Source organism: Candidatus Binataceae bacterium, assembly GCA_036495685.1.
GTDB lineage: Bacteria > Desulfobacterota > Binatia > Binatales > Binataceae > JAFAHS01.
Window position 1 is genome coordinate 56,342 of the sequence record DASXMJ010000023.1, and the last position, 56,606, is coordinate 112,947.

General features: G+C 60.9%; 57 protein-coding genes (2 of these 57 running past the window's edge). 21 read left to right on the forward strand and 36 right to left on the reverse strand.

Features of this window, described 5'->3' with window-relative positions:
• The 4 genes from VGI36_02500 to VGI36_02515 all read right to left on the reverse strand — a co-directional run.
• A protein-coding gene (locus VGI36_02500; GenBank protein ID HEY2483985.1) for an acyl-CoA dehydrogenase family protein crosses the window boundary here: on the reverse strand, positions 1-1,075 show its 5' portion. The gene continues 155 nt to the left of window position 1, outside the view; only the first 1,075 of its 1,230 coding nucleotides appear in the window; it begins with the start codon at positions 1,073-1,075; its stop codon lies off the left edge, out of view.
• Between the two features lie 276 nt (positions 1,076-1,351).
• On the reverse strand, positions 1,352-2,911 hold the full coding sequence (locus tag VGI36_02505) for an amidohydrolase family protein (protein HEY2483986.1): 1,560 nt from the start codon (positions 2,909-2,911) through the stop codon (positions 1,352-1,354).
• A 56-nt stretch (positions 2,912-2,967) separates the two neighbouring features.
• Positions 2,968-3,111: a hypothetical protein gene (locus VGI36_02510; protein HEY2483987.1), complete on the reverse strand. Its 144-nt coding sequence runs from the start codon at positions 3,109-3,111 to the stop codon at positions 2,968-2,970.
• 47 nt (positions 3,112-3,158) lie between these two features.
• A complete protein-coding gene (locus tag VGI36_02515) occupies positions 3,159-4,208 on the reverse strand; it encodes a glycine cleavage T C-terminal barrel domain-containing protein (GenBank protein HEY2483988.1) in 1,050 nt (349 codons plus the stop codon).
• Between the two features lie 137 nt (positions 4,209-4,345).
• Between VGI36_02515 and VGI36_02520 the strand changes: the two genes are divergently transcribed.
• The 4 genes from VGI36_02520 (at position 4,346) to VGI36_02535 (ending at position 7,199) form a co-directional block, all read left to right on the forward strand.
• Positions 4,346-4,483: a hypothetical protein gene (locus VGI36_02520; GenBank protein ID HEY2483989.1), complete on the forward strand. Its 138-nt coding sequence runs from the start codon at positions 4,346-4,348 to the stop codon at positions 4,481-4,483.
• Positions 4,484-4,493: 10 nt separating this feature from the next.
• On the forward strand, positions 4,494-5,372 hold the full coding sequence (locus tag VGI36_02525) for a hypothetical protein (GenBank protein ID HEY2483990.1): 879 nt from the start codon (positions 4,494-4,496) through the stop codon (positions 5,370-5,372).
• A 74-nt stretch (positions 5,373-5,446) separates the two neighbouring features.
• Positions 5,447-6,010, forward strand: a complete 564-nt coding sequence (gene efp, locus VGI36_02530; protein ID HEY2483991.1) for an elongation factor P — start codon at positions 5,447-5,449, stop codon at positions 6,008-6,010.
• 46 nt (positions 6,011-6,056) lie between these two features.
• Entirely contained in the window at positions 6,057-7,199 is a 1,143-nt protein-coding gene (locus VGI36_02535) for a THUMP domain-containing protein (GenBank protein ID HEY2483992.1), read from the forward strand.
• A 10-nt stretch (positions 7,200-7,209) separates the two neighbouring features.
• Here VGI36_02535 and VGI36_02540 read toward each other — a convergent pair whose 3' ends face one another.
• Positions 7,210-8,058 (reverse strand): radical SAM protein, encoded by an 849-nt coding sequence (locus VGI36_02540; GenBank protein HEY2483993.1) that lies wholly within the window; start codon positions 8,056-8,058, stop codon positions 7,210-7,212.
• Positions 8,059-9,363, reverse strand: coding sequence for a hypothetical protein (locus VGI36_02545; GenBank protein HEY2483994.1), 1,305 nt, complete (start codon positions 9,361-9,363; stop codon positions 8,059-8,061). It abuts the gene before it with no gap.
• A 147-nt stretch (positions 9,364-9,510) separates the two neighbouring features.
• Between VGI36_02545 and VGI36_02550 the strand changes: the two genes are divergently transcribed.
• Together VGI36_02550 and VGI36_02555 are read left to right on the forward strand one after the other, a co-directional pair.
• Positions 9,511-9,930, forward strand: a complete 420-nt coding sequence (locus VGI36_02550) for a hypothetical protein (GenBank protein ID HEY2483995.1) — start codon at positions 9,511-9,513, stop codon at positions 9,928-9,930.
• A 146-nt stretch (positions 9,931-10,076) separates the two neighbouring features.
• A complete protein-coding gene (locus tag VGI36_02555; protein HEY2483996.1) occupies positions 10,077-10,685 on the forward strand; it encodes a ubiquinol-cytochrome c reductase iron-sulfur subunit in 609 nt (202 codons plus the stop codon).
• Positions 10,686-11,011: 326 nt separating this feature from the next.
• Here VGI36_02555 and VGI36_02560 read toward each other — a convergent pair whose 3' ends face one another.
• On the reverse strand, positions 11,012-12,091 hold the full coding sequence (locus tag VGI36_02560; protein ID HEY2483997.1) for a GNAT family N-acetyltransferase: 1,080 nt from the start codon (positions 12,089-12,091) through the stop codon (positions 11,012-11,014).
• A gap of 144 nt (positions 12,092-12,235) precedes the next feature.
• On the opposite strand from VGI36_02560, the gene VGI36_02565 reads away from it, so the two are divergent.
• From VGI36_02565 to VGI36_02575, 3 genes are all read left to right on the forward strand, one after another.
• The gene (locus VGI36_02565; protein HEY2483998.1) at positions 12,236-12,448 is read left to right on the forward strand and encodes a dodecin family protein; all 213 of its coding nucleotides are present in this window, start codon (positions 12,236-12,238) and stop codon (positions 12,446-12,448) included.
• A 123-nt stretch (positions 12,449-12,571) separates the two neighbouring features.
• Positions 12,572-13,570: an MBL fold metallo-hydrolase gene (locus tag VGI36_02570; protein ID HEY2483999.1), complete on the forward strand. Its 999-nt coding sequence runs from the start codon at positions 12,572-12,574 to the stop codon at positions 13,568-13,570.
• Between the two features lie 125 nt (positions 13,571-13,695).
• Complete coding sequence (locus VGI36_02575; GenBank protein HEY2484000.1) at positions 13,696-14,085, forward strand: hypothetical protein; 390 nt, start codon at positions 13,696-13,698, stop codon at positions 14,083-14,085.
• Between the two features lie 146 nt (positions 14,086-14,231).
• On the opposite strand, the gene VGI36_02580 is transcribed toward VGI36_02575, so the two are convergent.
• A complete protein-coding gene (locus VGI36_02580) occupies positions 14,232-14,546 on the reverse strand; it encodes a hypothetical protein (GenBank protein HEY2484001.1) in 315 nt (104 codons plus the stop codon).
• A gap of 445 nt (positions 14,547-14,991) precedes the next feature.
• Positions 14,992-15,663, reverse strand: coding sequence for an LON peptidase substrate-binding domain-containing protein (locus tag VGI36_02585; protein ID HEY2484002.1), 672 nt, complete (start codon positions 15,661-15,663; stop codon positions 14,992-14,994).
• A gap of 155 nt (positions 15,664-15,818) precedes the next feature.
• Between VGI36_02585 and VGI36_02590 the strand changes: the two genes are divergently transcribed.
• The 3 genes from VGI36_02590 to VGI36_02600 all read left to right on the forward strand — a co-directional run bounded on the left by VGI36_02590 (position 15,819) and on the right by VGI36_02600 (position 19,415).
• Positions 15,819-17,174 carry a 4-hydroxyphenylacetate 3-hydroxylase N-terminal domain-containing protein gene (locus tag VGI36_02590; protein HEY2484003.1) on the forward strand — a complete coding sequence of 452 codons (1,356 nt, stop codon included), beginning with the start codon at positions 15,819-15,821 and terminating at the stop codon, positions 17,172-17,174.
• A 113-nt stretch (positions 17,175-17,287) separates the two neighbouring features.
• A complete protein-coding gene (locus VGI36_02595) occupies positions 17,288-17,932 on the forward strand; it encodes a hypothetical protein (protein ID HEY2484004.1) in 645 nt (214 codons plus the stop codon).
• Between the two features lie 130 nt (positions 17,933-18,062).
• Positions 18,063-19,415: an outer membrane protein assembly factor BamD gene (locus tag VGI36_02600; protein HEY2484005.1), complete on the forward strand. Its 1,353-nt coding sequence runs from the start codon at positions 18,063-18,065 to the stop codon at positions 19,413-19,415.
• A gap of 137 nt (positions 19,416-19,552) precedes the next feature.
• On the opposite strand, the gene VGI36_02605 is transcribed toward VGI36_02600, so the two are convergent.
• Positions 19,553-20,833 (reverse strand): M20/M25/M40 family metallo-hydrolase, encoded by a 1,281-nt coding sequence (locus tag VGI36_02605; protein HEY2484006.1) that lies wholly within the window; start codon positions 20,831-20,833, stop codon positions 19,553-19,555.
• Between the two features lie 136 nt (positions 20,834-20,969).
• Between VGI36_02605 and VGI36_02610 the strand changes: the two genes are divergently transcribed.
• Positions 20,970-21,746 carry a hypothetical protein gene (locus VGI36_02610; protein HEY2484007.1) on the forward strand — a complete coding sequence of 259 codons (777 nt, stop codon included), beginning with the start codon at positions 20,970-20,972 and terminating at the stop codon, positions 21,744-21,746.
• Positions 21,747-21,877: 131 nt separating this feature from the next.
• Here VGI36_02610 and VGI36_02615 read toward each other — a convergent pair whose 3' ends face one another.
• The 3 genes from VGI36_02615 to VGI36_02625 form a co-directional block, all read right to left on the reverse strand.
• Positions 21,878-22,669 carry an enoyl-CoA hydratase-related protein gene (locus VGI36_02615; protein HEY2484008.1) on the reverse strand — a complete coding sequence of 264 codons (792 nt, stop codon included), beginning with the start codon at positions 22,667-22,669 and terminating at the stop codon, positions 21,878-21,880.
• Positions 22,670-22,904: 235 nt separating this feature from the next.
• The gene (locus VGI36_02620) at positions 22,905-25,169 is read right to left on the reverse strand and encodes a protein kinase (GenBank protein ID HEY2484009.1); all 2,265 of its coding nucleotides are present in this window, start codon (positions 25,167-25,169) and stop codon (positions 22,905-22,907) included.
• Positions 25,170-25,455: 286 nt separating this feature from the next.
• Positions 25,456-26,367 (reverse strand): glutathione S-transferase family protein, encoded by a 912-nt coding sequence (locus tag VGI36_02625; protein HEY2484010.1) that lies wholly within the window; start codon positions 26,365-26,367, stop codon positions 25,456-25,458.
• Between the two features lie 114 nt (positions 26,368-26,481).
• Here VGI36_02625 and VGI36_02630 point away from each other — a divergent pair, with 114 nt between their 5' ends.
• Entirely contained in the window at positions 26,482-27,174 is a 693-nt protein-coding gene (locus VGI36_02630; GenBank protein ID HEY2484011.1) for a nitroreductase family protein, read from the forward strand.
• 37 nt (positions 27,175-27,211) lie between these two features.
• Here VGI36_02630 and VGI36_02635 read toward each other — a convergent pair whose 3' ends face one another.
• A complete protein-coding gene (locus tag VGI36_02635) occupies positions 27,212-27,424 on the reverse strand; it encodes an acetyl-CoA carboxylase biotin carboxyl carrier protein subunit (GenBank protein HEY2484012.1) in 213 nt (70 codons plus the stop codon).
• A gap of 148 nt (positions 27,425-27,572) precedes the next feature.
• On the opposite strand from VGI36_02635, the gene VGI36_02640 reads away from it, so the two are divergent.
• Entirely contained in the window at positions 27,573-28,967 is a 1,395-nt protein-coding gene (locus tag VGI36_02640) for an MFS transporter (GenBank protein HEY2484013.1), read from the forward strand.
• A gap of 106 nt (positions 28,968-29,073) precedes the next feature.
• Here VGI36_02640 and VGI36_02645 read toward each other — a convergent pair whose 3' ends face one another.
• Positions 29,074-30,630, reverse strand: a complete 1,557-nt coding sequence (locus VGI36_02645) for a carboxyl transferase domain-containing protein (protein ID HEY2484014.1) — start codon at positions 30,628-30,630, stop codon at positions 29,074-29,076.
• A gap of 181 nt (positions 30,631-30,811) precedes the next feature.
• Between VGI36_02645 and VGI36_02650 the strand changes: the two genes are divergently transcribed.
• The 3 genes from VGI36_02650 to VGI36_02660 all read left to right on the forward strand — a co-directional run bounded on the left by VGI36_02650 (position 30,812) and on the right by VGI36_02660 (position 34,732).
• Positions 30,812-32,167 (forward strand): FAD-binding oxidoreductase, encoded by a 1,356-nt coding sequence (locus VGI36_02650; protein HEY2484015.1) that lies wholly within the window; start codon positions 30,812-30,814, stop codon positions 32,165-32,167.
• Between the two features lie 399 nt (positions 32,168-32,566).
• On the forward strand, positions 32,567-33,301 hold the full coding sequence (locus VGI36_02655; GenBank protein ID HEY2484016.1) for an SDR family oxidoreductase: 735 nt from the start codon (positions 32,567-32,569) through the stop codon (positions 33,299-33,301).
• A gap of 252 nt (positions 33,302-33,553) precedes the next feature.
• Positions 33,554-34,732 (forward strand): amidohydrolase family protein, encoded by a 1,179-nt coding sequence (locus VGI36_02660; GenBank protein ID HEY2484017.1) that lies wholly within the window; start codon positions 33,554-33,556, stop codon positions 34,730-34,732.
• A 109-nt stretch (positions 34,733-34,841) separates the two neighbouring features.
• On the opposite strand, the gene VGI36_02665 is transcribed toward VGI36_02660, so the two are convergent.
• From VGI36_02665 to VGI36_02700, 8 genes are all read right to left on the reverse strand, one after another.
• Positions 34,842-35,843 (reverse strand): 2-oxoacid:ferredoxin oxidoreductase subunit beta, encoded by a 1,002-nt coding sequence (locus VGI36_02665; GenBank protein ID HEY2484018.1) that lies wholly within the window; start codon positions 35,841-35,843, stop codon positions 34,842-34,844.
• A gap of 6 nt (positions 35,844-35,849) precedes the next feature.
• The gene (locus tag VGI36_02670) at positions 35,850-37,751 is read right to left on the reverse strand and encodes a 2-oxoacid:acceptor oxidoreductase subunit alpha (GenBank protein HEY2484019.1); all 1,902 of its coding nucleotides are present in this window, start codon (positions 37,749-37,751) and stop codon (positions 35,850-35,852) included.
• Positions 37,752-37,875: 124 nt separating this feature from the next.
• Complete coding sequence (locus tag VGI36_02675; GenBank protein ID HEY2484020.1) at positions 37,876-38,157, reverse strand: acylphosphatase; 282 nt, start codon at positions 38,155-38,157, stop codon at positions 37,876-37,878.
• 3 nt (positions 38,158-38,160) lie between these two features.
• Positions 38,161-40,182, reverse strand: coding sequence for an NAD-dependent DNA ligase LigA (gene ligA / locus VGI36_02680; GenBank protein HEY2484021.1), 2,022 nt, complete (start codon positions 40,180-40,182; stop codon positions 38,161-38,163).
• Between the two features lie 198 nt (positions 40,183-40,380).
• Complete coding sequence (locus tag VGI36_02685) at positions 40,381-40,812, reverse strand: GNAT family acetyltransferase (GenBank protein HEY2484022.1); 432 nt, start codon at positions 40,810-40,812, stop codon at positions 40,381-40,383.
• 6 nt (positions 40,813-40,818) lie between these two features.
• Positions 40,819-41,514: an MBL fold metallo-hydrolase gene (locus VGI36_02690; protein HEY2484023.1), complete on the reverse strand. Its 696-nt coding sequence runs from the start codon at positions 41,512-41,514 to the stop codon at positions 40,819-40,821.
• 18 nt (positions 41,515-41,532) lie between these two features.
• A complete protein-coding gene (locus tag VGI36_02695; protein ID HEY2484024.1) occupies positions 41,533-42,204 on the reverse strand; it encodes a cob(I)yrinic acid a,c-diamide adenosyltransferase in 672 nt (223 codons plus the stop codon).
• Positions 42,204-42,644: a rhodanese-like domain-containing protein gene (locus tag VGI36_02700; GenBank protein ID HEY2484025.1), complete on the reverse strand. Its 441-nt coding sequence runs from the start codon at positions 42,642-42,644 to the stop codon at positions 42,204-42,206. The genes VGI36_02695 and VGI36_02700 overlap by 1 nt, the downstream gene beginning before the upstream one ends.
• 128 nt (positions 42,645-42,772) lie before the next feature.
• Here VGI36_02700 and VGI36_02705 point away from each other — a divergent pair, with 128 nt between their 5' ends.
• Positions 42,773-43,837 carry an IS110 family transposase gene (locus VGI36_02705; protein ID HEY2484026.1) on the forward strand — a complete coding sequence of 355 codons (1,065 nt, stop codon included), beginning with the start codon at positions 42,773-42,775 and terminating at the stop codon, positions 43,835-43,837.
• Between the two features lie 335 nt (positions 43,838-44,172).
• On the opposite strand, the gene VGI36_02710 is transcribed toward VGI36_02705, so the two are convergent.
• The 8 genes from VGI36_02710 to VGI36_02745 form a co-directional block, all read right to left on the reverse strand.
• Entirely contained in the window at positions 44,173-44,685 is a 513-nt protein-coding gene (locus VGI36_02710; GenBank protein ID HEY2484027.1) for a nitroreductase family protein, read from the reverse strand.
• 90 nt (positions 44,686-44,775) lie between these two features.
• Positions 44,776-45,057 (reverse strand): hypothetical protein, encoded by a 282-nt coding sequence (locus VGI36_02715; GenBank protein HEY2484028.1) that lies wholly within the window; start codon positions 45,055-45,057, stop codon positions 44,776-44,778.
• Positions 45,058-45,087: 30 nt separating this feature from the next.
• Positions 45,088-45,972, reverse strand: a complete 885-nt coding sequence (locus tag VGI36_02720) for a YiiX/YebB-like N1pC/P60 family cysteine hydrolase (protein ID HEY2484029.1) — start codon at positions 45,970-45,972, stop codon at positions 45,088-45,090.
• Positions 45,973-46,205: 233 nt separating this feature from the next.
• Positions 46,206-47,234: a DUF1573 domain-containing protein gene (locus VGI36_02725; GenBank protein ID HEY2484030.1), complete on the reverse strand. Its 1,029-nt coding sequence runs from the start codon at positions 47,232-47,234 to the stop codon at positions 46,206-46,208.
• A gap of 71 nt (positions 47,235-47,305) precedes the next feature.
• On the reverse strand, positions 47,306-48,688 hold the full coding sequence (accC, locus tag VGI36_02730; protein HEY2484031.1) for an acetyl-CoA carboxylase biotin carboxylase subunit: 1,383 nt from the start codon (positions 48,686-48,688) through the stop codon (positions 47,306-47,308).
• 29 nt (positions 48,689-48,717) lie between these two features.
• The gene (accB, locus tag VGI36_02735) at positions 48,718-49,194 is read right to left on the reverse strand and encodes an acetyl-CoA carboxylase biotin carboxyl carrier protein (GenBank protein HEY2484032.1); all 477 of its coding nucleotides are present in this window, start codon (positions 49,192-49,194) and stop codon (positions 48,718-48,720) included.
• A 49-nt stretch (positions 49,195-49,243) separates the two neighbouring features.
• Positions 49,244-49,759 carry a type II 3-dehydroquinate dehydratase gene (aroQ, locus tag VGI36_02740; protein HEY2484033.1) on the reverse strand — a complete coding sequence of 172 codons (516 nt, stop codon included), beginning with the start codon at positions 49,757-49,759 and terminating at the stop codon, positions 49,244-49,246.
• Positions 49,760-49,944: 185 nt separating this feature from the next.
• Positions 49,945-50,328 (reverse strand): VOC family protein, encoded by a 384-nt coding sequence (locus VGI36_02745; protein HEY2484034.1) that lies wholly within the window; start codon positions 50,326-50,328, stop codon positions 49,945-49,947.
• A gap of 115 nt (positions 50,329-50,443) precedes the next feature.
• Here VGI36_02745 and VGI36_02750 point away from each other — a divergent pair, with 115 nt between their 5' ends.
• Entirely contained in the window at positions 50,444-51,220 is a 777-nt protein-coding gene (locus VGI36_02750) for a helix-turn-helix transcriptional regulator (GenBank protein ID HEY2484035.1), read from the forward strand.
• Between the two features lie 318 nt (positions 51,221-51,538).
• Here VGI36_02750 and VGI36_02755 read toward each other — a convergent pair whose 3' ends face one another.
• A complete protein-coding gene (locus VGI36_02755) occupies positions 51,539-51,985 on the reverse strand; it encodes a cupin domain-containing protein (protein ID HEY2484036.1) in 447 nt (148 codons plus the stop codon).
• Between the two features lie 165 nt (positions 51,986-52,150).
• Complete coding sequence (gene rsmI / locus VGI36_02760; GenBank protein HEY2484037.1) at positions 52,151-53,002, reverse strand: 16S rRNA (cytidine(1402)-2'-O)-methyltransferase; 852 nt, start codon at positions 53,000-53,002, stop codon at positions 52,151-52,153.
• Between the two features lie 84 nt (positions 53,003-53,086).
• On the opposite strand from rsmI, the gene purU reads away from it, so the two are divergent.
• On the forward strand, positions 53,087-53,953 hold the full coding sequence (gene purU / locus VGI36_02765) for a formyltetrahydrofolate deformylase (protein HEY2484038.1): 867 nt from the start codon (positions 53,087-53,089) through the stop codon (positions 53,951-53,953).
• Between the two features lie 123 nt (positions 53,954-54,076).
• Here the strand turns inward: purU and VGI36_02770 are convergent, their stop codons facing one another.
• The 3 genes from VGI36_02770 to VGI36_02780 all read right to left on the reverse strand — a co-directional run.
• The gene (locus VGI36_02770; protein HEY2484039.1) at positions 54,077-54,739 is read right to left on the reverse strand and encodes a PspA/IM30 family protein; all 663 of its coding nucleotides are present in this window, start codon (positions 54,737-54,739) and stop codon (positions 54,077-54,079) included.
• An 80-nt stretch (positions 54,740-54,819) separates the two neighbouring features.
• Entirely contained in the window at positions 54,820-56,262 is a 1,443-nt protein-coding gene (locus tag VGI36_02775; protein ID HEY2484040.1) for an SPFH domain-containing protein, read from the reverse strand.
• Between the two features lie 40 nt (positions 56,263-56,302).
• Positions 56,303-56,606 carry the 3' end of a hypothetical protein gene (locus VGI36_02780; protein ID HEY2484041.1) on the reverse strand. 320 nt of this gene lie beyond the right edge of the window, so 304 of the gene's 624 nt are visible here — the last part of the coding sequence; the start codon falls outside the window, past its right edge — the gene reads right to left on this strand; its stop codon occupies positions 56,303-56,305.

Consider the following 56,606-nt stretch of genomic DNA (forward strand, 5'->3'; position numbering starts at 1 on the left):
TCAGCGAGTTACGCCCTTCGCGCGCGCGCGAGGTGGGCCGGCGCCGTTTATAGCCGGGCTCGTATATCAGCGAGTCGGCTCCCATCACGTCCATCGCGCATTCCCAGATGCGCTTGTTGAGCTCAGCCTGGGCAAGTTTGACGACCGAGCCCTCCGGCCCTGGGTTGCCCGCTTTGCGCGCGGCCTTCCCGCGCTGGGTGGTCATCCGTAACAGTTCGGCTTCGATGTACAGCTTGGTAATTCGATCGCGCAGTAAAATTTCCGCGTCCGGCGAGAACTGTCCCTGTTCGCGTGACTTCCACAAATTTATCAATACGCCGATCGAGCCGGCGCCGCGGCGGGTCGGGCCGCCGCCGCCAATCGCGGTTCGTTCGTTCATCAGGGTGGTGATAGCTACCTTCCATCCTTCGCCTTCACGGCCCATCAGCCGATCCGCCGGAATCTTCACGTCGGTGAGAAACACTTCGTTGAACTCGGCTTCTCCGGTTATTTGATGGAGCGGCCGCACCTCGACGCCGGGACTTTGCATATCGAGCAGGAAGTACGACATCCCCGCGTGCTTGGGAGCATCGGGATTGGTGCGCGCCAGCAACATGCCCCATTTCGAGACGTGGGCGAGGCTGGTCCAAACCTTCTGGCCATTCACCGTCCAGTAGTCACCCTCGCGGGTCGCGCGAGTCGCCAGCCCCGCGACGTCGGAACCCGAGCCGGGCTCGCTGAAAAGCTGGCACCAGATGTCTTCGCCGGTGAAGATGCGGCGCAGGAGTGTTTTCCTCATCCAATCGGTACCGTGGGTGAGCACAGTCGGCGCGCCCATCCCAATGCCGATCGCGTTGATCATCATGTCATCGTAGTGGGTCTTGGCGTGCTTGCTGAGCTCGTCAGCAATGACGGCCTGCATGCCCGGGCTGACTCCCAAACCTCCGAATCCCTCGGGAAAATGGACCCACGCCAGACCGTAATCGTACAGCTTGCCGCGGAAGGTAAATTGGTCGACCTTGTCGGGATGCGCCTCTTCCAGAAGCGCGCGTACCCGCTTGCGCAAATCCTCTTCGCTGATCTCACGCTGGGCCATCGATGTCCCACTCCTTACGAGCAGATCCCATTTTCATATCACAGTTGCACCCTGGCAGTAGACACTCGGAAGACCCGGGCACCCCTTTCCGCAGCAGCCGTATTGGTCGTGGCGCGAGCATCAAAGGCTGCTTTGAGTGGCGCAGTCGCGCGCGGTTTTTACTGGTTCCAGACCGCCGTGGTCCAGTGAACCTCAAGCGTGCTGCTTGCGATCTCAGGCCTCCGAGAGCCGCACTGGGAGTGCAAGGACGATGGAATAAGGAACGCGGCGAACTTCTCAAACTGAATGCAGCTCGGCACTGTCGCTGTAAGCAACTGCCGGCCGGCCGCGCTCGTACACCACGCGCCCGCCGATCAACGTCATATCCACCGGCAGGCTGAGGAGTTCGTCGGGGTTCAGGGTCGCGGGGCTTCGCGGCAGTACGATGAGGTCGGCCAGCTTGTCCGATGCGATTTCGCCGGCATCGATACGCGCAAGGCGCGCCGCATCGCGTGTGAACATCGCAAAGGCTTCACTCGATTCCAGACATTCCTCGGGTGCGAGTACCTGCCCGTCTACCGTCGACCGCGAAATGGCCGCCGCGATTGCCGCCAGCGGTCGCGCGGGTGTTACCGGTGCATCGGTTGCCCCGACCAGCTCAATTCCGGCCGCCAGCAGGCTGCGCGCCCGATAGAGATGCGGAACTAGACCGGGCTCTTCGAGGTACTTGGGCCCGCGAAAATGCAGAAACCCCGGGTTGCTGACTACCCAGGCACCGCTAGCCGCGATTCTCGCGATCAGGTCCGGCGAGATCGTGCCGCCGTGTTCGATGCGGCAGAGGGGAAGCGGCTTGTCGCTCGCAAACTGCCGACGGGCGACTTCGATCGCATCGAGCGCCTGCTCGAGTTCCTCTATTTCGGTGGTGTGATAGGCGCAATCTAGGCCGTTTCCTAGTCCAATCCGGGTGCACCGCGCCATCCCACCCTCGTTGCCGCCGCGGGCGGGCATGAACTTGAGTGCAGCAATCCGAATGCGTCCCGCCCGGGCGCGTTCCAGGGCCTGGGGCAATGCATCGAGGTACGGTGCTCCGAGCATCACGCCCACCCGCTGGCTTATCGCTCCGCAACTGGTCAGTTTGGCGAACAGCGCGATCTCCGCTGGTCCATTGCGAACGGTTGCATCGGTGAATGCAGTCACTCCGGCAGCCGCCAGTTCACGGCTCATCACCCCGGCGCGAGATTCAATTTCCGCGGGGGTGACGCGCGGCATTTGCGCGCCGAGCCATTCCTCCATCCCAACGAAGAGGCCAGTTAGGCGTCCGGTCGCATCGCGATGCATTTGCGCGCCGTCCGGCGGCCGAAACTTGGGGTTTTCCAGGCCGAGCTGATTGATCGCACGCGTGTTCAGCCACGAACCATGAAGCGTCTGATGACGCAGCCGCAACGGATTTTTGGGTACCGATTGGTCAAGCTCGTCTCGGGTGGGACCACGCTTTTCGGCGAGCATCGTCTCATCGCAGCCAAAGGCCCTTAGCCAATTACCCGGGGGTGTCTTACCCGCGGCGGCGCGCAAATCAGCGAGCAAATCACCGAGGGTGCGGCAGCGCCAGACCGAGATGCCCGTTTTCACCGCGGCGGCCTCGAGAAAATGTATGTGCGAATCAATAAACCCGGGGGCAACCGTTCGCCCCGCAAGCTTCACCAGGTGGGTTCGCGGACCAACGCACGCTTTGAGGCGGGCAAAGGGTCCATAGTCGACGATCCGTCCGGCAGCAATCGCGACCGAATCACTGCCGGGCCGGCCAACGACCTCCCCCTCGTGAAGAACCAAATCGGCTTTGACCGCTTGATTGACCAACGTTGATTCGCCCGCCCGAAGCGGCGGCAAAATCTCGCCCCGCGCGGGGCTCGTCATCAGTCCGAGGAAGGCAGCGGCTTTGCTTCCTTGATCTTCATATCGCCTTCACAACACTCCAGTGCACCGGGACCCGCCTTGTTGCAGAGCACCTCGGTGCCGCAGTTTTCGCACAGGTAACGTTTGCCAAGCATGTTTGCCATTTCTCGTATCTCTCCTTAGCGCTGCAGTCCGTAACAACTCGACTGCTTTACTTTAAACCTTGCGGAAATGGAATGTCGGAGACCTCGGCTTCGAGCTCTCCTGCGATATCGGCGATCGTGAGTCGGGTCCCTGGCTTCCAGACGCTGTGATTCAGAATCGCAAGACCTATGACGCCCAGTCGCGGAGAAACCTCGACACTGCTCAGCCGGCCCACTTCCTTGCCCTCGAACCGCGCCGATACATTCAGCGCCGGCACGCGTTCGCCCTCGATGACGAGGCCATAGAGCTTTTTTTTGATACCGCCTCGTGCGGTCGCACGCTCGATAGTTTCCTGGCCGACGTAACATCCCTTGTCGACTGAGATGGCGCGGTTGAGCCGCGCCTCCAAAGCGATGGTCTTGTCTGTGGAGTCAACTCCAACCCTCACGATACCGTTTTCGACCCGCACGATCTCAATGGCATCGGTCCTGATCCGCCGGAAATCCGCTCCCAGAGACTCGATCGACGAGAGGACATCCGCAACCCTTTGGCGCGGCGCCAGTATCGTCCCGGCGGAGGCCCCGAATCGTGGCAGGTTGCCAATCGATATCTCACCCGTGCGTGTCCATCTCCATTTTTCCGGCACAACCACATCCTTGGTAGTAGCCCGGATGGCCTCGGCAGCCCGCGGCCCCTCTACATCGACAACCACCAAATCGGGGCAGTCCTCGAATTCCACATCATCGGCCACCAGCAGCTTCTCCAGATGCTCGCGGGTCTGGCTCCAAGCCGCTTGGTCGATTTCAATCAGAATGGACGCGTCGTCGATCCACGCGAAAAACTCTGCGATCAGGTGCGCATGTTCGGTGAGGAACAGCGCCGGAACGATGGCGCCAGAGCGAGCATTTTTGATGTCGTTGCTGCACATCCCGTGAAGGAACGACACCCGATCATCACCAAACACGCGAATGAGCTTGCGCTCGAAGAGCGCACATACCCCTGCACCGCGCTGAAGTACGTCGTAGTCAGCGAGTACCTGCGCACGGTTCGCAGAAGCTGGGGCTAAGGTTCTGGTCGTTTCCTGGGTGTTTTGCACGGTTCCAGAGTGCTGCGCCAATGGTACATTTTACTAGCCGGAAGGGATGCTCGCCACCCTGCGACCGGCGAGCTCGGATTGCAGCCGGTTCATGGTTGGCAGCGCTCCGCTGATGGCGGTCAATGGGATATGATTTAGATGGAGGGAGCCAAACATCCATGGGCCCGTTCTTGTTGGGATTGATAATCGGATTTGGCGGCGCGCTTGCACTGTTCATTTACAACGAAGGCGACTTGTTCCTGAAGCTTTCGCAACAGATTAAGCAAGCCGCTCAGCGCTTCAAGCAGTCGTCGTGAGGCAAACAAGGTGCGTGGACTGTCTCTGGTCCGCTGCGCCTGCCTGGGCGCCGCGATCGCCGGCTGCCTGACGGTCATCCGATCGGCGCACGCGGCGGATGCGCCCAAAGTCGTCATCACCGCGTTTACCCCTGAGGGGGGGACCTTCCACGTAATCGGATTTCTGGAAGGCAACGATCTCGCATCGGCGGGTATTTTCGATCGGGGTGAGAAGCTCAAAGACATCGCCGTCGCAGGCACACCCGGATCCCAGCGCGTGAACTTTGATTTTGCGATTGAAGCTCCGTCGCCCACCATGATGATCGAAGTTACCGACGGCGTCGGCCGAACCGCCTCCGCGCCAATCCTGCCGGCAAACGCGGCCTCACCCGAGGGAGCAGCCGCAAACCCCGCGCCCGCATCCACTGCCGCCGGTGAGGACACGGCCTCGGTTCCCTCTTCGCCGCCCGAAGGATCCGGCAATGCCATAGAGATCCCGCGTTACGGCGGCAGCGCGGCGCTTTCCCGCCAGCCTAATCCACGCTTCCCGGGAGGGGTCGGCAACCCGATGACCAATGTCGAGATCGGCGTCATGAGCGTGCTTCCGGTTCTCTCGAAACCGGGTAGCTACGAAGTGACCGGGCAGATCGTGGGCGCGGGGATTCGCCGCGCCGGCATCTTTGTCAGTGGCCGCCCGGTTAGGCCGATTCCGGTGGCGGCCGGGACCTTCACGCCATTTGACGTGGTCTTTCCGCTCACCGGGGGACGCAACGTGACCATCCGCGCATACGGGGCGGGCAATCAGTACATCGAACTGCCGATAAACCTGGACAGCCCGGCAGCGATGTACAGCAATCCTTACACACCGCCGCGCGGTCCGCTGATGAATCGGTATGGTCCTCCGCCCTAGGAGGCCAACTTGCCCGCTAGCGGCGCCTTGGATAAATTTCTTTTTCTTAACTTCCCATCGAGAGTGCATAGACAATGCTGATTCAAGCGACGCAACTCCGCGCCGGAATGGTGTTGGAATACAACAAAGACCTTTGGCGGGTGATGACGGTAACCCACATCACGCCAGGCAACTGGCGCGGGATGGTCCAAACCAAGCTGCGCAATATCAAGAGCGGCTCGCAGACCGAAAATCGGTTTCGTTCCGAAGATCGCGTCGAGCGAATCATCCTGAGCCAGCACACGATGCAATTTCTTTATCAGGATGGCGATGATTTTCATTTCATGAACACGGAAACCTTCGAACAGATCACCATTCCAAAAGAACTGATCGAGGACGTCGCCGGTTTTCTCACGCCGAATCTGGAAGTCGAAGTCGAGTTCTACGAGACGACTCCCCTCAACGTGACCCTGCCCAAGACCGTCAGCCTCAAGGTCATGCAGACCGATCCCGGCATGAGAAACGCAGCGGTGACCAATACCTTGAAACCGGCAACGGTGGAGACCGGGATGGTGATTCAGGTCCCGCACTTCGTCGCCGAGGGCGACACGATTACGATCAACACCGAAACCAGAGAGTACCTGTCGCGCTCCAAGTGAGCGCCCACCGCCCGGCACGTCGCCAAATGCCGCGCGGGATCGAGTGATGAACCGCGCAGCGCGTCAACCCCTCGAACGCAGGCCGCCGGCGTCGCGGCCGCTGCGCTTTGGACCACAGCTGTTCATCGCGCAGACTCAACCTGGATTCGAGTCGATCGTGTGGAGCGAGATCGAAGCTCGGGTACCCTCCGCTCGCGAACAGGCGCGCCGGCAGGTTGGGGATCGCGCGGGACTGTCGATATTTACCACCTCCACTCCTCACAAGCTGCGCTCGCTTCGCTGTGCAGAAGATGTCCTTCTCCTGGCCGGCTATCGCTACGGCCTAAGCAGCGAATCCGCTGGGCTCGATCAGATTCGTTTTGCCTCTCGCGAGGCGCCCTTTGTAGAAGAAGCACTCAATGCCCGCGTGGTCTTCCAGCCTGCGGCGCGCGCCGGACGTCGACTGCGCTTCCGGGTCGTCGCCCGACAGGTGGGCGACCACGAGTTTCGTCGCGTCGACCTCCAACGCGTTGTCGGCCTCGGCATCGCGGAACGCCGCGACCATACCTGGCGTCTCGATGAGGACGCGGCGGACGTTGAATTCTGGGCAACCCAGATCGGCAGCGAACTGCTGCTCGGGATCCGCCTCAGTGATGAGCGCATGCGCCACCGCGATTACAAGATCGCACATCGCCCTGGTTCGCTACGCCCGGCCGTGGCCGCCGCGATGGCCTGGCTTTCCGACCCGCGCGATGACGATATCCTCCTCGACCCATTCTGTGGCGTCGGCACGGTGCTCATCGAACGCGCCCACCTGGGACGCTATCGAAACCTCATCGGGAGTGATCGCGACCCGAGCGCGATTCGTGCCGCGCGGGAAAACATCGGACCGCGCTTCAAGCCGCTCGAACTCCATGACGACTGGGACGCCGGCGCGCTACCGCTGGCGGATGCGAGCGTGACAAAAATCGCAACCAACCTGCCCTGGGGGATAAAGCACGGCTCGCATGCCGTGAATCGTCGCCGCTATGGCGATTGGCTCGCGGAAATGAATCGCGTGCTGGCGCCGGAGGGAAAAATGGTCCTACTTACGGCGGAGTGGCGACTGATGCGCGATCTGATCGAGCGCGGCGCACTGGCAGTCGAGAACCGGTTGCGGGTGACGGTATTGGGTGCGCCGGCCTCGCTCTATCTGTGCAAAAAGGTCTGAGCGTCCTCGGTCACACCGCATTGAAACCGGCTTGGCTGAACAGCACCCGATCGCGACCCATCCGCGACTGCAACCGTGCAAGCAGCTCGCGTTCGGCCCCTGGCTGGAACCATGTCGCGTAGCCCAGCCTTTCGTAGAGGTCGCCCACCCCGAGCGCGCGCGAGCGTCGCCCGCTCGCACCGTCGCCTTCGAAATAGGTGTCGAGCACCGCGCGATCTGAAACGTTCGCAACCATCTCGGCGAAGCGAGCGGGATGGTTCGGCATCATGGGAGCAATCGCAACCTGCACGAAGATTCCCGCGTCGCGTAGACGCGCACAGGTTAGAAGCCTTCTCTCCACTGACGAAGAGGTGGGAGTGATTGCACGCCGCACCGACTCATCGTCGGTCTCCAGGGTGATCGACACGATCAGCGAACCGCCAAGCGCCCGGAGCAGCTCGATGTCCCGTTCCACCATGGGACTTCGCGTCTGCACGAGCAGGCGGCGAATTCGATGCCGGTGAAATATCTCCAACGAGCGGCGAGTCAGTTCGAGCCGTCGTTCGAGGCCCTGGTAAGGGTCGGTCGCCGACGACATGAAAACCGTGACCGCATCCAGCCGGCCGGCCCGCTCCAAGGCGCAGAGCTCTTTTTCGAGCAGGTCCGGAAGGTTGGATTTGGCAATCACCCATTCGCCCCACCCTCCTTTCTGCGCATGAGCGACGGGCAGCATCCTGACGTAGCAGAATGGACAACCACCGCCAGCGCCGAATCCACACCCGACGTACGGATTTAGCGAGTACGCGAATCCTTTCAGGAACCCACCGGTCGGGGTAAGCGCGCGGGTTGCGGGCCGCGATGTGTAGCGGCGTCCCGCCACTTACTTTTGCGCGGGAGAGTAGAAGGCTTGTACTCCGGCGTCGACCTGCCGCGGATTGCTGCCATCGATCGGAACAACCCAAACCGAGGGCGGGGGAGTATTTTGCATCTCCGCATTCGGCTCGACCAGCAAACGCACACCCGCGAAAACAATCGCGGTGGAGTTGGTTGACCAGTTGGAGTGCGACAGCGCAAGCTGCTCGAAAAAACGATAAGCGATCGACTCCTCTTGGGTCGAGAGAAAGCGGCCCAGGTCGCGGGTCTCATTGTTCTTTAAATTCACCACCTTCCACACGTAGTAGGGTTTCTCGCTGGGCACCCCGATGTAGGCGAGGTAACGCGCATCGGGCGAGAAGAAATATGCCGCGACCTCATCCTGGGTTAGGTCGCGCGAACTCGCATCCTGGATATCGACCAGTTTGATCCCGTGAAAAGTGGGATCATGTGGAACGACGGTGGTCGCGTATGCAAGGTGGCGGGAATCGGGCGACCACACCAGACTGTTGTCGCCGACTGGCAGGCTCACGATCGATCGAGCATGATCGCCGTTCGTGTCGGCCACCACGATGTTCGATTCGGCGTGATAGTTCGCGATATAGGCGAGATGCTTGCCGTCCGGAGACCAGCACGGAGTCTTGAAGGGAGTGCGGCCGCTGGAAAGCACTTTGTCGACTTGCTGATTAGTCTCGGTAACCGAAAGCAGACCCACTCGCTCGGTGCTCTGCGGGTCGGACCCGGAGGTGTGAAAGACCAAGCGATCCCCGGTGCTGTGCCAATCGAAATACAGAGGGATACCCGTCATCACGATCCGGATCGGCGCGCCTTCCTTGGCCTCGCAAAGCATCAGGCTGAGCCCTGCCGGCTCGTCCAACAAAAAGGAAATGTGTTTGTTGTCGGCCAGCCAGTAGATGTAGACGACATGCTCGTTGCGGCTCTGGTAGATCTGCGCGGCCTGCCGACGGGCCAGATCATAGACCCATACCGCGAATGATTGGCCGTGGGGGCCCTGTCCAACCGAGGAATAGGCAATGCGGGTACCGTCGGGTGAGAATGTCGGCCATCCATATTGCAGTATCTCGGACTTCTCGTCCGCTGGCTGGTAGGCGATGGGAAGCGCGCCGGTTTCGCGTCGCACCTGCAAGCCCTGCGCCGGGCAGGTCAGGCACTCCGGCTTCGCGCCGGCGTCATGCGCATAGTGGATGTTATTGTCGGTCCCGACAAAGACGATGGCTCCCGCCGGCACCGCGGCTATCGCAGCGCGACTCGGGACGACCGGAGCGCCAGCCGCTGCGAGAACAAGCGCCACAGCCCACAGCAAAACACTCGACCTGCGTAGCATCAAATGTACAATCGCTCCGGCGAACGGCGAAGGCAAGCCGCCGACGGACGCGGTCGCGTCTCGCACGCATCCTGCGGGTTGACACCGGACCGGTCTCGGGACCAAAGTTAGACCATGTGGCGGGCAACATTCGTGTTAAGCGCTGCGCTGTTATTGGTCGCGCCTTCCTTCGTGCGCGCCCAGGGTTATTCCGACCTGGATAAACAGGATCCGACCGAGTACGACGATCAAGATTCGCAACTCCTGAATATGGTCAGCTACGTGTTGCGCCCGATCGGTTTCACTTTGGAATGGGGAATCGCGCGGCCGCTGCACTACTTGGCAACCCAGAGCCCGGTTGCCCCGGTGCTCGGTGCAAACACCGATTCCGATCGCGAGCGGCTGCCGCCGATCACCCAGTTACCGCTACCGGACGATATCCAGGAAAGCGCCACCACACATCACGACACCGTTATCAGCTCGCCGTATCAAGCCCCCGTCAGTTCCGCGACTCCGGCGCAATCGGCGGGGTCAAATCAGCCGGTTCTGCATTGATGTTTTGGACGGCGAGTGGACTCCTGCCGGTCTCCCATTGAATTGTTCCGGTTTTCCACGTTAGAATTTTTTCTAATCGGCACGCGTCTAACAATGAGGATTACCTAATCCGTCGTCAGTCGGGCGGAGGTTCGAAAAGCATCTAAATGGCCGCAGCACTGAAGGATAAAGCACCGACCGATCCGGCCGAACTCGCGAAGTGGCGGGCGGACGAGCAGGCGAAAGAACGCGCGCGGCGCGACAAGGAAAAGACCGAGATCGGTTCGCTGTGGAGCCGGCGGGATTTTCTGGGGCGCCTTGGGTGGGGCGGGTTTGGAGCTTTCGCCACCATCGGTTTGCTGGCTGCAGTTCGCTCGGCCTTTCCGCGGGTGCTGTTTTTGCCGCCCTCCAAATTTTCTGCCGGTTACCCGGGCGATTATGTGATCGGCGAGGTGAGCGAGAAATTCAAGCAGGATTTTCGGACCTGGATCGTCCGCACCAAGGCGGGTTTCTACGCCATCTTTGCAAAGTGTACCCACCTCGGATGTACTCCGCGGTGGCTCAAGACCGAGCAGAAGTTCAAATGCCCGTGCCACGGCTCCGGCTACTACATCAGCGGACTCAACTTCGAAGGTCCGGCACCGCGGCCAATGGATCGCTTCAAGATTTCGCTTGGCGATGACGGTCAGTTGATTGTCGACAAGTCGGTCCTCTACGAAATGCAGCCGGGAGTCGACCCCAACGAACAGCACCCCGAGAGCATTCTCAAGGCTTGAGCTGAATCGCCGAGCTTTTTGAGCGGCGCGGGAAACCAATCGTTCGCGCATTTGGGTTGGTTTGAGAAAGCGATCGCCCCGATGCGCGTCCTCTGTCCGTGGGCGCGACCCCCACGTCTTTCGGCACCTAGAGCACCGCGCAAACGCCAGGCGAGTCGACTCGCAGGCTCGTTATCAGCGCACCGAATTACCTGCGGCTATGGGCCGATCGAAGTAAGTTCAATCGCACATGACGAGCGAAAGTCGCGGACCCCGAGCGGCGAAGCCGGTCGGAGTCGCGCCATCTCGGGTGAGCGGGCATTAGTGATGCTACCGCTGCGGTTGTCCTAGCGGCGAAAGTTACGTCGATAGGCGAGATAGTTGGCGCACACTTTAGCGCCCAGCTTTTCCGCGGTGCGGCGCGACGGCCAATTGTCGTCGACGACCAAGGTGTAGCTCAAGTACTTCGCCCCCCGCTGGATAAGTTTCAGATACGCGTACGACGCCATCGCCAGGTTCACTCCGCGTCCACGCGCCACTTCGCGTACGCCGATGCCGAGAAAATTGAGTTTCTCGGAATCCTCGAGAACTCGCCCGGGCTTGAGCGCCGCGTGCGCGGTTTCTTCCGGCACGACCATCAGGGTACCCACCACCTCGCTGCCGCGGCATGCGACCAGCGAGGTTTCGAGTCCGCCCAGCATGTCGAAAAAACCGAGAATCTCGGCGTATGCTTCGTTGCTCGCAGCAACGAATCCCCAATGGTTATAGAACGCCTCGTTCCATGCGGGTGCGAACTCGTTGACGCGTTTTTCCGGCGGCAAGTCTTTTAGTGGCACAAGCTCATATCCGCCACGGCGCCCCGCCTCGAGGGCGCTCTCGTAGCGCGCGATCAGTTCAGGTGTGACCTGTATCTTGTAGTCGACCAGCCCCTTTTCACTTTCAAACCCGGCGTCCTTGATCAGAGAGTGATAGTAGTCCGGGTTCTGCCTCATCAGGTTGGGCGGCAACGCGTCGTATTCATCGACCACGAAGGGCATTTCGATCGGCAAATAGAAGCCGGCGCGTGCGGCCAGCGCGCCCTGCGCTTGCAACCATTGGCAGGCTGCGTCCATGAGTTCGCGAGTGGCGCGATACGAGCCGGGGCGGGCCTCAAACAACGCCAGGTGCCCCAGCCGGTCGTTCCAGCGCTGGTAATAATCTGGGTCTAAGAGGGCGAGCACCCGGGCCTGCATCTCCCCGCCTTCCCGCGCCACGAACGCCTTCATGGTCTTCCCGGTTGCGAACGCGCTCACGCCCAGCAAGAACGGGAGCTGCATCTCGGTCGCGGCCGGCCACCGCGCCGTGAGTTCGGGCCGGATCACGTCCTGGAGCTTGATGAAGGCGGTGAACCCCGCTTCGGTGTCCGGCGATTCAATTCTAATGGTCACTTTTCCCGGTTCTCATCAGATCGCATGATGCCTCGCCTTGTTTCTCTGATCCACGTAAGCTATCAGCGTGCAGGCAGAACCTAGCGCCGCGCGCCGCGCAGGGTCAAATCTGCGCGGGCCCGCGAGGCTGCAGGAGTGCAAGCTATGGTAGAAAAGACGATCGAGCTGACGGGAATCTCCTCCAACTCGATTGAAGACGCGGTTCAAATTGCAATCGCACGCGCCGGGGTGACCATTTCGGGCATCCACTCGGTGCATGTCGAGGATGTCTCGGCTGCGATCGAGAACAATCGCGTCGTACGCTGGAAGGTCAGAATCAAGGCGACCTTCCAGGTGAAAGACGAACTGCACGAATGAACCGCCCGCCCGGCGATGGGGGACATCTCCGCATCGCGGTCGAGCGGATCGTCACGTGCTCGGCGGGAGCCGGATCGCAAGGGCGTCACGCCATGCGCAGCCGGCCACTCGGAGTCTTACGCGATGGCGACCAAAATAGTTGAAGTTCATCCCGGCATCTATGAAATCTTTCTGCCGCTGCCGATGCGGCCGACAATCATCAATGTTTATCTGATTGATTGTCACGGAGCCTGGGCGCTAATCGACACCGGCATGAATTCACCGGACAGCGTCCGCACGCTCGAGGAAGCATTCGCGCAGGTCGGAATCAGGATCGAAGATCTCGACATCCTCATCGGCACCCACCACCACATCGATCATTTTGGCGCCTCCGGCGCGATACGCCAACGCAGCCACGCACAGACCTACCTGCACCCGCTCGAAACCGAGCGCGCCGGCCGCATGCTGATGTTTGGCAAGGTGAGTCATGCCGATCGTCCCGAGTCGCGGGCATTTTTTCAGCTGCACGGATTTCCGATCGACGACTTTTCCCCGGCCGGAATGCGCCCCGCCTGGATGGGCACCGACCTGTACAGTCCGGTGACCGAACCTGACCATCTGACCAAAGACGGAGATATCTTGAAGGTTGGTGACCGGACTTTGGAATTTATTTGGACGCCCGGACATTCTCCCGGTCATAACGTAATATACTTGCGCAAAGAGAAAGTGATGATTGTGGGCGACCATCTGTTGCCAAAGATCACCCCGCACGTGGGACTTTATCCGGACAGTCCCGATGGTAATCCACTGGGAGATTTCATTAACTCGCAATTGAAGGTTCAGCGTTTCGAGGTACAGTCGGTGCTTCCCGCCCATGGAGGCGTCTACAGCGATCACCGCCACCGCGCCAACCAGATTATCGAACACCATCGGTACCGCGAAGCCGAGATGCTGGATCTGATCAAACAGCGGCCGAAAACGGCATTCGAGGTCGCACAGACTGTGTTTGGCGGCGAAGAACGCCCGATATTTCACGTGATGGCGGCTACTTTCGAGACCCTCGCGCATTTGCAACTTGCATGCATCGAAGGCCGGGCCCGCAAAATGGAGCAGAATAACAGGATGGTTTTCCAAACCTTGTGATTGTGTTACGGGGGGTTTGCTAAATCCTTTAATCGGTGTATTTTGACGCTGCTTTGACTTGGGTGGGGTGGATTGCCCGTTGTGGGCCTTGTTCGGGGGAGGCCCCCAGAGTGAAGGAGGATGCCATGAGACGGACCATTAAGTTGTTGCTGTTCTCAGCGGGGCTGGCTTTCCTGGTCGCCGGCTGCGCTAATCAGAGCGGTGGCGGTACAGGGGCCAGCGCTCCAGCGGGAGGCCAGGCAGCTCAGGGAGGCACGGCCGCAGCCAGCGCCGGCGACGCGAGCATGCGAGACTTCAATCTTCGCGTGAAATGCCCTGGCGTTCACGAATTGAAGCAGCACGGATGGTCTGATCAGCAGATCGTTCAGCAGCTCTCGGTCTCTCAGGACGACATCCCTGCTTGCGAATCGTGGGTCCAGTCACAGCCGAAAGGGTACATTCCTCCACCACCTCCCGGCACCGCTGCCGCAGGAGCTCCCAAAGCAGTTCCAACAACCCCAGCGGCCAAGCAATAACGGCTTTGGCTTAACCGCGAGCGCATGATCGGTAGATCTACCGTCGCACGCGTCGCGATTGGTTAGTCAATAAAACAAGCGGCACGGCGTCTCGGGCGCCGTGCCGCTTTACTTTTAGCCGGACCGTCGGTGCTTACGACGGAGCTTTAGGCGCGAGCTGCGCGCTTGTTTTCGCGCCGCGAGGGAGCACTGATACGCCCGCTGCGCACTACCGGGGAGCGACGCGCCAAGCGTCGGGTCGAAATCCCCGCAAGCTGCTGACTGCGCCAGTCCTTGAGTCCGCGGCGCAAAAACTGCGGCTCGATTCCCAGCGTCTCGCACACGGTCTCGAACGAAAAGGGACCTTCGCCCCCTTCACCGCAAAGCCAAGTCTCCGCTTCTTGGAAGAGACGCTTGCGTGACCCACCCGTGGCATCGGCGTTGTTCTGAAAGCAGCGTAGAGCGTCCTCCAGAATAGCCATCATTAGCTTTTTTACGGGCCGAATTCTGCTGTCATCTCGACGACTGTCGTAGAATTGTTCAGGCGTCAAGACGTCCGGAACAAAAAGCGATCCCAAAGAGCTGTTTTCCCATTCCATGATACTGATCCTGTCCCTCAACCACCACGTTTTGTATTTAGATTACAACAAACATACGCGGTACGAGGCTCTTATTTCTGCTATTTTTCACCTTTTTCCTGCAAAAACCGTGCCCGAGGCTTCCTAATTCTGGAGCCGGACAAATCAGCGTAGAGCTTATGGATTAGCGGGGCTACTTGTTGGTGGGATGAGCTCTGCTGCCGCGTTTTGCGAATCGATCCGCATTTCGCAAACCGCCAGTACGGCCGGGGCGGTAACCCAAAAGGGGCGGAAACCGCCTCTACGCTCAATCGAAAAGCCAGCCCGGTCTCAGCTTCGCTGCGCTTCTCTACTGCACATTATCGGGGCCGCCGCCGGTGCCGGACGGTCCAAGCTTGCGCTCTTCGAGCTTGAAGCTCAGGACATCAATAAGACAATCGGCACGGTCGCCAAAGGCCTCCAGTATGGTTTGCTTTTCCAGCGGTGTCACGTCGAGATGAAAGGACAGAAAATTGATCAACTCGGCTCCGCGAAACCCGCGCTCCTCGACCAGTGCCCGCCATGCCTCCTGCGCGGGGGCACCAAAATAACTGAACAGCACTTCGCGCAGGCCCTCCAGGGTTTCCGAGTCGCAATCCAGGGCCTCGCGCGCAACCGGACACCATTCGACTTCCGCCTGGCGGTAGGAGCGCTCGCGGATCTCGTGCATGACGCGAAACTCGGAGATTCCCTGCAGAACGAGGTTAAAGCGCCCATCCGGAACCTGGACCAACTCTTCTATTCTGCCCGCACACCCGACTTCGAAAATATCCGGATACGCATGGTAGCTCTCTTGCGTAACATAGTCCTGCTGCCACTCGCCCTTGAGCAGGATCATCCCAATTAATCCATCGCCGGCCGAAGCATCCGCGACCATCTCCTTGTAGCGAGGCTCAAAGATGTGCAGCGGAACCTTGATTCCCGGAAACAGTACCAGGTTCGGCAGCGGAAAGAGCGGAATAATTCTCGGGAAGTCAGACACGATCTGCCAGTTGGAGATTAAAACCGGAGCGCCCGACCCGTCAAGGTGAACGTCTTTCCTGCTTGCGCGATAGCGTCTGCTCGCCGCCTCCGGGATCCATCGATTGCAGTGTTATAAGTATTGGGAGGCTGACCGCAAATCAGGACTTTACCCCAATGGGTGCGCGCTCGGGCAACAACTATCTTTCTGCACTAAAGAAGCTTGGTGCCGAAATCTGGCTCGGCAATGAACGCATCCGCGATGTGACATCCCATCCTGCATTTGCCAGTCGCGCACGGGCCACCGCCTCGATCTATGACATGCAGATCGAAAACCCCGAGGCCATGACCTTCCGCACCGAGGACGGGGGTCGCGCCGGCCTCTCATTCATTCAGCCGCGAAGCGCCGAGGAGCTCCGCAAGCGCGGCAAGATGATCAAGACCTGGGCCGATTACACGTGTGGCTTCCCGGCGGACACGCCCGATCTGGTGAACGTGAGCCTTGCCGCCATGGACGCGGCCCAGCAGTTTTTCGGCGCAAGCGATTCGCGGCACGGCGACAACGTCCAGAGGTACTACCGGGAGGCACGCAATCATGACTGGCGCGCTACCGAGGCCTTGCCGGATCCAGGCCGGAGCGAGACTGGCGTCGGTGGAGCGACCGCCGCGGAGCCGCTTAAGACCGTCGGGCGCAATGACGCGGGACTGGTAGTCAGCGGGAGCCGCAGGCTTCCGACTAGTGCCCCGCTCTGCGAGGAGCTTCTGGTTCTTCCGTCGATTACGCTCGAGACCGGACCGGCCGCTGAGCCGCTGGCCAACGAGTTCGCGATTCCCTGCAATACCAGGGGACTCCGGATCGTCTGTCGCGGGATTTATAACCCGGAGCGCCCCCTTTCTGACCATCCGCTCCGACCACGTTTCGACCAGTTGGAATGCATTGCCGTGTTCGACAGGGTGGTCGTTCCGTGGGAACGCGTGTTTCTGGCCGGCGATGTCGCTCGCTGCAATGCCGAGCAGTCGTCGACAAACTCGGCCATTCACCGCGCGCATCTTGTGGCGGTCCACAACCTGGCCACCGCCGAGTTTCTGCTCGGGCTCGCAGCGGGCATCGCACACGATGCGGCTCGGACGTCGTCGCCGGGTGTCCGCGAGCGGCTGGCGCAAATGATTGTAATCACCGAATCCTTGCGGGCGCACTTGCACGATGCGCAAGCGGATGCCGCCGCGGATCGGTGGGGCGTGTTCGTTCCTGCACGCGGAGCTCTCGGGGCCGTGATGGGCGGTTCGCTTTCGGGTTTGTACCGGCGACTGGCCGAGATAGCTGGGCTCTGCGAAGAGCCACCAGCCCATCCGGATCAGCCGGTGACCATGCATGAGCTGGTACAGATGCTGGCGCGTAATTTCTCTGGCGGTCCTCATTTAGCAAGCCAAGCCTCCGCGCTCGACGATTCGGCGGGCACGGCAAGCTTGGAAGACACCGACTTGAAGCCGTTGATTGACCGCACCGCGGCATTCCTCTCCCGGGCGGACTGACAACCTGATGTCCACTTCGAGAATTCGCATGGACACAATCGCACAATCTCTGCGCCCGTATGAGCGTAGCGTCTTGCGGCAATCGAGCGGGTCCGTAATCGTGGAGTGGCACGATGGCGCGACTTCGAAAAGCAGCAAAGATCTGGCGCCAGCCCCAGTCGCGCGCTGCCGCCGGCTGCGCCGAGGTCGAGGCCGCAGACGGTCTCTTTGCGATAAATCCGGCGGCGATTTTCGGCAGCTCCGCGCCGCTGGAGATCGAACTGGGAGCCGGTACTGGCGATTTCATCGTCGCGCGCGCGGCCGAATTTCCTGAGCGCAATTTCCTTGCGATCGAGTCGTCGGGGGTTGTCTCGCGGATGCTGGCGGTGCGCTGCGGCCGTGCGGCGCTGCGCAATCTGCGGGTGCTCAGGATGGATGGGCGCACGCTGGTAAACCTGATGATCGGATCCGAGAGCGTGAGCTCCTATCACATCTACTTTCCTGACCCCTGGCCAAAAGAGCGCCACCACAAACGTCGGCTCTTCACCCCGTATCTGGTCGCCAATCTGGAACGTACCCTCGCCCCGGGCGGAGCGCTGTATGCCGCGACCGATGTCGGCGAGTATGCCGGCGAGATCTTCGCGATGCTCGACGCGACCGCGCTGGTCTGCTCGGCCGAGGAAGTTCCCGGCTGCGTTAAAACTGCATTCGGCCGAAAGTTTGCTGCCAGCGGAAAAGCTATCCACGCGCGCGCGTATCGAAAATCGCTATGCCTGTGAACCGTGCCGCTTTAAAAAAGCGCCGGGGCATAAGCTTCTACTGAATCGGCAGGCCTCCAATCCCTGTTACCTTTCCTCTCGACCTGATTTGCATTGACTGTTGGGCTTGTTTAACCTGAACCCTCAGTTCATGCGCAGATTGTTCGCGATATTTGTGGCCTTCTGTCTTCTGTTAGTCGCCGGTTGCGCCATCAAAAAGGCCCCCACCGGTGAGGACTACTACCAGCAGGCCCAGGCCAATTTCGCCCATCATGAGTACAACGCCGCCATCGAAAACTATCAGCTGGTAATCGACAAATACCCTTTCAGCCCGTACGCCGAAGACGCGGAGCTGAAGATCGGGCTGGCGTACTACGAGATGAAGGATTACGCGGAGGCGATCGGATCGCTGGATGATTTTCAGCGCATGCACCCGACCAGCAAGAACCTCGAACTCGTCAGCTACTACATCGCGATGAGTTACTACACCCAGATCGGCCGCGAAGACCAGGATCAGACCAAGACCGAGCAGGCGCTGAAGCATTTCGAGATTATCGAGCAGCGGTTCCCCGAAGGATCGTTCGCGGAACTTGCGCGCCAGAACGCGAACGTCTGCCGCGAGATGCTCGCGCGTCACGAAATGGTGGTTGGCAGCTACTATTTCAAGCGCGCGAACTTCCGCGCCGCCGAATCGCGGCTCGCCGAGCTGATGCAGAAATATCCCGACACCCCGATCGCACCGGATGCGCTGTTTGAACTCGGCCAAGCGCTGGAAAAAGAGGGCAAGAAGTACTCGGCGGCACAAGCATTTTCCGCGCTCGAACGCCACTATCCCGAGACCCCCTATTCGGCCAAAGCCAAGGCGGACTTGAAGAAGCTCAACCAGCCAATCGACACCGAGGAAGATCCCCTGCCGCTAGTGCTGGCCGAGACTGGGTATGGCGGCCAGCAGACCGACCAAGAGCACGTGGTCGTTCGCCAGCGCGATGCGACCCTCGACGAAAGCGCGGCCGCTGCTCCACCCTCGACGCCGGGCACCCCCGCACAACCTTCGAACAATCAGTTAGCTGCGCTCAGTCATCGATCGGCCTCGGCCTACGGGCCTGACGGGCTGCCGATTCTCGATCGGCCTGATAGCCAGGCACCAACGCACGCGGCGGGACCCGCCACGCTCAAGACGATACGCCTTTCCCAGGCTGATCCACCGATGTCGATAATTCTCGACCTGACCGGCCCCGTTACCTACAACAAACGGGTCGAAAACGGCTCCGGCTACTCCACCGCGATACTGACCCTGAAAGACGTCACGCCGGACAAGACGTTGCAGAGCCACATCGTTTTCGACCGCTCCATCTTCCGAGACTGCGACGTCAAGACGGACTCGCAGGGCACCACGGTTACCATGAATACCGTCCCGTTGGCGGACGTCTCGGTGGTTCCCCTCGACGGACCACCGCGCCTCTTGCTGACCTTCATGCCGCAGAGCCAACAAGCGTCGAACTGACTCACCGCGATCTTCGCCGATACCTTTCCTGGCGGGTTGTCGATTAATCAAGTCCTGCTCAAGGTGGGAGAAGTAGCGCGTCGCATCTCCAATGGGCGGGGCGGGTGGGAGGATTCACCGGACGGCGACTCTCTTTTTCAACTGAAGATGTCGCTGAACTTCAACCCCACAAACTCCAGCACAACTTCGGCATAGACCTTCAAACCCCAGAAAAATCCATCGATCGGCAACCGCTCGTCGTTGCCGTGGAACAACGACCCAAACGGCGTGTGCGAATGAAGCTTGACGGGACTGAATCCGTAACACTGCGACCCAAGGCGCGCGTAAAATTTGTTGTCGGTGGCACCGGGCGTCATCCACGGGATCGCGCGCGCACCGGGGTCCGCCGCTTCTACGTGCTGACGGATTAGCTCGAAAAGTTCCGTGTCGGGGCTCGTTTCCGCGGGAGGCGCGGTTTTGACCAGTTCAAACTTGGGCTCCGGGCCGACGATCTTGCGCAGCTCCGCCATGAAGCTTTCGGGATCTTCGCCCGGAAGCGTGCGGCCATCGAGCACCACCGAGGCTTCACCGGGAATAACGTTGTCCTTGTAGCCCGCGCGTAAGATTGTGGGCGAAACGGTATTGGAAAGCATCGGGCGCAATAGCGGCCCGGGATCGTCTTCGGGTAGGCCGAGATCCGCTAACGTTCGCTTCATTAACGGCGTGATGTTGCGGCGCATCGGTGTGTTTACGATCTTCGTGATTAGCGCGGAAATTTTTGCGATCGCGGTCTCCTTGCGCGGCATCGAACCGTGTCCGGGTGGCGCCGTGACCGTCATCTTGACCGTGACGAAGCCCTTCTCTGCCACCTGGATCGGATACAAGCGCCGCCGGCCAACGTGCAGGGTAAATCCTCCGACTTCATTAAGCACCCATCCGGCGCGCACCAGTTCCGGATGCCGCTCGACCAGGAATTTGGCGCCCAGGTCCGACCCTGCCTCTTCATCTGCGACGGCCGCAAGAATAATGTCGCGATTCGGAACCGCACCCGCACGCTTCAACGCGCTTACCAGGACCAGGTCCATCGCACCCTTCGATTTCATGTCGATAGTGCCGCGACCCCAGATGCATCCCTGGTGCGTCTCCGCGCCGAACGGTTCGCGGGTCCATCCCGATGGTTCGACCGGAACCACGTCGGTGTGCGAGGAAAGCATGAGGGCCGAGCGGGCAGCCTCCGCGCCCGCCAATCGCGCGACCAGGTTCGCGCGGGTCGGCGCGCTCTCTCGAATTACCGATGCTATTCCGTGGACGCCGAGGGAGCTCGCGATCAGATCGGCTGCGACGCGCTCGTTGCCAGGCGGATTGCTGGTGTCCAGCCGGACAAGCGCGCGCAGGATATCGAGCGCCTCGTTCTGAATACCCTCCCACGGAATCTTCATCACCGTAACTTCAGGTCCTCTCGATGTTGTTCGACCGCTGCGAATAATGCGGGGAACCAGCGATTCCCGCAAGGGGAACCAAATGGTGACCCGCACCTGCGTTTCGGTCTAGTCTGGCTCTGGAGCTCCACAGAAATTGCGCATCACCTGCATCGAGCGCGTACTAATCGCGACCCCTTCCATCGCGGAGTCTCGCCGGCAATGGGCACGCGCTGGCTTTGCCATCGCGCCGAATGAAACTGAGCTCGGGAGAGTCCGCTTCGTGGGACTGGCTGCGGGAGCGATCGAGATCGACTTGTGCGAGCCTGCCGGTGTCAACGCTACCCCGCTAGCGGCCGCGGTCGGCGAGGCGGCCTCGCGTGGGGGCGGAATCATCGGATGGACCTGGGGAGTTGCTCGGGGCGAGCGGCATTCGAACATGCCCATCCAGCTGCCCGGAGTGGAAGCGCGTGCACTTCCGCAGGAGCTCAGCGGCGTCTTTACCGCCGCGCTCGAAGTCACTGCCGATCAGAGCGCGCGTTGCCAGAGGCACCGCGAGACCTTCGGAAGCAATCCGAACACGGTGGAATTTCTTGAGCACATCGTGGTGATGGCGCCAGCGCTCGACGACGCGATCGCGACCCACGAAGCCCTCGGAATTCCTTGCAAGCGCATCCGTGAGGTCGGCGGCGGCACGCGCCAGGCGTTCTTCAAACTCGAGCGGACCGTCATCGAGGTCGTAGGGCCAACTCGTGATCGCACTGGATGCTGGGGGCTCGCGTTCATGTGCAGTGACATCGCACGGGCGGTCGCGGTGGTGCGGGAAAACGGGCTTGCGGCTACCGAACCAAAACCGGCCGTCCAGGGCGGCCTGATTGCCCGCATCGTCGATCCGATCGAGGGCGTGTCCATCGCCTTCATGCAGGCGCCGTGACTTCGAACGGAACGTGCTTCTGAATCCGCGGCATCCGGTTCCACCGCTTTTGCCGACCCCCTGACGGCAGAGCTTTTGCGCCGCCCTCAGCGATGAATGAGAAGAGAATTCTGGGGACTTCGAACGGGATCTCAATTCCCCTTGAAGTCGGGCGCGCGCCGCTCCAGGAAAGACTGCAACCCTTCCTTGAAATCATTCGATCGAAACAGGATCAGCAGTTGGGTCAAGACGTGATGGGTATGCGACTCGAAGTCTTCGCTTAGGCCGTGGCGGAACAGCCGCTTCATCGCCCTGATCCCGAGCGGGGCGTTCGCCGCTATCTTTTCTGCCCAGCGCATCGATTCCGCCATCAGGTCGTCGTGCGTGACGATCTGGTTTACCAGCCCCAATTCGACCGCACGCTGCGGGGTAATGTCGTCAGCAATGAAACCGATCTCGCACGCCCGTGCCCATCCCACCAGCCGTGGCAAATACCAGGTGCCGCCACTCTCCGGCACGATGCCGCGCTTGGCGAATGCCGGCGCGAGTTTCGCGCGATCGCTCATCAGGCGCAGGTCGCAACCGAGCGCCAAATCGAACCCGTAACCGGCCGCCGGACCGTTAATCGCGCAGATGACCGGAGTGTCGATGCGATGAAGCGTCACGGTCGGAATTTCCAGCGTGCTCAGATGTGAGACCCCGCCACTACCGAGCGTGCCGCCGATACCGCTACCGGCAGCAGTGTCTTTGAGATCCAGCCCGGAACAGAATCCGCGGCCCTCGCCAGTCAGAACAATCGCGCGCACGTCGCTATCGCGGTCGTACTCAGTCAGCCTCAGACCCAGCGCGGTAAGCATCTCCACGCTGATCGCATTCATTCGATCGGGACGATTCAGTCTAAGGACCGCGACATGTCCCTTTTTTTCGGCAATTAAATCACTCATCGAGATCTCCTCAACGCACCGGTCCCTACCATATCCACCTCAGACCCAACAACGTTTTCGATTCCTTGATCGTATTCGGCGGCACGCCTCCCACTCGCGTTCTTCCCGCGGGTGCCGCGCGGCGTGTGGAGAACACGTACGTCTGGGCCATCTGAACCGGCGAAGTCCGATGCCCGAATCTCCAGCGTGACGTCGTCACGGCGGCCCACTCAAAAGCGCAGAGTAGCCATAAAAACTACGGCTCCGAGTAAGCCGCTTTGTACTGCTCGTGCAGTTTCTCTTGGGCGGCCGCAGCCTCATCCGCGGTATTATAAGGGCCGATTCGCACCGCATACTGCGTCTCTCCGTTTATAGTTCTGGTTTTCTCGCACGCTTTGTACCCGAGCCCCGCGATGCGCCCGACCATCGCGTCCGCTTCGCTCTTCTCGCTTACCGCACTCACCTCAATGTTGTAGCGGTGAGGCGTCGGCACGCATTGTGATGGAGCTGGGCCAGTGGATGGCGCGCTTTCAGTCGCGGACTCCTCATCCCCGGAAGCAGCCTCCGAGGAAATGATCGTCGTTTTCGATCGCGGGAGCGATGGCGCCGGCTCATTGCGTCTTTCAGTCGATGCCATTTTCCCATGTTTTGGCGTGTTCGGTTTCACCACCATTGGCGGTGCAGGTTCGGCTGGGCCTCTGGATTCGGGCATGCTCTCGGGCGGCCGCGGCGGAATCGCCTTGCTCGCCTGGACCGGCGCCACGGTTGGCTGCGTCGCATTTTCTTCTCGGTAACGCTTCCAGCGGTCAATTCCGGAGGAAAGCGCGAGCAGCAACACAACGACCAAGCCTATCCGCAATCTCCCACGGCGGCGACACAGACCCCGCGTGCTACGGCGACCATCGTCACGGGGTGAAGGCTCGCGAGCTTCGCCGAAAACGAATTGCTCCCGCTCGAGACCTCGCTCTCTCCCACGAGCTTCAGGCGCGGCCCGGGGAATCGGAGGGGGCTCACGCCGGGGACCCGTCGCGGTGTCGGACGGCAACTCGATAACTTTACTGGGCTGCTCAGAAGCCGCCGCCCACAGCACCGCGAAAACGCGATGCGAACCGCTAAGTCCCTTGAGGTTCAGATCCCGACCACCATCAAAGCGAATATCGCCGGCGCTCTCGGTCATCGCCTTGAAGGTCGCCGACACTAGGATCTGTGCACCGCTGGCGGCGGCGCCGATTCGCGCCGCCAGGACCACCGTTTTTCCGAAAAAGTCACCCGCCTCGCGGATCGCCTCGCCGGTGTTGAGACCGATGCGCACCCGCAGGGGTGCCTCGGGATGCTGCTTCGAGTACGTTGCCAGCCATCGCTGGATCTCCACCGCGCACAGCAACGCGCGGCGCGCACTCGAAAACGCAACCATGAAACCATCACCCATGGTTTTAACTTCGTAGCCGCCCTCCTTGGCGACCTGCTCGCGAACCGCACGATTGTGGATTTGAAAGACCTCCTGCGCGCGCAGATCGCCGAGCTTCTCGATGATCAGGGTGGAGTTCTCGATGTCCGAAAACATGATGCTCACGGTTCCATCAGGAGCCGCGTGGCCGCTCAGATTCGGCCGCTCCACCATCACGGTCGATGCCATCTGGTCCATCGCCCCACGCGAGGAGCCGGCGATGGTGTGCAGCGTCTCTCGGACCATCGCTGCACTCAGGGGCCGCTCCGCCGGGGTCTTCGCGAGCAGTTTCAGCACCAGAGCATCAAGCGCCGGCGAGATGCCCGGAGCATGCTTTGAGGGCACTTCCGGTACCGCGTTGACGTGCTGCGAGATAATGGCCATCAGATCGTCGCCGATGAACGGCGGACGACCGGTGAGCAATTCGTAGATCAGCGCGCCCAGTGAATAGAGATCGCTTCGCGGCTCGAGCGCGCGCCCCACCGCCTGCTCAGGCGACATATAGGCAGCCGTCCCGACCATCATCCCATGCGACGTAATGCGCGATTGATCGGGTGCAATCGCAAGGCCGAAATCACCGAGCAGCGGCGTACCGTCGCCGGAAAGAAACACATTGGCGGGCTTGATGTCGCGATGGACGATGCCGAGCGAATGCGCATATTCAACTCCAAGACACAGCTGTTCGGCGATTCGAATGGTATCGGTGACCGGCAAACGATGACCGGGTGCGTGGCGCAGCAAATCGCTGAGCGAACCCCCAGGCACATATTGGCTGACGATGTAGGGGCGGCCCTGCTCCGCTTCGCCGATGTCGTAGATGCCGACGATATGCGGGTGGTCGCCGAGGCGGCCCATCGCGCGTGCCTCGCGCAGAACTCGCGCGCGGCCCGCGTCGTCCAGCCCCTCGACCCGAAACAAGGCAACCGCCACATCGCGATCCAAGGTCTCGTCGTGGGCGAGGTAGACGACCTTGCTGCCGCCCTCGCCCAGGATCCGACGCACGCGATAGCGCCCGCCGGCGATCGACTCCACCTGGGGCTGGGCCGCGGCGGAGGGTGGGCCCGCGGTACCCACCCCAGAGCCTAACGACGAATTGGAGCGCGCGGAAAGCGACTTACCGCATCTACCGCAGAACTTCTCATCGGCGCGGTTGCTGGCGCCGCATACGGAGCAGGCAACTTCGAGCGCCGCCCCGCATTGGCCACAGAAACTACGCCCCTCGGCGTTAGCGCTGCCACAGGACCCACACAGCACCCGCCTATTGTAACCAGACGCTTCGCCGAGGACACACGGGTGTACAGCAAATTCCTGCCGCCTAGGGAGCTGCGATCGATCCCGGCGAAATCCGCGAAATTGGCTGCTACGCGGATGCGATCCGGAAGCCCAGCTTCGGAAAGTGGTTCACAATCTTGCCTAGCTGCGAATCTTCGCGTTCAATCGCAATCTCGTAAGCCGAACTCGCCACCACCATCCCCGTCACCGGATCGAAGCCGTAGTCTTCCGGTGTCACCGAGACCCGCGCCCCGGGCTTGAGCTCGTTGGGATCGCCGCTGTCCGCGGATTGTTTCGTCCCCGGGGTGCTCTCTTTCGCGATCTTGAGTGCCTCGTCCGCGTCCATCGGATTAACGTCGCCGTATCCCATCGCGTCGATTCGTTCAAACCACCTCATGAGGCTCGCACACTTCTGCGCCATCGCGAATGCACCCGGCTCGGCCCGCAGGAACCACACGCAATGGAAGCATGCGGCATCTGCGAGACTGAACGACGAGCCGAGGATGAAGGGCTGGTCGGCGAGCGTGCGATCCAGGTTGTCGAGGTAGGCGCGCACATAGTTGCGCGCATCGGGGGCAAGCAACGTGAGCTCTTCGAAATTGGCGCCGCGCATCATCTTGGAGCGGTCGTCGAGAAACTCCTTACCGATCAGCGGCGCCAGCTTCTCAAAGATCACCGGGGTGGTGGAAAAGAAGAATCGTCGATCGGCGAACAGGTTGATCATGAGACACGCCGCCTGCGTCCCGTGCGGATAGCTGGTCGGCTCCGGGAACAGTTCGTCGATTTTGCGGATGATAATCCCGGTGTCGCACCACACGTCGGCGCCGATTTGGAGCACCGGAATGCGCCGATAGCCACCGGTCAACGGAATCAGCTTGGGCTTGGGCATGATGACCGGCTGCTCGACCGATCGCCAGCTTACTTTCTTATGCGCAAAAATCTTCCGGATCTTTTCGGAAAACGGCGAGCTCGCATACTGATGAAGAATTATCTCGGGCACTGGGTCGCTCCTGACCTCGGCGCGGGATGGCAGCGCCAAGTCCGAGAGAGTTAACCACAACCGCGCCGGGACACAAAGTCACAATATTTGGCTTCGCATCTTTGTGCCCGGGTGGTGGCTCTGCCTGAAAAACTGATAGCTTGCCCACCCATGTACGAGAATCCCGAATTCGACCTCTATGAAGCAATTTACACCACGCGCTCCATGCGCCGGCTCAAGCCCGATCCGGTCCCACCCGCCCTCATCGTTAAAGTCATCGAGGCCGCGACCATGGGTCCAAGCGGCGGCAATCGCCAGCCCTGGAAATTCGTGGTCGTGCGGGATGCTGATACCAAGACGTTCGTGGGCGAACGCTACCTGCGGGCGTGGAAGATGTATTTCACCGGCAAAGCGCGGGCGCTCGCCGAGAATGATCCGCAAAGTCCGCAGGGCCGCATCCTGCGTTCGGCCAACTATCTTGCCGAGCATATCGCCGAAGTCCCGGTCATGATCTTCTGCTGCGTAAAGCGCTACATCGACGCGGGCCGGGTCGGACAGCCCATGGTCAACGCGATCTTTCCCGCGATCCAGAATCTCTGCCTGGCGGCGCGCGGCTATGGCCTGGGCACGTCGATTACCGGACTGCACACGCGATTCGGCGAGGAGGTGAATGCGAGGCTCGGCGTCCCAAGCGAATACGTGAACGTCGCCCTGATTCCGCTGGGCTATCCCAAGGGAAGGTGGGACCGTCCCGCCCGCAAAGCGGCTCTGGAAGTGACTTTCTGGGAGAAATGGGGCAAAGCCAGCAGCTCGATTCCGCCCGAATAACCCAGCCGGACGCCGGGTTGCCGGTTAGAGCTCTTTTTCAGTTTTCGATCACCACCAGCACGACGTTGCGCTGAACCTGATCGCCGGCCTTGACCCGCACTTCCCGGATCCGCCCCGCAACAGTCGCCTTGATGGGAATTTCCACCTTCATCGACTCGATGACCATGATTTCCTCGCCGCGCGCGACCTGCGCGCCCGTCTCCACGTTCACTCGCAGTACTTTGCCAACCGCAGGGCTTTTCAAATCCATTGGTTCTGCGATTCCTTTCCCACCGCCCGCTAACGCCTCTTAGCAACCATGACCCTCGGCGCGCCAACGCTGCGCACCGAGGTTGTACCTTGAGTTTGCGCGCTGCGCAGATGTACTAAGAAGGCATAGGGCGGGCTTTTGGGGACCGGTGGGTCCGAATATAAAAGTCGGCTATGGGGTGATGGCTTTGGCGATGAACGGCCGGATGAGTGGATTTGTCGCTGCTCGTACGCTCAATATTTACCCGCGCGGCGCATATCGCTGGCGCCTCCTGCTCCTGACCGTGCTCGCCTCGATCCTGGGAGCGTACGAATTCCAGCTGGCACCCCTGCTCTCCCTGCTGCTTCCGGACATTCACATGAGCACCATCGCCTACGGGTGGTTCATAACCTTCGCGGTAATGACCTCCGCTATCTCGGCGTTTTATGGCGGACCGCTCGCCGATCGCTATGGACGAGTGCTGATCATCGATCTCTGCCTCGGTGCGGTGACCGTCCTCGTGTTCCTAAACCTTTTCATGTACAACGCCGTCTCCTTCGTAATCATTCGCACCCTGATGAGCGTCGTCGGGGGCCTGATGGCCGGCGCCGGCGCGGCTCTAATCCGTGACATGTCGCCGCGACTCAGCCGCGCGCTGGCGTTCGGCCTGCTGACTATTGGCCCGGTCGGGGCAAACTTTCTCTCCAATTTCATCGCGGGCCATACGCTGCCAATCTTCCACACCTGGCAATCGCAGATCTGGATCACCGGCTTTCTCGGAATTGCGATGTATCTTCCGATCCTGCTCGGCCTAAAGGACCTGAGTCCTGACTTACGGGTCCAGATTTTCCGCAGCGAGGTGGCCGCGATGCAGGCCGAGGGTCGCGCCCCGGCGGCGTCCGAGCTGCCCTCAAGCACGCGCGACGCGTTCGGGCGGTTGCTCAAGCATTTTGAAGTCTGGTTGCTGGTGGTAGGGGTGGTCGCCAATCTGACACTCTATTTCACGATTCAACCCTTCGGACCGCTGATGTTCACCCAGGCTTTTCACTACACCCCCGCTGCGGCCGCGAGCATGAATGCCCACTTCTGGCTGGCAAACCTGGCGGCGCTGGTGGTGACCGGGTTCATTTCGGATCGTCTTCAGACCCGAAAACCCATCGCCATCTTCGGGGGACTCCTGTCTTGTGCCCTCCTGGTGTGGTGGATTCCCACCTTCGGCCATACCCTGCCCCGCTTCACGATGGCCATTGTCGCAACCACGCTTGGATGCTTCCTTGCCATAGGCTACGTGCCGTGGGCAGCCCAGTTCTCTGAAACGCTCGAAGACGTGTCGCCCGCGCTTCAGGCAACCGGATGGGCGTTCTTCGGTATGATGGCTCGCGGATGGGCCGCTATCGCCGCACCGCTCACCCTATATGTGGCCGCCCACTATGGCTGGGCATCGTGGATCAAGGTGTCGCTTGGCGGAATGGTACTGTACCTGATCGCGATGGTGCTGACGCGACCGCATGGCGCCGCTCAACACGCGGTCGCCCGTCCCTCCACCAAAGCCGCGCAGGCCTGAGGGCAGCAGAACTCCGCCGCACCCAGAAACGAAGGTAGAAGCGCGCCGAACAATTGCCCTCCACGGGTCTCGGTCCGGGAGCGGCAGAGATTGGCGATGGCCCCGGCTAGGGGCGCATTGTCCGCGTCCTTGGACCCAGCTGGGTGGGGACTATCTCGTAGGCCTGATGGACCCAGTCCACGAGCAACGGGCGGGTATCGCGTGGATCGATAATCTCTTCGATTCCAAATGAGTCCGCAGTCCGAATCGGTGAACGAATCGCATTGAATTTTTCTTCCAGTTCGCGCCGGAGTTTTTCGGGATCGCTCGCAGCTGCCAGATCGCGTTTGTAGGCCGCCTCGATTCCACCCTCAATCGGCAGCGAGCCCCAGTCCGCGGATGGCCATGCGTATCGCAGGTTTAGCCCAGTCGTAATGCCGTGACCGGCACCCGCCACCCCAAAGGCGCGGCGCACCATGATCGCGACTTTGGGCGTGATGGTCTGGAACATCGCGTAAAGCGCGCGCACGCCGCGACGGATGGTTCCGGAACTTTCCGCTTCGCGGCCGATCAGAAAGCCCGGTTGATCGACGAAATTGACGATCGGCAGATGGAACGTGTCGCAGAGGTCGAGGAACTTCGCCATCTTGTCCGATGCGGGTCCATCCAGCGAACCACCGATCGCGTAGGGATCGTTCGCCATCACCGCCACACCGTAACCATCGAGCCGCGCGAACCCGGTTATCAACGATGGGCCGAAAAACGGCGTCATTTCGAAAAAGGAATCGCGATCCATGACCAGCTCAAGGATTCGCCGTGCATCGTAGCCGTGGCGGCGGTTGCGCGGAATCAGCGAAATCAGTTCCTCCTCCCGGCGATGGGGGTCGTCACTCGGTGTGACGCGCGGCGGCATTTGCCACACGCTTTGCGGCAGATAAGAGAGGAAGCGTCGGATCTGCTCGAAGGCCTCCTCTTCGCTCTCGGCTTCGTTGTCGACTGCGCCGCTCGTATGCGCATGGATCTCCGAACCGCCGAGTTCCTCCTTGGTCAGGTCCTCGCCCACGCCCCATTTGACGACGGGTGGTCCCGCCACGAAGAGCTGACTGGTACCTTTGACCATTACCGCAAAATGCGTCGCTGCAACCCGCGCCGCGCCGATTCCCGCGACCGAGCCCATGCAACCCGCGACCACCGGCACCTCGCCCATCAGCTGCACGAGAACGTCGAAATCCGGATTTGCAGGCACGTAGGTACGTCGCGTGGTTTCAAAGGTCTTCACGCTGCCGCCGCCCCCGGTCCCGTCGACCAGCCGGATGATCGGGATGTGCAGTTCGTGCGCGAGCAGCTCCGCATAGCTGTGCTTGTTGCCAATCGAGGCATCGGCGGCGCCGCCGCGTACCGTGAAGTCGTCGCCACCCACCGCGACCCGTCGGCCGTTAATGCGGCCAGTCCCACCCACGAAGTTCGCGGGCCGGAACTCGACCAGCTTGTCGCCGTCGTATTTCGTCATTCCGGCAATCGCGCCGTATTCGTGGAACGAACCTTTGTCGAGCAGCCGATCGAGACGTTCGCGCACCGTCAGCTTACCGCCATCGTGCTGGCGCTTGATATTCTCGACGCCGCCCATCTGCTTGGCTAACTGCTCGCGGCGGCGAATTTCATCGATCTCGGGCTGCCAGGACATACTCGTCTCCCTCCGCAATCCTCCGATCCTAGCGCCTTTGCCCTCTCGCTGTCAGGGAGAGGACCCGAGGAGAGTCCAGCCGCAAGCGCGGCTCTTTCGCCCGCGCTTCAGCAGGGCGCGGCGAGTTTCCCGTCGCGGGAGAGGTAATCGATCTGTTACCTTCTACGCCGTGACCACTCCGATGCCGCCCGCGAAGCGCGCCGCCCTTACCGGATGGGGCCGCTACCCGAGTGCCGCGAGTGATATTTTCCGACCCGAAAAACTCGCCGAGCTTGCGGCGATCGTCAGCAGCAATGCGACTTCTCTCATCGCGCGTGGAGCGGGTCGCGCCTACGGCGATGCGGCCCTGAATCACGACCAACGGGTCGTTGATGTACAGCGGCTCAACCGCATGCTGGCATTCGACCCCGACAGTGGGTTGCTCCGATGTGAGGCCGGCGTAACGCTCGCGGCAATAATCGAGGTCTTCCTGCGACGCGGTTTTTTCCCGCCGGTGGTTCCGGGAACCCAGTTTGTCACGCTGGGCGGTTCGGTCGCCGCCGATATCCACGGCAAGAGCCACCACCGCGATTCGTCTCTGGCCACCCACGTCACCTGTATCGAGCTGATGCTCGCATCGGGCGAAGTGAAACGCTGCTCGCGCGAGGAAAATCCTGACCTTTTCTGGGCGACGGTGGGAGGAATGGGGCTCACGGGCGTCATCCTCGAGGTCGAGCTGCGCCTGCGTCGCGTGGAGAGCGCGTGGTTCGATGGCGAAATCGCGATAGCGGCCAACCTCGACGAAGCCATCGAGACCTTCGAGCGCACCGAACGACAATATGGATACTCTGTCGCCTGGATCGATTGCGCCGGGACGCGCGGCTCACTAGGCCGCTCGGTCATCAACCTTGGCAACGTCGCCTCTCGCGAGGCGCTCGCTCCTCCGCTCCGCCAGCAGCCGCTTCGGATTCCGTCCCGATTCGCTCCCACGGTGCCCTTCAATCTGCCCAACTTCACGTTGAGCTCGCTCGGCATCAAGACCTTCAACGCCGCGATCTATGCGATGAACCGCAAAGGCCCGCGCCTGTTCGACTACCAGAGCTTTTTTTTTCCGCTCGATTTCATCCGCCACTGGAACCGCATCTACGGCCAGCGCGGGTTCGTTCAGTACCAGTGCGTATGGCCAGCCAACGAAAGCCGCGAGGGCCTGATCGAGATGCTCGAAGCGATCAGCAAATGGGGCGGCGGGTCCTTCCTGACGGTACTCAAGAAATTCGGCCCCCAGGACGGGATGCTTTCCTTTCCGATGCCCGGCTACACACTCGCGTTGGATTTTCCGGTGAGCAAAGGGCTGATGGAATTTCTCGACCGACTGGATGCCATGGTCCTCAAGCGCGCCGGCCGCGTGTACCTGGCCAAAGATGCGCGCCTCAAACCGGAGATGTTCAGTGCAATGTATCCAAACCTCGCGCGGTGGCAACAAGTCAAACGCGCGGCCGATCCCAACAACCGGTTCTCGTCAAACCTCGCGCGCAGGGTCGGCCTGCTGCCATCGTAGTTCGATGAATGTGCGACCCAACCCGGTCCCCAGGCGGGAAGCGGGATCCGTAGGCAATGCAGTCACGATCAGTGCCGCGATTTTCTCGGCGGCGTCGATTTCACTCGCACTTCGAACCACGCCGCACGCCAGATCCCTCCGGCGGCCCGGATGCGAAACGACTTTCTCCCCGATGGGGAAACGGTCGCGCCCCACCTACGGGACCGGAGAGACAACGATTCAGAGACCTCGGGGCTCCCTTTCCAAAGCAAGACGGCGCCAGAACATCACGCATCGATGCACGGGCACGGATGCCCCCGCCGCAATCTTTTTGGCGGCAATGCGGTCTTGGAGGCCAGCGCACTCACCAGCGGAGCGCGAGGACTTTCGCCTGCCCACACGGACGAACCGAACGGTGCGATGTCTAAGATCCTGATCCTCGGCGCGACCAGCCCTATCGCGCGCGCTCTCGCGATGCGCTTCGCGGCGGAGGGCAATTCGGTTTTTCTCGCAGCCCGCGACCGGGTAGAGGCCGAGCGATTGGCCGCCGATATCACCATCCGAACCGGGGCAGCAGCGATTCCGGGGGTTTTCGACGCGGCCGAATTGTACTTTCATGCGACGTTCTTTGAAAAGACCCTAGCAGCATTGGGCGGCCTCGATGGTGTTATCCTCTGCTTCGGCACTCTGGGCGACGAAACGACAGCGCAGACCAGCCCCGACGAAGCGGTCGCAACCGTGAACCAGAATTTCACCGGCGCCGTGAGCCTGTTGACACTCGCCGCCCGCCACCTGGAGCAGCAGCGCAGCGGCTTCATCGTCGTGATCGGCTCGGTCGCGGGCGAGCGCGGGCGCGCAAAGAACTACGTATACGGCTCCGCCAAAGGCGCCCTGGCGATATTCGCCCAGGGCCTGCGGGCACGGATGGCGCGCGCCGGGGTGCAGGTTCTGACAGTCAAGCTCGGCACTGTCGACACTCGCATGACCTGGGGTCGCGACAGTCGGCTCGTAATGGCTCCAGAAGCCGCCGCTGACAAGATCATCGCCGCCTGGCGCCGCAAGGCCGAGGTGGTCTACGTGCCATGGTTGTGGCGGCCGATTATGGGAGTAGTCAGGATGATCCCCGAGCGCATCTTCAAGCGCACAACTTTTTAGCAATTTTCTGTTGGCTTTTCTTGAACAGGTCTGGGGGAACCGAATTCACACACAAGATGCAAAATTCCGGTCCCCTGAAACGCAAATGCACTTCACGGAGTGCTGCCGGCAACACCGATGGCAGGACCCTTGCTCGCAGAACAGATCGCTGCCGGGCGCTTGGACTCGCGCTAGCATTTTGTCCGATCCGCCGGCTGCACTATAAAAAGTATATGGGCGGATCTTATCGCCCCAACCACGAGGAATCATTTTATGGCTGGAGAGCCGGGACAACTTCGCAAGCTCAAATACCAAGGGGCCGTCGATGCCGATGGACACGTTCTCGAAGACGCCGCCCTCTGGGACCGGTATATCGAGGCAAAGTACAAGCCGGGTGCTGTACGAATCCGCCAAGACGATCGCGGCGAAGAGCACCTTGAAATTGGCGGCAAGTTCTCCAAGATTTTCTATGGCCCGCGGCTGGCGGGATTGAGCGGCATGGGCTCCACGCGCGAGCAGCCGTGGCAGAATCTTCGCGGCTACGGCGTGAACGCTCCGTTCGGCGCAATGGATCCCAAGGAGCGCCTGACCCGAATCGAGAAGGAAGGTCTCAGGGCCGCATTCATCTATCCTACCCTGAGCCTGCTCTATGAAACCGAGTGCGAGGACATCGAACTCGCCCAGGCACTAACGCGCGCCTACAACCGATGGATTGTGGACTTCTGCAAGGACAGCGGTGGCAAGCTAATTCCGATCGCGCATTTGTCGCTGGGCGATCCCGAGGCCGCCGCTCGCGAACTCGAACGTGCCGTGAAAGACGGCTGCAAGGGCGGATGGGTGGCGCCATTCGTAATGACGCGCAAGCCGCATGCGCATCCCGATCACGACGCGCTGTTCGCCAGGGCCCAGGAACTTGGCGTGCCGCTGGGAATCCATCCGACTATTGAACCGAACTGGGCTCAACCCGGCAGATACGACTGGAAGTATCTGCGCGGGCAGTTCTACTTCCTGAATGTCACCGCCGGTGACGGCATCCGCCACGCTTTCACCTCGTTCTTCCAGTACGGAACCCTCGACAAATTTCCGCAATTGAAACTGGTTCTGCTGGAGGCGGGCGCTGGGTGGATCGCGTACTGGCTCGACCGGCTCGACGCGGTCTACGCGAGCGGAATCGGCCGCACGGTGCCGCTGAAGGAAAAGCCCAGCGTCTATTTCAAACGGCAATGCTGGATTTCAGCCGATCCGGACGAGTCGGCGTTACCCGCGATGGTTGACTTGGTCGGCGCCGAGCGCTTTTTCTGGGCATCCGATTTTCCGCATCCCGATCACGTCGGCGATTACATCGAGGAAGTTGAAGAACTGGGTGGCAAGCTGAAACCCGGCGACCGCGAAAAGGTGCTGGGGACCAACGTGATGCAAGCCTACGGCTGCCATGACCTAGGCGCCCTCTAAAGCGACGCGGCGCAAGGTTTCTCGGCGCACAGATTTTACCGGCCCGGAACCAAACGGCCCCCGAGGAAACCCTCGGGGGCCGTTCATTTTCCGCTATTGAGCCCGCCCGTCAGCTAACTGACCAGGTATCGCCCTTCAGCATCAGCTTCGCGAGGCTACCGGCACCCTGCTTGGCCTGCGACTCCTCGAGTTGCTGATTCATCGCCGCGTCATAGGTCGGACGTGACACCGCGTAGAAAACCCCCACCGGGGTGGGCATCGGCGGCTCGAAGTTGCCCAGCATGAACGCGAGCGACAAATTGCTCTCGTCGTGCACGACCAGGTCTTTTTCGCTCGCGCCGTTCGTCCCGAGCACCACGACTTCCGGGCGCATGCCGTTCATCCTGATGCCTTTATCGCGGTTCTTGCCGAAGATAAGAGGCTTACCGTGTTCGAGCACCAGCTGATGCTCAGCCTTGATGCCCTTATCGCTCACGTCGTTGAATGCGCCATCGTTGAAGATGTTGCAGTTCTGCAGAATCTCAAGGAACGAAGCGCCGCGGTGTTGGTGCGCGCGCTTGAGCATCTCGCCCAGGTGCTTTTGTTCGACGTCGATCGCACGCGCCACAAAGGTCGCATGCGTCCCGAGCGCAACCGTAATGGGATTGAACGGAAAATCCACCGACCCGGCAGGCGTCGACTTGGTAACCTTGCCGACCTCTGAAGTCGGCGAATACTGGCCCTTGGTCAATCCGTAGATCTTGTTGTTGAAGAGCAGAATCTTCAGGTCAACGTTGCGGCGCAGCACGTGAATCAGGTGATTGCCCCCGATGGATAGCCCGTCGCCATCCCCGGTCACCACCCACACGTCGAGGTCCGGCCGCGTTACCTTGAGTCCGGTCGCGATCGCTGGCGCACGGCCATGAATGGTGTGGAAGCCATAGGTGTTCATGTAGTAGGGGAAGCGGCTCGAGCATCCGATACCGGAGATGAACACGACCTTGTGCGGCTCGATGCCAAATTCCGGCATCGTCTTCTGCACCTGCGCGAGAATCGCATAGTCGCCGCATCCCGGGCACCAGCGCACCTCCTGGTCAGAAACAAAATCTTTGCGGTTAAGCGCGGTAGCCATTTCTACTCAGCCCTCCAATGCCCGCTGGATACGGGTTACGAGTTCGCTCACCTTGAAGGGACGCCCCTGGATTTTGTTGAAGCCAAAGGCGTCGATTAGATAGTCGGCGCGAATCATTTTAAGTAGTTGCCCCATATTCATCTCGGCAACCATCACCTGCTTGAACTTGCGCAGCCGCTCCGCGAGGTCCTTCGGGAGCGGATTCAGATAGCGCAGATGGATATGGGAAACCTTACGGCCCTTCTCGCGCACCTGCTTGACTGCCTCGCGAATCGGACCGAACGTCGAACCCCATCCGAGCACCACCAGGTCACCGCCGTCCGGGTCGCCGAACACCTGGGTCGGCGGAATTTCCTGCGCAATGCCGGCGACCTTGCGCGCACGAATGCGAATCATCAGCTCGTGATTGGCGGGCGAGTAGCTGATGTTGCCGGTGAGGTTTTCTCCCGTAATGCCGCCCAGGCGGTGCTCCAAGCCGGGAGTGCCCGGAATCGCCCAGGGGCGCGCCAACGTCTCGTCGTCGCGCGAATAGGGCAGGAATCCGTTCGGGTCCGTGCGGAACTCCACCTTGATTGGTGGTAACTGCTCGATATCGGGTAGCAGCCACGGCTCCGCACCGTTCGCGAGCTGCCCGTCGGTCATCAGGATGACCGGCGTCATATACTTGATCGCGATTCGCACCGCTTCGTAGGCGCATTCAAAGCAATCGGCGGGCGTGCAAGCTGCGATGATCGGAATCGGTGACTCGCCGTGCCGGCCGTACATCGCCATCAGCAGGTCGGCCTGTTCAGGCTTGGTCGGCATTCCGGTCGAAGGGCCCGCGCGCTGAATATCGGTAACGACCAGCGGCAACTCGACCTTCACGGCAAGGCCGATAGCCTCTTCTTTGAGATTCATGCCCGGGCCGGAGGTCGTGGTAATCCCGATCGCACCCCCGAACGCCGCGCCGATCGCCGACGATACGCCGGCAATCTCGTCTTCGGCCTGGAAAGTATAAATCGGAAAATTCTTGAGACCGGAGAGTTCGTGCAACACGTCGCTGGCCGGGGTAATCGGGTACGAACCCAGAAACAGCGGGCGTCCCGCCTTGACCGCCGCCGCGACGAACCCGAGCGCGGTGGCGGTGTTACCGGTGATATTGCGATATAGGCCCGGTTTGATCTTCGCGGCCGGGACTTCGTACGACGATGCGAACATCTCGGTCGTCTCGCCGTAGTTGAAGCCTGCCTTGAAAGTACGCAGATTTGCCTCGAGTACGTCAGGGGTCTTCTTGAAACGCGTCTCCAGGTACTGAATCGTGCTCTGGGTTGGTCGCTGATAGAGCCACGACAGCATACCGAGCACGAACATGTTGCGGCAGCGGAACACGGCGCGGTTGTTCAGGCCCATGCCATGGGTCGCCAGTGTGGTCAGCTTGGTGACGTCGACCTGGATAACCTGGAACTTGTCCAGCGAATGATCGGTCAGGGGGTTTGAGTTGTAACCGGCGCGCTTTAGGTTGGCGTCGGTAAATGCTTCGCGATCGACGATCACCACGGCGTTGGGAGGGATGTCCTCCAGGTTCGCCATCAGGGCCGCCGGATTCATCGCGACCAGTACGTTGGGCTCGTCGCCCGCGGTGAAGATCTCGTTGCTCGAAAAATTGAGCTGGAAGCCGCTGACCCCGGCCAGAGTTCCCGCCGGAGCGCGAATTTCCGCGGGAAAGTCGGGCAGTGTCGCGATGTCGTTACCGGCGAGTGCCGACTCCGCCGTAAACTGCATCCCGGTTAACTGCATCCCATCGCCCGAGTCCCCGGCAAAGCGGATGACGACCCGATCGCGCTTTAAGTGGGGTTTCTCTGCGCCAGCGGATCCCGCTTGACCCTGCGATCCGGCAGTCTGCGCGGCAGCCTCAGGTGGTACAGCCATCTCAGTCCAATCTCCTTGTCCCTCGTGTTTGGAAAGTACTCCGGTTTGACGAAGGGCTACAAACGTTCACGCACGCAGAATTAAAGTATAACTAATGTGTGGTAAGCGCGAAAGAGGCCCATTCTTATCTGATGCGAAAATCGGCAAATTGACCGCTATATTCTGACCATTCCTCGTGCACTCTGCTGACATGAGCGGCAGGCGGTCCGAGGTGTGCCCACGCCGCGAGCATCTTGAGTACATCTTCCCGCCCTTCGGCCACGATCTCAACCTCTCCTGACGGCCGGTTGCGAACCCATCCCTTTAGTCCAAGATCTTGCGCCTCGTCTCTGGCCGTGTAGCGAAAGCCTACCCCTTGGACTCGCCCGCTCACGATCATGCGAAGCTGCCTCAGGTGAGGCTCCATTCCTCAGCCCTCCCCCAACAACTCCAGCAGGCCGGCTTCGTCCAAAACGCGGACGCCCAGTTCGCGTGCTTTTTTCAGCTTGGAGCCCGGTTCCGCGCCGGCAACCAGGAAGTCGGTCTTTCGACTCACCGATCCCGTCACCCTTCCGCCAGCCGCCATGATCTTGCCCTCGGCATCTTCGCGCGACAGCGAGTTCAGGGTGCCGGTGAGAACGAAACTCTTTTCGCGGAGCGCACCCCGTCCACTGGGTTCGGCGGGAACCGCGATCTGCAGCTCCTCTTCCAGTCGCCGCACGGCTTTGAGATTGCGTGGTTCAGCGAAATATTCCCGGATGCTGCGGGCGACTTCGTCTCCGATATCACGGACCGCCGACAAATCATCTTCGCTGGCGGCGGACAGCGCCTCCAGGTTCTTGAAGCGAAGCGCGAGTTGGCGTGCGGTGTGCTCGCCGACGTGCCGGATGCCGAGGCCGTTGATGACGCGATCCAGCGTGGTCTTGCGAGATTTCTGGATCGCATCAAACACGTTCTGTGCACTCTTTTTCGCCATTCGCTCGAGCCTCGCGAGTCGGTCTGTCGTGAGTGCGTAGATGTCATCGAGTTCTCTGACCAGGCCCTGCTCGACCAGCTGCATGACCAGCTTGTCACCGAGACCCTCGATGTCGAGGCTGTTCTTGGATGCGAAATGGCGAATCGATTCGCGCATCCGCGCCGGGCAATTAGCGTTGACGCATAGATAGGCGACTTCGCCCGGTTCATGAACGATCGCAGCTCCACACACCGGGCAGTGCGACGGCATCTGAAATTCGTCGGCGCGCGGAGATCCTTGTTGGGTGACCCGAACCACGTACGGGATAACGTCGCCCGCGCGTTCGATCAGAACGGTGTCACCCGCGCGAATATCCTTGCGCCTAATCTCGTCCAGGTTGTGGAGCGAGGCGTTGGAGATGGTGACCCCGGCCAACGGCACCGGCCGCAACTTGGCGACCGGAGTAAGGGAGCCAATCCTGCCGACTTGAACCTCGATATTTTCCACCACGGTCTGGGCCTGCTGCGCCTTGAACTTGTATGCGATCGCCCAGCGCGGCGAACGCGATACCTCTCCGAGGCGCTCCTGGAGCTCGAAAGAGTTGACCTTGGCGACCACACCGTCAGCGTCGTAGGCAAGTGAATGGCGTTTCTCGGTGATCTCGTTCCAGTATTCGAGGACCGCATTTACGTTGGGACACAAGCGCGAAAGCAGGTTGATCCGAAGTCCCAGCGCTTTGATTCCCTGCAGGAATTCCCATTGCGAGGCGAAACTCGCACCTTCGATGACGCCCGCCGCGTATACAAAACTCTCCAGTGGTCGCGACGCGGTAATTTTCGGGTCGAGCTGGCGCAGCGAGCCTGCCGCCGCGTTGCGCGGATTGGCAAACACCAGCTCGCCCGCGCTTTCGCGATCCGCGTTGAGCCTGGCGAACCCGGCCTTGGGAAAAATCACCTCCCCGCGCACTTCGAGCAGTCTGGGAATCGATCCGCGTTCGGGTTTGCGCAGATGCAGTGGCACCGATCGGATGGTCCTGATATTCGGGGTTATGTCTTCACCGTTGATGCCGTCGCCGCGGGTGGATGCCACCGCGAGCGCGCCATTTTCGTAAACCAGCTCGACGCTAAGCCCGTCGAGCTTGATCTCCGCGACGTACTCGATGTCCCCCTCGGACTTGAGAAAGCGCTTGATACGTTTGTCGAACTCGACCATCTCTTCGGCGTTCATCGCGTTGGACAGCGACATCATCATTCTGCGATGCACCACCACGCCGAATTTTTCACTGGGCGCAGCGCCCACCCGCTGCGTCGGCGAATCCGGGGTGCGCAATTCCGGATACTCCCGCTCGAGGGCTTCGAGCTCGCGCATCATCGCGTCATACTCGGCGTCGGAAACCTCGGGATCGTCGAGCACGTGGTAGCGGTAGTTGTGATGATTGATCTGCTCGCGCAGCCGCTCCGCCTTGAGGTTTAGTTGCTGTAAATCGGCTTTGGACATGATAAAAAGTCCAGCCTACTTTACCTGATATCGATCATCGAGCCCGCCAGGGTTGCTCATGCGGGTACAGCGTAAAGCTCGCTGCGGCGTGACCTTGGTGGTCTGCGCGTCCACAAGCACCACCAGGATGAGAACTCGGGCGGCGGCGTGTAACGGGTACCTGAGGTCGGCAACGGACGCGCGAAGGAGTCTTCTTCTTCAATGGTGCGGCTTCTTCAGCCACCGCCCCATAACTACCCGCTGTTCGACCGCGTAGCCAAGCCGCTCGTAAAAGCCGATTACTTTCTTGTTGGTCTCGCGAATCATCAGCATCGCTTTTGGCACCCCTCGCTGAGCCAGCCACCCTTCGGCATGCGCCATGATCTCGCGTCCTGCTCCCTTCTCCTGATGCTTGGGGGCGACTGCGACATAGTAGATCCATCCACGATGACCATCGTGGCCCACCATCGCGGTCGCCACGATCTTCGACTCGCCACCAGCGACACCCACAAGCAATATCGAATTTTCGGAGCCTACGCAGAACTCGATGTCAGAAGCCGGATCGTTCCATGGACGCGTGAGCTCGCACGCCTCCCACAGCGCAACCACCTTTTCGAAATCGGCAGGGGCATACGAACGGACGGTCAGCACTTACGGCTACCTGCGTGCGTAGCCCATCGCATCCAGAAAATCGTCGAGGGTCTCGAAACGGAGATACATATTGGTCCGCTTCTGCTTGCCGATGGTCGAGCTCGACTCGTTGGAATAGGCGTGGCCGGGATACACTACCGTCGAATCATCAAGGCTTTTCAGGGTCCGGTTCAAGCTGTAGTACATCGCTTCCGGATCCGATCCCGGCAAGTCGACCCGCCCGCATGAGTTGATGAAGAGCGTATCGCCCGCGATAAGGTTTCCGGCTGCCAGGAAACACTGCGACCCCGGTGTATGCCCGGGCGTATGGAGAAACTTGACGTCGATATCCCCCACCTTGATCACGTCGCCGGCGTCCATCTTGACCAGGTCGGAGTCGGATAGTCCCGCAACTCGCTTAGTGCCCTCTGCCTCGTGCTTGTTGACGTACACTTTGGCCTTGACGCGCTTGAGCATCTCCGCAGAGCCCTCGATACTTTGCCCCATCATATGCCCGCCCAGGTGGTCCTGGTGGTAGTGAGTGATCAGAATCTTGTCGATTTCGTAGCCTTCCTTCTCCACGAAATCGCAGATCGCGTTGGTGTCCCAGGCGGGGTCGACTACCGCTACTTTATGCGAAACTGGGTCACCCAGAATGTAGACGTAGTTGGCCATCGGGCCGATCTGTGCCTGGCGCAAGTAGAGCCGTGGTTCATCCGCCATGGTGCGAGCTCTCCCCGTTCAGGATTTTGCCCTGCGGCGTGTCGCCAATTGCCGGGCCGCGGCCCTGCGCCGCGCCGCCTTGATTTCCGGAGCGTCGAGGCGCAATCCGCGATCCCACAGAAACTCGGGCTCGCCAAGCCGCTTCGCGACCCAGCGGGATTGCACGAACAGGTGGTCGCTGAGGCGGTTGACGTAAATGATGAGGTGCTCGTTGACGGGTTCCTCGCGCTTGAGGCGCCATAGCTGACGCTCCGCGCGCCGGCACACGGTGCGGGCCAGATGCAGAAATGCATTCAGTTCGCCACCGCCGGGCAAGGTGAAGGATTTGAGCGATTCGAGCTCTTCCTCCATCTTGTCCATCTCTTCCTCGAGCTTGGCTACTTCCGCCGCGCTCATCTTGTGCATCCCTTCGTATTCGCCGTCGGCGGGAGTCGCCAGTTCGCTGCCAACATCGAACAGCTCGTTCTGGATGCGTCGCAGGCACTCGAAATACCATTCGCCTTCGTTTCCGAATTTGAAGATATATTTCGGCAAGTAGGTCCTGACGATGCCGATGACGGAATTGAGCTCGTCGATCGTCCCATAGCTTTCGATACGGCCGCTTTCCTTCGCGACCCGGGCTCCCCCTACCAGAGCGGTCGTGCCCTTGTCTCCAGTGCGCGTGTAGATATGTGTGAGCCGAATCGCCATCAGAGCCCAGCTTTTTTGCGTTGCGCCTCGTAGCTGGCATCACCCAGATCGGTCGACACCGGCAGTCCGCTCTCGTGCCATCCGGCGACGACCAGGTTGCCGGATTGATCGCGCTGGCCGCCGAATCCGCCCGCCACGTTGGTCAAATCGGTGTATCCGGCTTCTTCGAGCATCTCGCACGCTCGCATCGAGCGCCCGCCTGCCTGGCAGCCTACCACCAGCTTCCGACTTTTCGGGAGAACTTTCCCGACGACCTCGACAAAGTCCGGATTCGCCTGCATCTGTCCCGGCCCCTTGATGAATACCACCGGGATGTTGATCGCACCCGCGGCGTGACCTTGGGCGAATTCGCGCTCTGTGCGAACGTCAAGGTAAACCGCGTCAGGGTTTTGCTTCAAAGCCTCGAACGCCTCAGTCGGCCGGAATTGCTTGATCGGCATTGGCCTAAATTCCTCCATAAGCTCCGCGCGACAATCCTAGCAGGTAACATGAAAGAGGGGTCGAGCTCCGTTGTAGAATGGTGAGTGGTTGACGAATTCACCATTTACGAAGAGGAGGAACGACCCCAATGTTGTACGCCGGAATAGATTACCACAAACGATACTCGCAGGTGCACGTCATCGACGAGCAGGGGCGAACCCGAGTCACGGCACGACTGGCGAACGACTTAGCCAGCCTGCGGGGGTTTTTCGGTAAGTTGGCGGAGCCGTGTCGGGCGGTGGTTGAAGCGGGCTGGAACTGGGGCGTGATGTACGACTGGCTGGACGCAATCGAGAACGTGGCCGAGGTCGAGCTGGCGCATCCATATCGAGTCCGCGCGATCGCGGCGGCCCAGGTCAAGACCGATTCGATCGATGCGCACACCCTGGCGCAGCTGCTGCGGGTCAATCTGATCCCGCGCGCCTATGTACCAGGAGTGGAGACCCGACGGCTGCGCGAGCTGGTGCGCCAACGGGTGTTCCTGGTGCGGATGCGGACGATGGTGAAGAACCGCGTCCAGGCGCTGCTCGCACGCCAGCATGTGCCGCTGCCGGCGGTGAGCGATATTTTCGGCAAGCGCGGACGGGACTACTTGAGTAAGCTTAAGCTCGAAGGCGCGACACAGGAGCTCTTGCGCCAGGATCTCGAGTTGCTCGAGACCCTCACGGAGGAAGTGCGCGCGACCGAAAAGTGGCTGCACCAAGCGACCCAGAGCGATCAGCGGGTGGGAGCATTGCGTACCATTCCGGGGCTCGGCGAACTTCTAGCGACCGTGGTGGCGTTGGAGATCGACCGGATTGAGCGCTTTGAGACTCCCGCCAAACTCGCCGCCTACGCCGGACTGGTGCCGACCACCCATTCCTCCGGCGGGCACACTTTCCACGGCAAGCTGATGCCGCAGAGCAACAAGTGGCTGCGCTGGGCGCTGGTGGAAGCGGCCTGGGTGGCGGTCAGACTCGATCCTTACTTCCGGGCGCACTTCGCCAAGCGCCGCGCGCACAAACCAGCCCAAAGCGCGATCATCGCGACCGCGCGCCGACTGCTGGAGGTGGTGTGGCATGTGCTCAAAGAAAATCGCCCCTATCAGAGCCGGCCAGTAACCGGTCCGAATCGAGCGTTAAACACTTCCTCGGCTGCCTTCGTCGCACCCTAGCCTTCGGGGCTCGCTAGCAGGATAAGGAGCCGAGGATCGAATCAGTTACCACGTGTGGCAGGGCCACGAAGAGAAGGATGATCTGGATCTTAACCCGCGCCAAGAGGCGCCGAAAAGAAAAAACTACTTACAAACGTGGGACCCTTGTGGAGGAAGGATAAGGACAAACCGCGCCGCGCCGAAACGGCGCGGAAGAAAAATACATACAAGTAAGTACATCAGATGAGACGGGAGACTTGACTGCCTCTTTCAGAGAAGGGTGCCAAAAAACCCGGGAACAGGGCCGGGCAGAATTTCCGCTCAAAATGCCTGCTCGCAGGTCGTTGCGCCCCCAACTATGCGCTCGGGTTCCCGTAACGCTCGTAATGAACCATCTCTTTTTTCGGGCGCAGCGGACGCGACTCGGGAGGCCGTTTTGGGTCCGAATAACCGAAGGGCAAAATGGTGAAGATTGCCCACGGCGCGGGAGCGCCGAGCATCTCGCAGATTTTGAGGTTGTCAAAATTGCCGACCCAGCAGGTACCGAGTCCCAACGCCCAACCCGCCACCGCCATGTTCTGCACCGCCTGCGCGCAGTCGACATCGGCCCACCGCGCGTTCTCGGTGTTCTTTAGCACGACGATCGCGGCGGGCGCGTCGGAGACAAAACGTCCGGTCGAGCAAAGCTCGCCCATCTTCTTGAGGCACGCCCGATCGCGCACCACGATGAATTGCCAGGGCTGCAGGTTGCGTGCGCTCATCGCATGCCGGCCTGCATCGACGATGTGCTCGAGTTTGTCGCTTTCAACGTCGCGCGTGGAAAATCCGCGCTGCACTCGTCTGCTTTTGATGGCCTCGATCGCTTCCATGGGAACACTCCTGTCGAGAATCGGAATCGACCTGCTGAGCGCGGTTCGGCGACTCCCCCCGCGTGTGTGGCGACCGGCGAGGACCGGACCTCAGCCGCGTTTGTATACGATATAACTCTCGGCGAACTTCGCGATGCGATCCTGCACCGACGCGGTCCGCTGCGTACCCAGGAAGAACTGGACCAGTTCCTCGTGGCCGATCTCGCCACCGGGACTCAGCAATTCCACCAGCTCGTCGATTAGGGTGGGAAATTTCTCGCTCGGGATGTAGTAGTTCGCCCAGCCGAAGTTGCAGTGGCGATGGAGAATCTTCGCAATGGTCTTTTCCAGGACCTCGCGCCGGCCGCCATCGTGATTCTGTTCGTCGCTCAAGTCGTCTGCTCCGTGCTCAGATTGATGCGGCTATGCGCCTTTCTTGATTTGTGCCAACGGCGCGTCGTCCGCCCATCGAATCTTCCGATAGTCGAACCGCATGCTCTCGATAATATTAAACTTGACGATTTCGAAGTAGGGAGAGAGATCGAAATCTCGCGGCGTTATGAGCGTCGGGGAAACCTGCCGCCAGATTCCCGGCGGCTTGGTAGACCGCCGCGGCCACAACGCGAGGCGCGAGGTCGGAATGGGATCATCGGGTAATTGCTCGTAGCGCGGCACGATTGGAAAGCGCACCCGGTTGAAGCACGAAGCGAGCAAGCTGGAGCAGATCACCCGGGTCGGTTCTCCACTGCCAAACTGCAAAGCGGTGCGGCGAAAGCGACGGGGAATGAGACTGACCGGCAGAAAGTAGCGGCCCAGATCGACCACATTCTTGACGTCGTAGTTGGCGCCGACGCTGCGCAGCGCCTCGTCCAATACCTCCGCCAAGTCAGCCGTCGAGAGATTATACGGGCGGCAGATACGGATGTTGAAATCCCGATACTTGGTCAACGGCGAGAGGACCACGCCGCGGTCCACCAGCGCCTCGACGACTAAGAAAGTCTCCTCTTCACCAAATTCCGCGACCAGCTCGCCGCGCTTGTGCGGGTCCCGCCGCAGCGGCTCGTCGCCGACGAACAGCGCCGAATGCGACCACGAGCTTTGGGTCAGATACTTGATGCATTCGCTAATCCGTTCGTTGCCCTCGACCAAAACCACGTCGCCTTTGCGGATATGGCGTTTGAGGCTCGCCATGTCGTTGGGCGAATGGAGCTCGTAGCTCTTGAGCGGCTTGGTCAGAACTCGGACCGCGGCATCGGAAAGCCGCTGCCGCAGTCGAGCGAAGAGATTCAATTTCCGCCGCTCGGCCATTTAAGCGTAGATCGCATAAGAAATTTGCGCTCTGCCCAGATAATACGGACTGATCGCTCATGGAAACAAGCGATTTTCCAGAGTAGTCAAGGTGGTGCTGTCGCCGAGGCGTTTTCAGCTCGTGCCCCTCTTCCGGTGTGTCTTGGGGCAGCAGCCGCGCCCAGCTCAGCGCACCTTGTGGGACCCGGATTGGCAAGCGGGAGCCGCCCGACGCGCGCGACACAACAGTCAAGTCAGATCTTGAACTGCCAAACGATGGCGTAGAACGGAACGTCGACCTTGCTCTGCTCCGGGTCGTCGGTCTTGATCGCCAGCTGTCCACGCAATTGACCATCCGGCGTACCGCGCCGAAGCGTCACCGTAATGCGATATTCCCTACCCGCCTTGACCGGATCGGCCGAGGCGACTACCGAGGGCGTCGAACTCGAGATGTCAAGTACCTTGACGTCTCGCGGACTGGAATTGGTGAGCCGCAGAATCCGGACGACGTCCTGGCCCTTGGGAACGATGCCAAATGAAACCTGCGCGGGGTCGAGCGTCAGGTCGCCCGCGACAGTTCCGAAGACATCGATCTGCAGCGGCGCCCGGTTGGTAGTCACCTTGATCGCATCATCGAAGGTTCCCGCCGGCATGGTCGGCAGCAGATCGACTTTCAGGAGCGCGCCTAGCTTGCCGTCCTTGCGCGGTTCGATCGCAACCTTGATCGACGGGCTCGAGTTGCTGACCGAGCTGACCTTGAACCCTTTCTGCGCAGTCAGGTCATCGATCGTGACTTCCTGCGTCGCCGTGGCCCCCTTGCGAACCGTACCGAATGCGACCTGCGCCGGCGTCGCGGCGACTTGCTGCCTGACCATGCCCTGCATCGTCATCACTGCTTGCGGCGTCGCAGGATCGTTGGTGAATGCGGTGATGGTTCGGACCTGGTGGCCCTTCTGGAAATGCGTGTCGAACCCTACCGAGATGTCCGCCTCCTCGCCGGGCGCCAGGTGGTTTTTGCTGGGCGCCGCCGCGGTGCATCCGCAGGAGGTTTTCATGCCGCGGATTTCCAGCTCACCGCTCCCGGTGTTTTTGATCTTGAAGACGTGGTCCACCATTTTCCCTTCAAGCGCAGTCCCGAAATCGTAGAAGGGATTGAGCACCTGAACCTTGGGCTGCGGACCCGGGGGCGCAGAGTTAAGTCCGGGAATCTGGGGCGGACTCTGCGCGGCCGCGACGCCGCGGATCAGCACAGTGGCCACGAAGGCAAGCAGCATTCGACGCATAACGCGCTCCAACTTCCACGCGCACCAAGCACGCGGTCCAGAATAATCAATCCGTTCGTCCTGAATGGCGGTCAAGAGGCTTTCGCTGCGGGCATTTCACCGGTCGCGCGGGGGGCGGGCTCGTATCTCCTGAGAAAGCCCGTCGAAAAGTCGCCGCGGATAAAATCCGGGTCGTGCAGAATCTTGAGATGGAGGGGGATATTGGTCCGGATTCCGTCGATCAAATACTCGCGCAACGCGGCGCGCGCCCGCAGCATGGTCAGCTTGCGGGTCTCGGAATGGACAATCAGTTTTGCAACCAGCGGATCGTAGTGCACCGGCACCCGATAACCGTCGTAAAGGGCGGTTTCGACCCGCACGCCCAATCCCCCAGGCGGATGATGGTTTGAAACCAGTCCGGGCGACGGCAGGTGCTTCTCCGGATCCTCCGCGTAAATGCGAAATTCCATGGCGCATCCGCTGAAGGTTACCTGCTTCTGCTTGAGGTTGAGCCGCTCGCCCAGCGCCAGCCGAATGCTTTCCTTGACCAGGTCGATGCCGGTCACCATCTCGGTGACTCCGTGCTCGACCTGGATTCGCGTGTTCATCTCGATGAAATGGAACTCGCCGTCTGGGGCGAGGAGAAACTCCACCGTGCCGACGTTCGAATAGCCCACCACTTCAGCCGCGCGCACCGCCGCCTTACCCATCTTCTCGCGCCAGCGCGGATTCAGTACCGGACACGGCGATTCCTCGATAACCTTCTGATGACGACGCTGGATCGAGCAGTCGCGCTCACCCAGATGCAGCACGTTGCGGAAGTTGTCAGCGACAATCTGGAATTCAACGTGGCGCGCATGTTCGAGGTACTTCTCCAGGTACATGGTCCGCGAATTGAAGGCCGCTTCGCTTTCGGCGCGCGCCAACGGAAACAGACGCTCCAGCTCCTTCACGTCGCGCACCACGCGCATCCCTTTCCCGCCTCCCCCCGCTGCCGCCTTGATCAGCACCGGAAATCCCAGCCGCTTTGCGTCCGTGAGCGCATCGCGAACCTCGGTAACGCCCTTTCCATCGCTCCCCGGAAGCACCGGAACGCCGGCACGTTTCATGATGCGCCGGGCGCGCGGCTTGTCACCCATAAGCCGGATGTGGCGAGCGCGCGGCCCGACGAACTGAAGGCCGGATCGTTGACAGGCTTCCGCGAAATCACCGTTCTCGGAAAGAAAGCCGTATCCGGGATGGACCGCGTCGGCGCCGTAGGTCAGCGCGGCGCTCAGAATCGAGGGGATGCTGAGGTAGCTATCTTCTGCCGCAGGCGGCCCGATGCACACCGATTCATCGGCCATCCGAACATGCAGCGCATCTTTGTCCGCCGTGGAATAGACCGCCACTGTCGGGATCCCGAGTTCGCGACATGCGCGGATTATGCGAATCGCGATCGTGCCCCGATTGGCGACGAGAAGCTTCTTGAACATTGGAACGTTCTAGCGATTGCGCGGGCGGCTCAGCCTACCTCTATCACCATCAAAGCCTGGCCGTACTCAACGGGCTGGGCGTTCTCGGCAACTATCCTCACGACACGCCCTGCAGCAGGCGCTTCGATCTCATTCATCATCTTCATCGCTTCAATAATACAGACTGTCTGACCTTTGCGCACCGAGGAGCCTTCCTCCACAAACGGCGCGGCATCGGGAGCGGAGGCACGGTAAAAGGTCCCGACCATCGGGCTCTCGACGAGCATCTGGTTCGAAGCAAGTTCGACCGCGGCCCCATCTGTTTTGGCGGCGACTTTCGCGCCCGCTCGGCGCCTCCCGGGCTTGACCGATACTGCGGAGGAATTGGGCTGCGAATTGGCCTCGAGTGAGGGAGCCAGCGGAGCACGAACCAGGCGAACCTTGCCCTTTTTGTCTTCGATTTCGAGTTCGACCAGGCCGTGGTCGTTCATCAGGGCAATCAGGGCCTTTATCTCTCGAACTTCCATTCCTTCTCCAAGATCATGGCATGCCAACGCCAATTGCGCGAACGGTCGCCTACGGGGCTGCCGCCCTGGTCGACAGCAGTGTTGCCGCGGCGCGTAGCGCCAAGTAGTACCCTTCTGCACCGAACCCCATGATTCGGCCGACTGCCAGATCCGCGATGGTGGAATGATGGCGGAATGATTCGCGTCGGTAGACGTTGGACAGATGCACCTCGATTACCGGAACGGCGATCGCCGCAAGCGCGTCGCGAATCGCGATGCTCGTGTGGGTGTAGGCACCCGGATTTACGAGGATCAGGTCAGATCGATCGCGGGCCTTCTGGATGCGATCGACGATCGCGCCCTCGGAATTCGACTGGAAGCTGTCGACCGAAAGACTCAGCTCGCGCCCCAGTCGTTTCAACTCCCGGTCGATATCGCGAAGCCGGGTACGGCCATAGACTTCCGGTTCGCGCTCTCCCAGGAGATTCAGGTTAGGCCCGTGAACCACCAGGACGCGAAAAGCTCGCCCGCTCTTGGCTTCGCCGTCAGCTCGGCCGCGCCCGGAAGCATCTTTCTCCCGCGTCACGTCCCCGCACAACTCCTCGCGGCATTGAACCCTACCGCACCCTCGACTTCAAGCCGGTCTGCCCCCGCAGCGACCGCAAGCGGCAAACCTGATCACCAGGTGCCAGTTGGTCCGCTCGCGATTTGGTCGCTCGCGGCTTGTATTGCGGGCGGGGAGAAGCGGGGGGTCGGCGACCGGCATCACAATCAGTAATACGCAATTTCGATCAGGTGCCGGTTGGGGTCGAAGAAGTAGACCGACTTGCATGCTCCGCGCGCACCTCCGCTAACTCCGGGCCCGCGCATGTTGCCCACCGTGTCGAACGAGTCACCATATTCGATTCCCGCCTCGCGCACCCTCTGGAAAGTGTGGTCAAATTCCTCGCGCGACATCGAAAACGCCAGGTGCTCGCCACCCCTGGTTCCGAAGGGAGCGAGCTGCAGCATAAAATCCGGCTCCACTTTGATAACCGAGAACGGCGTCCCTTCCCGCGCTCCCTCATGCGCGAAGCCGAGAATGCACGTGTAAAAAGCGATGCTTTTCTCGCGATCGTTCACGTTGAGAATGAGATGATCCAGACGGGTTGCCATTTGGGAACTCCTCGGGCACGGGCGCCGGCCGGCCTCGACCCATGCCGCGCGTCCACGACATTGACTATTCGATAGCGGTTCCGGGTGTGGCGGTCTTGCGCTAAAGTGTCAACCAATGCCGACAAAGCGTCAGCACTTCTTTGACCCGCGCCACTACCAGATTCGCGCCGGATTCCCCGCCGAGTACGCGCACGGCGCCATCGTCGAGCCCCATCGACATCCGTGGCACCAGCTCACCTTCGCCTCGCAGGGCGTCGTCACCGTCACCACGCGCGAGGGCTCATGGGTCGTCCCCACGCATCGCGGGTTATGGGTCCCGGCACGCACCCGCCACTGGCTGGAGATGTCTGGAACGGTTTCACTGCGCGCGCTCTATGTCGCGCCGACCCTGAGCACCACCCTGCCCGACAAATGCTGCGTGGTCGAAATCTCTCCGCTGATGCGCGAATTGATTCTTCGGGTATCCGAACTCAAGGGACTCAACTCCCATATCCCGCTCCATTCCCATCTGGTCCCGGTGATGCTCGATCATCTTCACTTGATGCAATCGGACCCTATTCATTTGCCACTGCCCCGCGACGGGCGCGCAAAGCGAATCGTATCCCTTCTCGGGCAAGAACCCGCCAACCGAAAACCGCTCGGCGAACTCGCCAAGACCGCCGGTGCCAGCAAGCGCACCCTCGAGAGACTGTTCAAGTCAGAGACCGGACTTGGCTTCGGCAAATGGCGCCAACAGTTCCGTTTAGGTCATGCGCTGCGGCTGCTCGCGGCGGGTCAAGCGGTGACCAGCGTGGCACTCGATGTCGGCTACGAGAGCCCCAGCGCGTTTATCTCGGCATTTCGCATGACCTTCGGGCAGACGCCCGGGGAGTATTTCCGCTCTGCGTATTAGCTCCCGATTGCGGCGCGCGATGACCCGCGCTGTCTGGCACCCCCACACAATCAGAGAAGGGTGTGGTTTCCCTTCCCGTCTCGGGAAGCAGAAAGAATTTTCTCGTCATCGCCTGTCCTTCGAGAGGGACTTCCCTCATGAATGCCGAGTTGACCGTGTACCGCAAATCAGTGCCGCGAGACTTGGATTTCCTTCGCAGCCTGCGTTTTCTTCGGTGCCGAACAGACGACGTGCAAACCTACCAGAGAGGAACTTTTCCGACCACCACATTTACTCGAATAGCTTGAGCGACGGCGCAACGCTCGCTGCTGCTGAACCCTAGGCCGCTTCGGGCGGAGCGAAAACGGTAAGCCCGAAGAGCGGTTCGCTATCCGTGCGAAGAGTGTGCATCGCGCCGGCCGGAATAGTCAGGATGTCGCCCGCTTTGATCTGCTGTTCATTGCCCGCGACACGTGCAGTCGCCGACCCCTCAAGCACATAGATGATCTGGTCACCACGATGGCTGTTCTCGCGATCGCTGTGGAAGTTCGCCGGGATCGTGAAGGTCATCGTCTCGCTCTGCGCAGTCCGCCGCAGGCGCTTGCCGCGCGCCTTCGTGCCGTCACCACGAAACGCCATCAGGTTGGAGATGTTAAGCGGATTCTCGAGTGCGCCGCCGGTCGACGTGGTCAGTTCATTCATTTGTTGCTCGAAGACCGCCTCGGAAATGATCCCCTTGCGATAAGCCCTCAGCAATTGGGTGAAGACAAAATCCTTGCTCGCCATAGCCTTGGCTCCTCTGCGAAGCTTACAGGAAAAGATCTGACTAAGCGGACCGTAGCACATGCCGGACGCGGCGGTAAAAGCGGACGAGGCGAGGTTGCGCCGCAGCAGAGCCTATTTGCGAGTGGATCAAGGGCAGAAGATTCGCGATCCGGGTACAGAAGGTCGCTATCTTTCGGTTCGGTTCTTGAGCCCCTCCTGGTAAACCTCCCGCCGACTGCGACCGGTCAGCCTCGCGACAATTGCGCTCGCCTGCTTCAGGCTGACTCCCTCTTCCAGCAGCATGTCCACAGTGACCGCTTGACCGTGGCCCGCGGCCGCGCCGTCGGCCGCGCCCGCGACGACGATCGTGATCTCACCGAGCGGATTGGTGTTCTCGAATCTAGCCGCCAGCTCACCGAGCGAACCGCGCAGCGTTTCTTCGTAGGTCTTGGTGGTCTCGCGCATCACCGCGGCTTCGCGCTCATTGCCGAAGATCGAAGCCATTGTCGCCAGGGTCCCACCAAGCCGGCGCGCGGCCTCGTAGAAGATCATGGTACGCGGTTCGCCGGAGAGCCCCTCAAGCTCCTTGCGCAACGCGCCCTCGCGCGTGGGGAGAAATCCCTCGAACACGAATCGATCGGTGGGCAGACCGGCGATCGACAAGGCAGCGATTGCCGCCGATGGGCCTGGAATCGCCTTCACGACTATCGCCGCATCGAGCGCCGCGCGAACCAGGCGATAGCCCGGATCTGAAATCGCCGGCGTGCCAGCATCGCTCACCAGCGCTATGCGCGCGCCTTGCCTGAGTCGCGCAACCAAGTCGGGCACGCGTCGTTGCTCGTTGTGCTCGTAATGCGAGAGCAGTTGCTTGCGGAGGCCGTGCGCGGCGAGAAACTGCCCCGTCCGGCGCGTATCCTCGCATGCGATCAAATCGACTCCTTCCAGCACCTGCAAGGCGCGGGCGCTGATATCGCCGGGGTTACCGATCGGCGTTGCGACCACGTACAGGACCCCGGGCGAATTTGCGCTGCTGCTCAAAACCGCACCGGAGTTGGGTCGTTTGTCCGGGGACAAATCGCGGCACTACAATGTGTCCGCCGGGCTGAGCAGGAGCAACCGCCAGTGGCCGACGCGGAAAGGGCTATTCTTCTAATCTCGTGCATCGATCGCCCGGGCATCATAGCCCGCGTCGCCGGCCAGCTGTTCCATCTCGGGTGCAATATTATCACCTCAGACCAGCACACCGATGACGCCGACGGGCACTTCTTCTGGCGCATCGACTTCGAAAGCAACCAGCGCCCGCTTTCCGAGGTGGCGCAGAATTTAACCGACGGCCTCGCCCGCCTGCTGCCGTGGGAGCAGTTGCGCTGGCATCTCTATGAAGCCTCCAGCCACGACCGGATCGTCATCATGGTCTCGCGCCTGGCGCATTGCATGATGGATTTGCTAAGCCGCTATCGCTTCGGCGAGCTCGAAGCCGAGGTCGTCGGCGTAATCAGCAATCATCCCGATTTGGAGCCGCTGGCGCGCCCCTTTGGAGTTCCCTTCGACGTGATTCCCGTCAGCAAGGACAAAAAACCGGAGGCCGAGGCGCGGCTGCTAGAGCGTCTGGTCGAGCTTAAGGCCGATACGGTGGTGCTCGCGCGCTACATGCAAGTTTTGTCCGGCGATTTCCTCAGGAAGTGGCAGAAACCGATCGTGAACATCCACCACGGCTTTTTGCCCGCGTTTGCAGGAGCGAGTCCGTACCGCCAGGCGCATGACCGAGGGGTTAAACTAATCGGCGCCACCGCACATTACGTGAGCGAGGAACTGGACGCCGGTCCGATCATCGCACAGGCCACCACGGCGATTACCCATCGCGACACCATCGCGGACCTCGCGCGCAAGGGCAAAGATCTGGAAGTAATCGCCCTGGCCAAGGCGGTGCGAGCACACCTGCACAAGCAGGTGCTGATACATCACAACCGCACCATCGTGTTCGAGTAGCTCCCGACCCCGGTCCGGGGAGCGGCCGGTGAGGGACCATCGGCGCACGGCACCCTTCCACCCAGCGCAACTGGGAGGCGGGAGCGTTCTGGCGCCCGGTTCCAGTGCTCGATCCGCAAGCGGTCAGGAGGTGAACCCCTTCTTCGCCTTCAGCTCCTTAAGCAGGGTATCGATCCTCTGTTCACGCTCGAGCACGTGGAAGCGCAGGTCAACCTCGTCATCGGTTCCGACCAGTTCGCCATTGGCCCTGCCCAGGGCCTCTTCGCGAGCGACCTTGGAGCGCATTCGATCGAAGGTGCGGCTTTCCCCATTGGGCGCTTGCGCATCGGCCGCGCGTCGGGTGGCACGTGATCGTCGATGCTGCACGATCAGCATGTCCACCCTTTCGCGGGCCTCGGCGAGCTTTACTTCGAGCCGTTTCAGCGCGGTTTTCAGAGCCTCGACCTGCGCCTCCTGGTCCGCGATCTGCTGATCCAGGCTCTCATTCAGTTGCTGAAATCGCAGCGCACGCTCCAGAGCTGCGCGCGCCAGTCCGTCATCCTTCTTATCGACCGCCAGTTCGGCCTTGCGCATCCACTCGGCGTGCTTCTCACCGGTCTCGTTTTTCTTCTTCTCCAGCAAGTGCAGGTCGGCCAGCGCGATCGCGACCTGGGTCTTGACCTGTATGAATTGGTTTTCCATGTCGAGAATCACCTGCTTGAGCATCTTCTCGGGATTCTCGGCCTGGTCGAGCAGGTCGTTCAGGTTGGCCCGAACGAGCGTCGCAACACGATCTAGCAGTGCCATAAAAACCTCCTCGCTCGCGTGAGTAAGGGTCCCGCAATTGCCGCGTCGCTGCTAAGCGATCTCATCGCGCACCCGGTGCCCTACTCTCGGTCGCCATTCTTGGAGCCCGCGGGGCGCTCCGCCTTGTCGCCGATCATGCGAACCTTTTTGAGCAGCTCGGACATCTGCATGCCCGACAGCGCTTCGAACAGCGCCGGGACCTGAGCAGCCATCTGGGCGATATCGCCGGTAATCTTGTGCAGGCCCGCGGAATCACCGTCGCCGGTAGAAACCACCGTGATGCGATCGACGTTGGCCAAGGGGCTCGCCAAAGCCTTCACCACCTCGGGCAGGCCGGTAATCAATTTGTCTGCTACCGCAGCCTGGTTGTATTCCTGGTACGCCTCGGCCTTGAGATTCATCGCACGGGCTTCGGCCTCGCCTTTCTTGAAGATAATTTCCGCTTCCGCCTCGCCTTGCGCGCGGATCGCGCTGGCGCGCCCTTGCGCCTCGGCCATCATGCGCGCCTTCTCGGCCTCGGCGATGGTCTGGATGCGCTGGCGTTCGACCTCGGCCTGCTTGAGCACTGTGGCGATCAGTTCCTTTTCACGGCGCACAATCTCGGCTTCCTGCACCTTCACCTGGCGCTCTTTCTCGACCTGCTGGACCTTGACGGATTCGGCCACTACCTGCTGCTGCATGACGTTGGCCTGAATCTCGTAGGCCTTGTCGGCCTGCGCCTGCTGGCGCTTCACCAGCTCCGCATATTCGGCCTTCTTCACCTCGAGGTCGCGCTGCGCCTCGGCTTGTCGGGCCAGCGATGCGGTTTCCGCCGCGACCCGCTCCTGGTCTGCCTGCGCCTTGGCGATGGCCGCTTCACGCAGCGCGATCGCCCGCTTGATCGCGGTGTCGCGGTCCGCCTCCGCCGCGGCCACGTCGGCATCGCGCCGGATGCGCGCGATATCTGGGCGGCCCATGTTGGTGATGTACTCGTTCTTGTCACGGACCTCCTTGATCGTGAAGGAAATCACTTCAAGACCCATCTTGTTCATGTCGTCGGCACAGGTTGAGCGCATCCGATCGGCCACCATCTCGGGTTGCTTCACGATCTCCTCGACCGTTAGCTGCCCGATGATTCCGCGCAGGTGCCCTTCCATTACCAGGCGAATCAGCGCCTCGCGGTCCGGAGCGAGCTTGGTGAGGAACTGTTCCGACGCGGTTAGAATCGACTCGGGGTCCGACTTGACCTTGATTTGCGCGACTGCCTCGACGGTCACCGCCACGCCTTGCTTGGTATAGAGGTCCTGCTGGGGGGCGACATCGAAAGACATCAGCTCCAGCGACAGCTCGCGGCAGTTCTCTACCATCGGGAAGATGACAGTGCCGTGTCCCTTGATGACCCGGGTGCCGCGAAATCCATACACCACCAGCGCCTCGTGCGGCCCGGCCTTCCGGTACAGCCTTGCAAACACCACCATCACCAGGAGCAGAGCGCCGACCGCGATCACGGCAACGATCACAGCGTCGGTTAACACGTTAGACATATTTCCTCCTCGCGGATCATCAACGCACTCGTAGCGAGCATTAGTCTCGAGCTCTGGCCTCACCTCCGGCCATTTCTTCCCAGCGGCGAACGTACGCGATTCCCTGTTCGTAGCGAGTCACGACAACTTCCGTGCCGCGCGCGAGGGCCTCGCCCTTCTCGCTGCGAGCGCCACAGGTATGGCGCGTGCCCGCCTGGGAAAAGATGATCTCGCCGGTGCCACCCGGGCCGACCGGGCTGACAATGCGTGCGAGCACCCCGACCCGATCGTAGTCCGCGGGATCCAGTTCCCGGTCATGCGCGAGCAGCAGCTTGACGACGAACCAGAAGATGATGGCTGCGCCC

Coding starts and splice junctions, on each gene's coding strand:
- VGI36_02705 (HEY2484026.1), top strand. CDS start 42,773: ATGTTGTACGCCGGAATAGATTACCACAAACGATACTCGCAGGTGCAC.
- VGI36_02575 (HEY2484000.1), top strand. CDS start 13,696: ATGAGACGGACCATTAAGTTGTTGCTGTTCTCAGCGGGGCTGGCTTTC.
- VGI36_02650 (HEY2484015.1), top strand. CDS start 30,812: ATGCCGCCCGCGAAGCGCGCCGCCCTTACCGGATGGGGCCGCTACCCG.
- VGI36_02710 (HEY2484027.1), bottom strand. CDS start 44,685: ATGGAAGCGATCGAGGCCATCAAAAGCAGACGAGTGCAGCGCGGATTT.
- VGI36_02580 (HEY2484001.1), bottom strand. CDS start 14,546: ATGGCTATTCTGGAGGACGCTCTACGCTGCTTTCAGAACAACGCCGAT.
- VGI36_02635 (HEY2484012.1), bottom strand. CDS start 27,424: ATGGATTTGAAAAGCCCTGCGGTTGGCAAAGTACTGCGAGTGAACGTG.
- VGI36_02605 (HEY2484006.1), bottom strand. CDS start 20,833: ATGAAGATTCCGTGGGAGGGTATTCAGAACGAGGCGCTCGATATCCTG.
- VGI36_02565 (HEY2483998.1), top strand. CDS start 12,236: ATGGTAGAAAAGACGATCGAGCTGACGGGAATCTCCTCCAACTCGATT.
- VGI36_02645 (HEY2484014.1), bottom strand. CDS start 30,630: ATGTCCTGGCAGCCCGAGATCGATGAAATTCGCCGCCGCGAGCAGTTA.
- VGI36_02670 (HEY2484019.1), bottom strand. CDS start 37,751: ATGGCTGTACCACCTGAGGCTGCCGCGCAGACTGCCGGATCGCAGGGT.
- VGI36_02520 (HEY2483989.1), top strand. CDS start 4,346: ATGGGCCCGTTCTTGTTGGGATTGATAATCGGATTTGGCGGCGCGCTT.
- accC (HEY2484031.1), bottom strand. CDS start 48,688: ATGTTCAAGAAGCTTCTCGTCGCCAATCGGGGCACGATCGCGATTCGC.
- VGI36_02600 (HEY2484005.1), top strand. CDS start 18,063: ATGCGCAGATTGTTCGCGATATTTGTGGCCTTCTGTCTTCTGTTAGTC.
- VGI36_02660 (HEY2484017.1), top strand. CDS start 33,554: ATGGCTGGAGAGCCGGGACAACTTCGCAAGCTCAAATACCAAGGGGCC.
- VGI36_02775 (HEY2484040.1), bottom strand. CDS start 56,262: ATGTCTAACGTGTTAACCGACGCTGTGATCGTTGCCGTGATCGCGGTC.
- VGI36_02550 (HEY2483995.1), top strand. CDS start 9,511: ATGTGGCGGGCAACATTCGTGTTAAGCGCTGCGCTGTTATTGGTCGCG.
- VGI36_02745 (HEY2484034.1), bottom strand. CDS start 50,328: ATGGCAACCCGTCTGGATCATCTCATTCTCAACGTGAACGATCGCGAG.
- VGI36_02615 (HEY2484008.1), bottom strand. CDS start 22,669: ATGAGTGATTTAATTGCCGAAAAAAAGGGACATGTCGCGGTCCTTAGA.
- VGI36_02755 (HEY2484036.1), bottom strand. CDS start 51,985: ATGGCGAGCAAGGATTTTGTCTTCACCCAATTGCTGAGGGCTTATCGC.
- VGI36_02570 (HEY2483999.1), top strand. CDS start 12,572: ATGGCGACCAAAATAGTTGAAGTTCATCCCGGCATCTATGAAATCTTT.
- VGI36_02690 (HEY2484023.1), bottom strand. CDS start 41,514: ATGGCGGATGAACCACGGCTCTACTTGCGCCAGGCACAGATCGGCCCG.
- VGI36_02770 (HEY2484039.1), bottom strand. CDS start 54,739: ATGGCACTGCTAGATCGTGTTGCGACGCTCGTTCGGGCCAACCTGAAC.
- VGI36_02695 (HEY2484024.1), bottom strand. CDS start 42,204: ATGGCGATTCGGCTCACACATATCTACACGCGCACTGGAGACAAGGGC.
- efp (HEY2483991.1), top strand. CDS start 5,447: ATGCTGATTCAAGCGACGCAACTCCGCGCCGGAATGGTGTTGGAATAC.
- VGI36_02720 (HEY2484029.1), bottom strand. CDS start 45,972: ATGGCCGAGCGGCGGAAATTGAATCTCTTCGCTCGACTGCGGCAGCGG.
- VGI36_02595 (HEY2484004.1), top strand. CDS start 17,288: ATGGCGCGACTTCGAAAAGCAGCAAAGATCTGGCGCCAGCCCCAGTCG.
- VGI36_02665 (HEY2484018.1), bottom strand. CDS start 35,843: ATGGCTACCGCGCTTAACCGCAAAGATTTTGTTTCTGACCAGGAGGTG.
- VGI36_02555 (HEY2483996.1), top strand. CDS start 10,077: ATGGCCGCAGCACTGAAGGATAAAGCACCGACCGATCCGGCCGAACTC.
- VGI36_02725 (HEY2484030.1), bottom strand. CDS start 47,234: ATGCGTCGAATGCTGCTTGCCTTCGTGGCCACTGTGCTGATCCGCGGC.
- VGI36_02510 (HEY2483987.1), bottom strand. CDS start 3,111: ATGGCAAACATGCTTGGCAAACGTTACCTGTGCGAAAACTGCGGCACC.
- ligA (HEY2484021.1), bottom strand. CDS start 40,182: ATGTCCAAAGCCGATTTACAGCAACTAAACCTCAAGGCGGAGCGGCTG.
- VGI36_02675 (HEY2484020.1), bottom strand. CDS start 38,157: ATGGAGCCTCACCTGAGGCAGCTTCGCATGATCGTGAGCGGGCGAGTC.
- VGI36_02700 (HEY2484025.1), bottom strand. CDS start 42,644: ATGCCGATCAAGCAATTCCGGCCGACTGAGGCGTTCGAGGCTTTGAAG.
- accB (HEY2484032.1), bottom strand. CDS start 49,194: ATGGAAGTTCGAGAGATAAAGGCCCTGATTGCCCTGATGAACGACCAC.
- VGI36_02655 (HEY2484016.1), top strand. CDS start 32,567: ATGTCTAAGATCCTGATCCTCGGCGCGACCAGCCCTATCGCGCGCGCT.
- VGI36_02590 (HEY2484003.1), top strand. CDS start 15,819: ATGGGTGCGCGCTCGGGCAACAACTATCTTTCTGCACTAAAGAAGCTT.
- VGI36_02750 (HEY2484035.1), top strand. CDS start 50,444: ATGCCGACAAAGCGTCAGCACTTCTTTGACCCGCGCCACTACCAGATT.
- VGI36_02535 (HEY2483992.1), top strand. CDS start 6,057: ATGAACCGCGCAGCGCGTCAACCCCTCGAACGCAGGCCGCCGGCGTCG.